We start from the raw sequence: 47,192 nt of genomic DNA, 5'->3' as shown, positions 1-47,192 counted from the left end.
ATCCGGCCGCGCCGGTCGCGCCGGTCGCGCCGGTGACGCCCGCAGCCCCGGCCGCGACCGATCCGCCCGCGGCTGCTCTCAAACCGGCGCCGCCCACCAGCGTTCCCGCCCCGGCCGCGCCCAAGCCGCACTGATCCGGCGGTAACCGCGGCATCGACCCGCGGGCCACACCGCCGTCCCATCGTCCATCCGCCCGCTCCGGCCCGGCTGGGCGGGCCGCGCGCGCAAGCCGAATAGGCATAATGCCGGCAATGCCGAAACAGACGCCCCTGCCTTTCCCCGACGCTGCCCCGGCCGACGCCAACGCGTCCGCCGGCGAGTCCGCGCCGCCGCCGGCCGGTCAACCCGAGCCGGCCGCCGAGCGCGATCCCGGTGGCGCCAGCGCGAATCCGCTCATAGAAAACATGCCTCAAGCGTCCGTTCCGAACGATTCCGATCCGACCCCGACCGACCCAACCGACGCCGCCCAGGCGGCGCCGCCGGCTGCCGCCGAGTCCGCCAGCGGCTTCGCCGGCGCCGAGCCGCCAGCCGAACCGGTGCAGGCATCGGCCGATCCCGCATCCGGCCCGGCCGCCGAGGTTCACGCGCCGGTGCCGGACGAATCCGGCCCCGAAGCGACCGCCGCGGTGCCGGAAGCCCCCGCCGCAGCGCCGCAAGCCGCCGCCATCGACGAACACGACCCGGAACAACCCGAGCTGCCGATGGCCGCGCCGCCGCCCGCCGCCGCGCAAGCGCGCGCCGCCGGTCCGCGCCCGTCCGCGCACCGGCCGTGGTGGGCGCGCCTGCTCGGCCAGCTGATGGCGCCGTGGGTCACGCTGACCATCGAGCCCAAGAGCCCGAAGGAACACATCGCCGAGGAATGGCACGGCCGCCCGGTCTGCTATGTGCTCGAGGACTACGGCCTGTCCAACGCCCTGATCCTGGAGCGCGCCTGCCTGGAAAGCGGCCTGCCGTCGCCGCTGCAACCGCTGCCGGGCGATCCGCTCGGCCGCAAGCGCGCCTACGTCGCGCTGTCGCGCCGCAACGCCGGCGCGCTGGCGCCGGCCGGGCCGCCGTCGGCCAAGACACATTCGGGCTCGCTCGCGCGCCTGCTCGACGCGCACCGCGTCGATCCCGCGCTCGACGTGCAACTGGTCCCGGTCTCGATCTTCGTCGGCCGCGCGCCGGATCGCAGCAGCGGCTGGTTCTCGGTGCTGTTCTCGGAAAACTGGACCCTGGTCGGCCGCTTCCGCCGATTGCTGGCGATCGCCCTCAACGGCCGCCACACCATGGTGCGGTTCTCGCCGCCGGTGTCGCTGCGCGGCATCGTCAGCGAAGGCCAGAACGAAGGCCTTGAGCCCGAACGCACGGTGCGCAAGCTCTCGCGCGTGCTGCGCACCCACTTCCGCCGCATCCGCGCGGCGGTGATCGGGCCGGACTTGTCTACCCGGCGCATGCTGATCGACCGCGTACTCGCCGCCGATCCGGTCAAGGAAGCGATCGCCGACCAGGCCCGCCGCGACAGCGGCGACAGCGCCGAGGCCTGGAAGAAGGCCCACGCGATGGCGTACGAAATCGCCGCCGACTATTCGCATCCGGTGGTGCGCTCGGCCAGCTTCCTGCTCACGCCGGTATGGAACCGCATCTACCGCGGCGTGCTGGTCCATCACCTGGACAAGCTCAAGCAGGATGCGCCCGGTTTCGAAGTGGTGTACGTGCCGTGTCATCGCAGCCATCTCGACTATCTGCTGCTGAGCTATCTGCTCTACACCAAGGGCATCGTGCCGCCGCACATCGCCGCCGGCGCCAACCTCAACTTGCCGGTGGTCGGCACCATCCTGCGCAAGGGCGGCGCGTTCTTCCTGCGTCGCAGCATCCGCGGCAGCGCGCTGTATTCGGCGGTGTTCTCCGAATACGTGGCGCAGCTGGTCGCGGGCGGTTACTCGATCGAATACTTCATCGAAGGCGGGCGTTCGCGCACCGGCCGTCTGCTGCCTCCCAAGGGCGGCATGCTGGTGATGACCGTGCGCGGCTTCCTGCGCCAGCCCACCCGCCCGGTGCTGTTCCAGCCGGTCTACATCGGTTACGAAAAACTGATGGAAGGCACCAGCTATCTCGACGAGTTGTCGGGCAAGCCGAAGGAAAAGGAATCGATCTGGCAGTTGCTGTGGGGCATTCCCAAGGTGCTGCGGTCCAACTTCGGCCAGGTGGTGGTGAACTTCGGCGAGTCGATCAAGCTCAACGACCTGCTGAGCGAACACGCGCCCGAATGGGACGGCCGTCCGGTCGATGAAGACGACAAGCCGCAGTGGCTGTCGGACACGGTCGATGCCCTGGCGGAAAAGATCCAGATCAACGTCAACCGCGCCGCCGACGTCAATCCGATCAACCTGCTCGCGCTGGCGCTGCTGTCCACGCCCAAGCATGCGATGGGCGAGGCCGACCTGCTCGCGCAGATCGCGCTGTCGAAAACGCTGCTGGCCGAACTGCCGTATTCCGACCGCGTCACCGTCACCCCGCACACGCCGCAGGAAATCGTCGCCCATGGCGAAGAGATCAACGTGCTCGAACGCATCGCCCATCCGCTGGGCGACGTGCTCGGCGTGGACGGCGAAGACAAGGCGGTGTTGCTGAGTTATTTCCGCAACAACGTCCTGCATCTGTTCACCGCCGCCTCGTGGATCGCCTGCTGCTTCCAGCACAACCGGCGCATGAGCCTGGCCGGCGTGCTGCGCCTGGGCCGCAGCGTGTACCCGTTCCTGCAGGCCGAGTTGTTCCTGCCGTGGAACGAGGACGAATTCAGCCAGCGCCTGGCGCGCACGGTCGATGTGTTCGTGCGCGAAGGCCTGCTGGAGAAAGTCAGCGAAGACGATGGCGGCATCCTGGCGCGCAACGCCGGCCAGACCGACGAAGTGTTCCGCCTGCGCGCGATCGGCCATTCGCTGCAGCAGGCCTTCGAGCGGTACTACATCGCCATCAGCGTGCTGGTGAAGAACGGCCCGGGCACGATGTCGGCCGGCGAACTCGAAAGCCTGTGCCAGCTCGCCGCGCAGCGCCTGTCGCTGCTGTACGCGCCGGCCGCGCCGGAGTTCTTCGACAAGACCCTGTTCCGCGGCTTCATCCAGAAACTGCGCGAACTCAAGCTGGTATGGCCCGACAGCCAGGGCAAGCTCGCCTTCGATCAGCGCCTGGATACCTGGGCGAAGGACGCGAAGGTGATCCTGGGCCGCGAGCTGCGGCATACGATCGAGAAGATCAGTCCGGAGATGGCGGTCAAGCCGGCGGCGGCGGAGAACGCGCGGGCCGACTGAGGCGATCACGGCGAGAGGGTCTCAGCGCAGATCGAAGAGAAACGAGCGCATCGCCCGCTGAGTGCAGGTGACTCATGCATGGGCATGCGCTCTTTCCCCACGTGTCCCCGCATGATTTCTCCATCACAGGATCGTCGGCGGCAGCTGCGTACTTCGCCCTTATATTTCGTGATAGACATCACGAAAGTTTAGAAAAGCCCCTATAATTCCCGCGCGGATCGGTGCAACGCCGCCGCAAGGGATGTACCAATCACAGGGGATCAGTAATGAAGTCATTTGCGTTCTTGCGAGCGGGCTGCGCTGCGCTCGCGTTGTTGTCGTTGGCGGCCTGCGCGCCGAAAGCTTACGTGGTGAAAAATCCCGTGCCCTCGGATGTGCGTTACCACGCGCCGTCCAATGAGCCGACGAAATTGGCGTTCGTAGACAATCGCCCGGCGAGTGAACGCAACTTTCTCACCGGCACCTTGGCTTCGACCCTGATGGTCGACCAATCGCCCCTCGACCCTGGCGCGTTCCTGGTCCGCAACCTGCAGGCCGAGCTCACCGCGCGCGGTATCGCGGCGCAGGTTGGCCCGGGTCAAGACGGCGCGTTTCCGCGCATCGACCTCAAGACGTTCCGGATTCTCAATCATCGTCAGAACGGCTTTTCGCCGTATGTAACCTTCACCTACATCAGCGCCGATGTCGAAACCGCCACCGGCAAAAAGCGCCTGGGTGTGTTCGTCAAGCGCGGCAAGGTGCCGGTGTGGACCTTCGAGGAGATCATCGAGCCCACGCTCAATCAGCCGCTGTCGCTGGCGGTGAAGGAACTGGCCGCTAAGATCGGCCGCCACCTGTACGGCACCAGCGCCGACGATGCGGCGGTGGCTTCGTTGAAGGCGAAAATCGCCCAGCGCAACGACAACAGTTTCATCGACGTCTATGCCCTGGGGTTCACCAACAATCCCAATGCCGTCGAAACCTTGGTCGGCTTGACCCGCGACGACGATGAGTACGTGCGTATCGCCGCGATTTCGTCGCTGGGCAACCTGCGTGCAGAAGGTCAGTTCGAACTGCTGAAGTCGATCTACGGCAGCGCCAACATCTGGCAGGACCGGGCCATGGCGATCAAGGCGATCGGCGATCTGGATACCCCCGAATCCAAGGCGTTCTTGACCGAGCAGATGGCGCATTGGAAAGGCAAGGCGTCGGACAAGGACTCGAGCAAGGAAGCCAACTGGACCATGCAGGTCATCGGCCTGTATCTGTAACTCGGCGGTGAGCCTATGAACCGGGGCGCCGTCGCGTCGGCGGCGCCCCGATCCGCCGGGTAAGGAACCGGTTATGGCGTGGCGGTAGCCTGATACTCGTCACTGCAAGCCGGCAATTCCCGCGAGTTACCATGGCGAGACTCCGTCCCGGCCGTATTCGATGTCCGCCAGCACTCTCTCGAACGCTCCGCCTGCTGCGTCGGCCGATGCGTCGGTTCAGGCCGGCGCACAGGGCTCCGGCCCCAGCGCCTGGCTCGAAATCCCCCTGCTCACCGCGCGCCTGCTCTGGCGCCACTGGCCGGCGCTGGCGTTCTGGTTCTTCGCCCAGCGGGTGTCCTACAACCTGTTGATGGACTTGGCGGTCAAGCTCGGCGAGCGGTCGGTGCTGCTGTCGTTCGCGGCCTTGTCGCTGCTGATCGTGACCCAGCTGGCCGGGACGATCCTGATGTTCCAGTCGCTGCGTCCGTCGCTGCCGATGCTCGCCGGCGGCGCGACCACGCCCGACACCCAGGCGGTACGCAAGCAGTGGATCACCGCGCTGGCGATCGCGATGCTGCCGTTCTTCGCCTACTACGCCGGCTGGGGCCTGCTCGAAGACCTGCGCCGGCAGTTCCGCACCGAATACATCTTCAGCGTGTGGGACAAGGAAAATCTCAACCGCGTGCTGCAGCTCAAGGGGCTGTGGATCGCGCTCGCGGTGGCCTGGGCGGTGCGCTGGTTCAGCAAGCGCCGCGCGACCGCGACCGGTCACGCGGCCTGGAACGTGGTCGCGACCAGTTGCGAGGCCTATTGGGTGTTCGTCGGCGTGGCCGCGATCGCGCAGGTGATGTCGGCCGGCAAGGACTGGTGGCACGAGCGCGTGGTTTATGTCGCCGCGACCGACTGGTGGGAAAGCCCGACCGCGTTGTTCAAGACTCTGGCCCCGGCCAAGCGCACGCTGGCGCCGCTGTGGGATTTCGTCAGCACCGCCGCCGGTGGGGTGGCGTTGCCGCTGATCTGGCTGGCGATCACCGCGATCATCTACGGCATCGACCTGCGCCGCGCGCAGCGCCTCGACGCGGCCGACGAACATCTGGGCAAGGTGGTCGAGCGCTTCAAGGCGATGCACTTCACGCTGCGCATGCTCGCCGACAAGGCCAGCGCCGGTTGGAGCAGCAAGGGCGTGCCGGTGGTCAACAGCCTGCGCCTGGTGCTGCGCGCGGGCTTGCCGGCGCTGCTGACGCTGTGCGTGTGCTGGCAGCTGCTGTCGTATATCGACTCGTGGTCGTGGCGGCTGATGCAGCAGTGGGTCGGCCCGCAGGATCCGGATTGGCAGCGCGTCAGCGGGCAGATCTACGCGGTGTTTCTCAACACGCCGCTGTCGTTCCGCACCTCGTTGCTGACCGATGTACTGCGGGTGGTGTTGCTGGCGGCGACGTTCGATCGGGCGATCGCGCGGTTGCCGCGCAGCGCGTGAGTCACTGCGTGACCACGGAATTTTTTGTAGGAGGGCCTTCAGGCCCGATGCTTTTCGATCCGATCGCAACGAAAGTTCATCGCCGCTGATCGAAAAGCATCGGGCCTGAAGGCCCTCCCACAACAGACCTCGAAGTGGCCCGGCCGAGCCGACGCAGTTACAACGCGAAATCCAGATAACGGCCCTTGGCCGTTTCCGAATTGCGCAATTCGATCCGCGCCCGCAGTCCCTCCATCGTCTGCCCGCGCGGCAGCAGATACGCATGCTGGAACGCGAACGGCCGTCCCGGCACCGCCACTACCTGCTTGAACGACGCGCCGTAACCGCTGCCGCAGGTGGTCGGCAGCTTGGCGCCGCTCAGACGCGGCAGTTGCGCGGGATTGGCTTCCCACAACCGGCCCTTGGCATCGGCGACGCTGCCGCGGCACGCGTCCAGCGTGGCGGTCTTGGTGCCCGAATCCGGGATCACTTCGAAGCGCACCAGCAGCACGCCGGCATCCTTGCGCAACGGGCCGAGGATGCGCGGATCGCGCGGCGCCAGCGCCTCGGCGCTGACCAATCGCCAGCGCGCGCCTTCGTACTGGGTCCACGCGCTCTTGCCGGCCGCGACCGGCCGGCTGGGATGGCGTTGTTGATAACTGCCCAGCGCCTCGCGGTAGGGCGCATAGATCGCCCAGGTGCCCAGCACCGCGGTGCCGAGCAGCCACCACAGGTTGCGGCGCCACCAACCGGCCGGCGCGGGCGCGGACGCCGGAACGGCCGCGACTTGAACGGGTTCGGAACTGATGGGCGAATTCATGGGCGCAGATCCAGAACCGGTTTGGCCTCGGCGGCGAGCTTGCGCGCGCGCGCGGCATCGATGCCCAGATCGACATCGACCAGGCTGTCGCCGCCGTGCGGCAGCAAATTGCCCCAGTACAACTGCAGGCGCGCGCCTTCGAGCTTGTCCGCGGGCACTTCGAAGAACCAGGCGCCGCTCTCGACCAGTCCCGGCGCCAGCGCGCGATCGCGCAGATTGATGCCCTTGAGCTTGGGCCGGTCGTCGCTGGAGGCGACATAGACCAGGCCGTCGCGGGTGCGCAGCTGCGCGCCCAGATAACCGGGACGATCGAACGCCTCGACCTTGGCCACCACCGACAGCCACAGGCCCGAGGTGCGCAGCAGATAATCGCCGGGACGGGAGTAGTCGCCCTTGAGCAGATACGCGTGCGCGGCCTTGAGGTTGCCGACCTCGACCGCGAAGTTGCGCCCCGCCACGCGGCCAGGCGCCTTCGCCGCCTGCAGCAGCGGCGCATCGCGTTCTTCGTAGGTCGATTCGCCCTTGCGCAGCGCCACCACCGCGATCAGCGCCAGCGCGATCCACAGCGCATCGCGCCAACGCCAGCGTGGCAGGCGCCAGCGCGCGGACGCTGCGGCCGGTTCGATCGGCGCGCTCATGGCGCCACCATGCGGTCGCGCAGATCGCTCACCGCGATCCGGTACTTGGCCGCCGGCTTGCCCTGCACCCATGCGCCTTCATCGTTGAGATAGGCCTTGGCCTTGTAGTCGCGAGCGAACACGCCGAAGGTCTCGCGCGGCGAATAAACGTAGTCTTTCGGCAGATTCCAGACCAAATCCACGCGCTGCTTCATGCGCGGATGCAGGTCGGCGGCGATGGTGTGATCGTCGGACATCATCAAGCTCTGCGCCGCGATGGGAGTGCCGCCCTTCGCGACCAGGATCAGGTCCTTGAGCGGATAGCCGAAGCCGCTGAAGCTGCGCGGCGTGCGGTTCTCGATATCGACCTGCAGCACCAGATACAGCTTGCCCTGATTGAAGGCATCGATCTGGCCGCCGGGCTTGTAGCGCGCCACCCAGGCGCGCAGCGGCGTCGCTGCCATCGCCCCGCCCTGGTAACGGTGGCCGGCCTGATACTGCGGCAGCGGCTTGGTCACGCTCTTGGCCTGCTTGAAGCCGCCCAGGGCGAAGGTCAGCACGAGCGCGATCGCGGCCACGGCCGCGGCGCCCTGCCACCAGGGATTGCGTGCCGCCTTGACCAGTTCGTCCTTGTTCGCCATGCCACTGCCTGCCATCGAGTGGCGGCACCCTAGCACAGCCGATGTGCCCTGCTGCAGCTGGGTTTCGCACTAGATGGACATGACAGCGCCGCCGCTGCAGGGATCGCTGGGCGACATGGTTTGCGCGCGCCGGGCGGCGCGGCTCAGGCGGGTTCGTCGGGAATCAGCGCGCTTTCCAGCCGCGCGATGCAGTCCTTCAGCCACAGCCGGCGTTTCTTCAACCGTTTGACCGTGAGTTCGTCCGCGTCGGCGTCCAGCGCCAGACGGTCGATCGCCAGATCGAGGTCGCGATGTTCCAACCGCAGATGGGCCAGTTGGTGCGTTATTGCGGCGGGATCGCTTTCGATCATCCGATGAGCTTAACGCGCGCGGATGTCGATTCCACATCTCCCGGTGCGACCGGCGATCGGGATCGGCGCCAGTCGAGGTGGCGGGGCGGTCGCGTGGGCGGCGCCGAGGTCAGCCGCCGTCCGGCGGGCATTGCGCCGAGCCTGAAGAAAGTAATAATTTCGTTAATATTTTGCGGGTAGGTCGTTTTTCGATGCTGGCCCGGCGGACCACCCGCGGTGGCGCCTTCCCCGCGCGGCGACCGCAAGACGCCTCAGCCCCAGGCCTTGGCGTCACCAAAGGCTAGCGAACCGGTCCGCGAGCCGCGTCGTGCCTGGCGCCGGGCCCGCGGCGGCGCGGTTCGCCGCGACCGGCGCGCAGCCCGTAGAATCGTCGGCCACATGAGCACTGTCCTGCCCCTCGCCGAACCTGTCCGCCGCAGTCGCGCCGACACCTCCGCCGCCTCCGCCGCCGACGGCGAGCGCCTGGCGACCCGCCTGCGCCATCAGGTCGGCCGCGCCATCGCCGACTTCGGCATGATCGAAGACGGCGACAAGGTCATGGTCTGCCTGTCCGGCGGCAAGGACAGCTACACCCTGCTCGACATCCTCCTGCAGTTGCAGAAGAAGGCGCCGGTGAAGTTCGAACTGGTCGCGGTGAACCTGGACCAGAAGCAGCCGGATTTCCCCGAGCACGTGCTGCCGGCGTATCTGCGCTCGATTGCGGTGCCGTACAAGATCCTCGAGCAGGACACCTATTCGGTCGTCACGCGGGTGGTGCCGGAAGGCAAGACGATGTGTTCGCTGTGCTCGCGGCTGCGGCGCGGGGCGCTCTACACCTACGCGGCCGAGCAAGGGTTCACCAAGATCGCGCTCGGGCATCATCGCGACGATCTGGTCGCGACCTTCTTCCTCAACCTGTTCTTCCACGCCAAGCTCAGCGGCATGCCGCCCAAGCTGCTGTCCGACGACGGCAAGCACGTGGTGATCCGGCCGCTGGCCTACGTGCGCGAAGACGACATCGTCGATTACGCGGCGGTCAAGCAGTTCCCGATCATCCCGTGCAACCTGTGCGGCTCGCAGGAAAACCTGCAGCGCAAGCAGGTCAAGCGCATGATGGACGCGTGGGAACGCGAAACGCCCGGCCGCATCGAGACGATCTCGCGCGCGCTGGGCGATATCCGGCCGTCGCAGTTGAGCGATCCGAAGTTGTTCGACTTCCTGGGGTTGGGTAAGGCGGGCGTCGCACCCATGACAGATGCACCGGTGTGGCTGGACGAATCGTCCGCCGACACGAACGCAACGCAAGTTGGTTAACCCCGGATTTCCCCCGCTCGTGATTCCCGCGAAGGCGGGAGTCCAGGGCCTCATCGCGGTATGACTCTGAAGTCTCCGGATTCCCGCCTTCGCGGGAATGACGAGCAAGAGCATTCGACTCCATTCCCATTCAATTCGGTCCTTCGATGTTCTTCCGCAACCTGACGTTCTTCCGCTTCCCCACCACCCACAAACTCGACGATCTCGACAAAGGCCTGGCCGAATGCGCGCTCAAGCCGGTCGGTCCGCTGGAGCTGTCCTCGCGCGGTTTCATCTCGCCGTTCGGGCGCGACGCCGAGGACGCGATGATGAGCAACCGCATCGGCGACGCGATCTGGATCACCGTCGGCAGCGAAGACCGCCTGCTGCCCGGATCGGTCATCAACGACATGCTGGCCAAGAAACTGGCCGAGATCGAACAGAAGGAAGGCCGCAAGCCCGGCGGCCGCACGCGCAAGCGGGTCAAGGACGAGCTCATCGTCGATCTGATGCCGCGCGCGTTCATCAAGCCCGGCCGCACCGACGCGATCATCGACCTGGAGCACGGGCTGGTCATCGTCGATACCTCCAGCCGCAAGACCGGCGAGAACGTGATCAGCGAAATCCGCCGCGCCATCGGCAGTTTTCCGGCGCTGCCGCTGAACGCGGAAATCGCCCCGCGCTCGATCCTGACCGGCTGGGTCGCCGGCGAGGAATTGCCCGACGGCATCAGCCTGGGCGACGAATGCGAACTGCGCGATCCGGTCGATCAGGGCGCGGTGGTCAAGTGCCAGCGCCAGGAGCTGGAAAGCGACGAAATCGCCAAGCACCTGGAAACCGGCAAGCAGGTCACGCGCCTGGCGCTGAGCCTGGACGATCACGTGTCGTTCGTGATCGGCGAGGACCTGGTCGTGCGCAAGTTCAAGCTGCTCGACGGCGCGGTGGATCAGCTCGAACACAGCGACGGCGACGGCCTGCGCGCCGAACTCGACGCGCGCTTCGCGCTGATGAGCGGCGAGGTGAAGCGTTTGTTCCGGGTGCTGGAGTCGGCGTTGAAGTTGTCGAAGGTCGAGGCTTGACGGCGAAAATCTGAGCCGACTGCGATTCGAGGTCGGGCTGGCCTCATCCGCCCCCCGCCTTCGGGTGCAGACTTTTCAGGCACCGCAGTAGAAGGGACTTAGCGCCCCGAATCCCAGGAGCCCCTCTCCCGCTGGCGGGAGAGGGGTTGGGGTGAGGGCCCTCGCGGCATCATTGGTCCCAGCGCCGACATCAACTTCGCGCCTCGCAAGCGCTATGCTTCGCCCATGGCGGTCCCCCACCCATGACGAGCCTTCTGCGCTTGCTCACCGGCCAGCTGCGTGCTGCGCCGCGCACGATCTCGCGCGAAACCATCGCGATCACCCTCGCCAACGGCCAGGCCGTCGAGGTGCTGCGCGTGCGCGATCCGCGCGCGCGCCGGATCAAGCTCAGCGTCGATGAGCGCGGCCCGCGCCTGACCCTGCCGATGCGCGCCAGCGACATCGCCGGGCAGCGATTTGTGATCCAGCATGGCGAGTGGCTGCTGGCGCAGATCGCCAGCGCCGGCACCGATGCGCCGAGCCTGCAGGCGCACGTCAGCACCAGCATTCCGCTGCGCGGGCGCGACATGCCGCTGCGCTGGCAAGTCGCGCGCTATCTGCGCCTGCAACTGGAAGACGACGCCGTGGCCGTCGCCGCGCCGGACACGGTGAACGCCAAAGCCCTGCAGCGCGCGCTGCGCGATTTCTACGAAGGCCAGGCCCGCGCCGACGTCGGCCGTTGGCTGCCCAAGTACCTGCCGGGCCTGCCGCGCGCGCCGTCGCGCCTGCGTTACCGGGTCATGTCCTCGCAATGGGGTTCGCTCGCGCCCGACGGCGCGCTGTCGCTGGACCTGTCGCTGGTGCTGGCGCCGCCGGCCGCGTTCGAATACGTGCTGGTGCACGAACTGTGTCACCTGATCCACGCCGATCACTCGCGCGCGTTCTGGCGCGAAGTGGAAGCGCGCTGCCCGGATTGGCGCGATCAGCGCGAGTATTTTCGCGCCTCGGGGCGTGCGCTCAAGGCGGGGTTGCGGCGGTTGATTGCGGACGATAAGTAGGTTGCGTAGTCGCGTTGAGCGACGCCACTGCTGTTCTCCCCCTTTGAAAAAGGGGGCAGGGGGATTCGCTCTCCGATCAGACAGCAGCGCCGCTACGTAAAAGCAAATCCCCCGCGCGAGCCGGAATATTCAGACATCGTGCCTACGCAGCGCGCCGCCCCCTTTTTCAAAGTGGGCTTTGGAATTTTGCCGCGGCTTACAGGTGCGCGCAGGAGCGCCACACGGCCGCCCGCCTCACCCCACCGTCAAAAAATTCTGAAACAACTCGCCCACCGCCCCGGGCCGTTCCATATGCAGATGATGCGTCCCCGGCAGCGTATGCAACTCGCCGCGGGCCAACAGCGTCGCGCGTTCGCGGCGCAATGCATCGGGCATGTAGCTCTGCGCCGGGTCGGCCCAGATCATGCAGGTCGGGCATTCGATGGCGCGGATCAACGAGCGCATCTGGCCTTCGCTCATGCGCTGCGCCGAGGTCAGGGTCAGGCGCGGATCGCTACGCCAGACAAAACCGCCCTGATGGTCGTCGCCGCGCACCGGTGCGATTCCGCGCTCCACCAGCAACCGCGCCACCGGCTCGCTCAGATCGTTGGCGGCCATGCGCACCTTCACCGCGCTGGCGATGTCGGCGAACACGCGCAGTTGTTTGCGGTTGACCGCCGCCATGCCGGCGAAGGCCTCGCGCAGACGGGTGCCGACGCGTTCTTCGGTTTCCGCCAGCGAACCCAAGGCTTCGATCAGCAGCAGGCGCTGCACCCGCTGCGGCGTGGCCGCGGCGACGAAGCTGGCGGTGGCGCCGCCGAGCGAATGGCCGAGCAGATGGAACCGGTCCCAACCCAGCGCGTCGGCGATCGCCAGCGCGGCGCGGGTGGCGGTGGTCATGCTGTATTCGCCGGCCGCGGGCAAATGCGCGCTGGCGCCGTGACCGGGCAGGTCGGGCGCGACCAGATCGAAGCCTTCGAACCACGGCGCCAGCGGCACGAAGCTGGCGGCGTTGTCCAGCCAGCCGTGCAAGGCCAGCAGGCGCGGCGCGCCGACGCGGCCGTTGCGCAATCCGGCCAGGCGGCCGAACTGGGTATCGACGACGAATTCCTGCATTGCGGCCATCAATGGGTTCCTGTCACTGCCTTGTTCCGTGCCCGGTTGGCATCAGACCACGCACGGGTGACAACGCGCATCGACCGCTGCCGCATTCCGCTGCCGCCGCTCATTCCCAGTCCGCGAGTTCGCGCAGCACCACGCCGGCCAAGGCCGCCGCGTGCGCGGGCGAGTCGTTGAGGCAGGGTACGTAACGCAGCTGGCCGCCGCGCGCGGCGAAGTCTTCCGCCAGCATCAGCGCGACTTCCTCCAGCGTCTCCAGGCAGTCCACCGCGAAGCCCGGCGCGACCACATCGACCTTGCGCACGCCGCGCGCGGCCAACGCGGTCAGAGTGTCGGCGGTGGCCGGCTCCAGCCAGCGCTCGCGGCCGAAACGCGATTGGTAGCTCAGCGTCCACGCCTCGTCGGGCAAGTCCAGCGCCTGCGCGATCGCGCGCGCGCTGGCTTCGCATTGACGCGGATACGGGTCGCCGGCGGCGGCGAAACGCTGCGGCAAGCCGTGGAAGGAGAACAGCAGGTGCTCGCCGGCGCCGTGGTTGGCGCGATGGCGATGGATCGAATCGGCGACCGCGGCGATCCATTTCGGGTCCAGGTGGTAATCGCCGATCATCCGCGTGCGCAGCCCGTGTGCCTGCTCCAGCACGTCGCCGACCGAGGCGGTGGTGGAGGTCGAATACTGCGGATACAGCGGCAAGGCCACGACCCGCTTCACGCCCTCGCTGCGCAGTTGCTGCAGCAGTTGCTTCCACGACGGTTTGCCGTAACGCATCGCGTGCAGCACGCGATGCTGCGGCAGTTCGCGCTGCACCGCTTCGGCCAGACGCCGGGTGTGCACGGCCAGCGGCGAGCCTTCCGGCAGCCACACGCTGGCGTATTTGTGCGCGACCTTGCTGCTGCGCAGCGGCAGGATCGCGAAATGCAGCAGCGGGCACCACAGCCAGCGGCTCATGTCCACGACGCGATGGTCGTGCAGGAATTCGGAGAGGAAACGCCGCACGGCCGAGGTGTTGGGCGCGTCCGGCGTCCCCAGATTCACCAGCACCACCGCGGTGTCGGCGGCGGAGTGGGGCGGGGGAGCGTCGATGCTGGCGGAGGCGGGCATGCGCATAGGATGACATCCGCGCGCCGGACTGGGCACTCGCCGCGGCATCGTTGTTTTCGATCGGGGCGATCGGCAGCGCCGATGGCGCTTCGCTCGGCCGCGCCCGAAGCCGCGCGAATCCCCGCGCAAATCATTGCGAACGGCGCCGGCGCGATGCGGCCGATGCGGCCCGGTTCGCGGTCGTTAACCCACAGCGCACCGATCGAATGAGACATCCGCCGCAAGCCCGCCGCGCCGATCCGCACGCCCTGGCGCGCGCCGGCCTACAATGCGCCGCGCATCTCGCGCGACACGGCACGACAGCGGCATCGATGCGGCATCGCGACGTTTCGCGCCGCGGCCTCGGCCCGCATCCCCGGTCAGGCGGCAGTTAGGCGGTGATTCATCGCCGCGGCACTAGCCTGAACCGATCGCCGTCGTCGCGGTCATAGACAGCGTCATGGCCCTGGGCGTGTCGCCCGCGGCGCATCACATCCCGCACCATCGCCGGAGTTCCCCATGTCCCGTCCGCTGCCCCGCGTCCTGAGTCTGAGCCTCGCCCTGAGCCTGGGCCTCGCCGCCACCGCCGCCATGGCCGGTCCGACCGAGGACCAGCGCGCCCGCGATGCGGTGCGCGTGCTCGGCGATATCCAGCAGATTCCCGAATCCTCGATTCCCGACAAGCTCTTCGACGAAGCGCGCGCGATCGTCGTGGTGCCCGATACTCTGAAGATCGGCCTGGTCGTCGGCGGACGCCGCGGCCACGGCCTGGTGTCGGTGAAAAATCCCGACGGCACCTGGTCCAACCCCAGCTTCGTCAAGCTCACCGGCGGCAGCGTCGGCTTCCAGGCCGGCGTGCAGTCCTCCGACATCGTGCTGGTGTTCCGCGGCAACCGCGGCCTGGATTCGATCGTCAACGGCAAGCTGACCCTCGGCGCCGACGCCAGCGTCGCCGCCGGCCCGGTCGGGCGCACCGCCGCGGCCGCCACCGACGGCCAGCTCAAGGCCGAAATCTGGTCGTGGTCGCGCGCGCGCGGCCTGTTCGCCGGCATCGCCCTCGACGGCGCCGCCTTGTCGATCGACGACGACGCCAATCAAGCGGTCTACGGCGAAGGCAACACGCCGCGGATGATTTTCGAAGGCCGCGCCACCGGCCAGCCGTCCTCGGCGGTGGTCGATTTCCGCGATCGCCTGGAAGAAGCCAACGCCGCCGCGCGCGAGCATCGCCTCGCCGAAGAACAGCGCACGCCGCTGGGCGCGACGGTGTATCCGGCCGCCGGCACCGCCCAGCCCGCTCCGGCCCAGCCCGCCGCCGCGGCGCGCGCGCCGGCGCACGAGCGCCTGGCGCCGGCGGTGCCCGAGCAGCCCACGCAGGGCCCGAAGCCGTTCGAAACCGTGCCGGCGCAGCCCAATCCGGCCAAGGTCGAGCCGCTGCCCTGATCCGATGACGCGCCGGATCGCGGGTCGCCGACCCGTTACCGGCGCGATCGCGCCGCGGCCCCATTCAGTCGTTCGCGGCCGCGACCGTGCCGAATCGGTTCGGCCGAGGGCCGGTCGAATGCCGATAACGGATGCGCGATCAGACAGGACCTTCGCCACATTGGCTTAGCGATGGTTGCGGTATCCTTGCCCTCTTCATCATTCAGCAGTGAGCATCGTCATGGGCGCCTGGGGCATCGGTCATTGGATTGTCGTCCTTGTCATCGTGCTGCTGATCTTCGGCACCAAGCGGCTGGGCTCGGTCGGCAAGGATCTCGGCGACGCGGTCAAGGGCTTCAAGAAGGGCATGCAGGACGAAGACAAGCCGTCGCAGCAGTTGCCTGACGACAGCACCCGCAACGACACCACCAACAGCACGCAGTCGCGCGACAACGAACAGAAGCCGCGCTGAGTCCGGCCTGTTGCGTCATCGACTTCCCCCGCCCGGCATACGCGCATGTTCGACATAGGCTTCTCGGAAGTCTTCGTGATCGCGATCGTGGCCTTGATCGTGCTCGGCCCCGAGCGCCTGCCCAAAGCGGCCCGGTTCGCCGGCCTGTGGGTGCGGCGCGCGCGCGCGCAGTGGTATTCGGTCAAGTCCGAGCTCGAGAACGAGCTGGCCGACGAAGAACTCAAGCGCAGCCTGCGCCAGGCCCAGGACGATCTGCGCCAGGTGCAGGAGCAGCTGCGCAACAGCGATCAGGCCGTGCGCAACGAAGTCGATGAGTTGAACCGCAGCATCGCCGCGCCCGTGGGCGCCGCGGCGGCGCAACCCGCGCTTCCGGCGCCGGCCGACGGCGGCGAAGCGGCCGCTGTACCGCCGGCCGCCGAACCCGCCGCCCCGGCCGACGACTACACCGGCGCGGCCTTGCCCGACTATCGCCCCGCCTCCACCGCGCAGACGCCGAACGATGAGCGACGCTGATCCCCGCTCCGGCGACCTCAACGAAGAGGCCGCGGCCGAACCGCGCCTGCTCGATCACCTGATCGAACTGCGCGCGCGCCTGCTGCGCGGCGTGACCGGGCTGATCATCGTGTTCCTGGGCCTGCTGCCGTTCGCGAACAAGCTCTACCACTTCCTGGCCACGCCGCTGCTGGCCAAGCTGCCGGCCGGCAGCCAGCTGATCGCGGTGGAGGTGGCCTCGCCGTTCTCCGCGCCGCTGAAGCTGGCGTTCTTCGCCGCGCTGATGATCTCGATGCCGTGGCTGCTGTTCCAGGCCTGGGCCTTCGTCGCGCCGGGCCTGTACAAGCGCGAGAAACGCCTGGCCTTGCCGCTGCTGGCCTCGGCGCTGGTGCTGTTCTACGCCGGCTGCGCGTTCGCGTTCTTCCTGGTGCTGCCGTCGGTGTTCGGCTTCCTGGTCAAGATCACGCCCACGGGCGTGTCGATGATGACCGACATCAACGCCTACCTGGATTTCGTCCTGATCCTGTTCCTGGCCTTTGGCATCAGCTTCGAAGTGCCGGTGGCGCTGGTGATCCTGGTGTTGCTGGGCTGGGTGACGCCGGCGCAGCTCAAGGAAGGCCGCGGCTACGCCGTGGTCGGCATCTTCATCGTCGCCGCGGTGATCACGCCGCCCGATGTGGTTTCGCAGCTCATGCTCGCCATTCCGATGTGCCTGCTGTACGAGATGGGCATCATCGCCGCGAAGTGGGTCGGCTCCGATCGTCGCGATGCCGACGATCCCTCGCCCGGCGACGCGCGCGACCCATGAGTTCGCCGGCCCCGTCGGCGACCGCTTCGCCCACGGTGGCCGCGCCCGCCGCCGCACTGCTTCCGGCCGGATTCTGGCCGCGCTACATGGCCTGGTCCCTGGACGCGGCCTTGATCGCCGTTTTGACCTGCGTGATCGGCTCCAGCCATTGGCGCCATCAAGCCGTCGCCGCGCGCGAAGCCTATGCGGCGATGAACGCGCGCATGGCCGAGATGATGTCCACCGCGGTGCTCAGCGACGTGGATTTCGCCGGTTACGCGCAGCAACTGCTGGCCGATCCGGCCCTGCACGCGGCCGCGCAGGCCACCGCCGCCGCCGTCACCGGCCTGGTGCTGGGTTGGGTCGTGCTGTTCGCTTTATTCGGCTTGGTATACGAGCTGGCGTTCGTCGCGTTTTCGTCGTGGCAGGCCACGCCGGGCAAACGCGCGCTGGGCCTGCGCGTGACCGACATGGCCGGCCGCCGGCTCGGCGTCGGCGCGGTGGCGGTGCGTTATCTCGGCGGCGCGCTGTCGTGGCTGACCTTGAACATCGGCCACGTGATGGCGATGGCCAAGCCCGAGCATCGCGCCCTGCACGATCGCATCGCCGGCGCGCGGGTGTTGCGCGCCGGCGATGGACGGGTGCCGTTGTGGGGCTGGGCATGGCTGCTGCTGCAGGCCTTCGCCACCTTGGCCGCCTGCGTGTGGGCGATGCAGGCGATGCAGGCGGCGATGGACGCGGCGTTGTTCGAAAGCGGCGCGATCTAAGCCGCCCCGCTATATCCGCGCGGCCAGACTCAGGCCTCGAAATGCCCCGGATTCGCGGCCGCCGCCGGCGCGGTCGGCGCATCTTCGTCCTGCGCGAACACATCGCGCCAGGCGAAATAGCAGGTGCCGCACATCACCACCAGGAAGGCGGTGCCGTACAACGCGAACAAGGCCATGACCAACAGTTGCCCGACCGTCGGCGCGAGCAGCGAACCCAGTTGCATCAGCAACAGCGAGGCCACGCTGACCAGCAAGCCGGTGATCATCGCGCCGAACATGAACAACATCGCCGCGAACAGATACGAGCCCAGGTTCCACAGCGATGCGCCGAGACTGCGCTTGACCGCATCGGAAATGCCGAGCCCGGAGAACATGATCAGCGGCACCGACACCAGCACCACCGCGGTGCTGAAGTAGTAGTAGGCCAACTGCACCAGGATCACCAGCGTGGGTTGTTCCGCGCTGGGCACGTTGGTGATGCGGCCGGTGATGGCGCCGCGCGCCATGTCCTGGTACTGCGACCAGAAATCCGGCCCGGTCGCCCACAGCAGCAGCGAGCCGCAGATCAGCGCCAGCGCGATCTGGATCAGGCCCAGCAGCGCCAGCGGCAGTGCCTTGTGCAGGCGCAGCGGCGCGAACAGATCGCGCGCGCGCACCGGCCGGTTGTTCTCGGCCTCGCGGATCACGTGCATCAGCCCGCCCAGCAGCACCGGCAGCACCAGCACCGCGGCCAGCACCGCCAGCACCAGGGTGGAGACGAAGCTGTCCATGCTGATCGAATCCGCGCCCAGCCGCAGCGGCATGGTGAACAGGTACAGCACCAGGTACAGCACCGCGATCAACAGCAAGGCCGCGCCGAAGATCGCGCGCGGATTGCGCGTGCCCAGGTTGATGGCGCGGATCAGCCACTGCGCGCCGTGGGTCAGCGGAACCTTGCGTATCGGTTGGCTCATCGGATCGATCCCGGGGGGAGAGGGAACAAGGGCGCGCCGTGCATGCACGGCGCCACGGCGAAGGCCGGAACCGCGCGCCGCGGCCGTCGCGAAACCGCGGGCTCAGCGCCCGTGCAGCGCACGCGCATGGCCGACGAAACGGCGCAGCACGCGCCGGGCATGCGGCGCGGCGCTGACGCTGCCGGCGATGGTCTTCGGGCAATGGCCTTCCGCGCGCAACGCATCGCCGCGCGCGCGCACGTAACCGAGCATGTGCGTGGCGCTGAATTCGGGATGGAACTGCACGCCCCAGGCGCGATCGCCCCAGCGGAACGCGTGGCAGGCATCGTGCGCCGAGCGCGCCAGCACGGTGGCGCCGTCGGGCGCGCGCAGCACGGTCTGCAGATGCGTGGCCTGGGCCGGAAACTGGCTCGGCAGGCCGCGGAACAGCGGGTCGTGTTCGGCGCTGGAATGCAGCTCCAGCCCGATCGTGCCCATCTCGCGACCGCCCGGGTGATTGCCGACCTCGCCGCCCAGCGCATGCGCGAGCAGCTGATGGCCGTAGCAGATGCCGAACACGGGCAGCCGGGCGTGGGCGGCTTCGCGCAGCCAGTCGGCGCTGCGCTCGCTCCACGGCGCGCGGTCGGTGACCATCGCGCCCGAACCGGTCACGATCGCCCCGGCGAAACCCTCGCGGCTGGGCAAGGGTTCGCCGTGTTCGACGTTGATCACGATCGCCTCATCGCGGCCCAGACCGGCGGCGACGCGGATCCAGTGCGGAAAACCGCGGTGACGGCGCATGGAGGCGACCGGCTGGCCGGTCTCGACGATCAGAAAGGGCGGGTTCACGGCGTGGCGTCGAGGGGGGATGGGCGCTGCTGAAATCCGGGGCGAAGCCCTGTATTTGTAAGGCTCATGGCTATACTAACCCGCTTTGCTGCACTGCGATGAGACCATGAGCGCGAGCGACGCACCCCCTGCGGTGATCACCTTTCAAAGCATGATCCAGCGCCTGAACGCCTACTGGGCTGAACAGGGCTGCGTGTTGATCCAGCCGCTGGACCTGGAGGTCGGCGCGGGCACCTTCCACCCGGCCACGTTCCTGCGCGCGCTGGGTCCGGAGCCGTGGAACGCCGCCTACGTGCAGCCCTGCCGCCGTCCCACCGACGGCCGCTACGGCGACAACCCCAACCGCCTGCAGCGCTACTACCAATACCAGGTGGCGATGAAGCCCAGCCCGGACAACATCGTCGAGCTGTACTTCGATTCGCTCAAGGCGCTGGGCGTGGACCCGCGGGTGCACGACCTGCGCCTGGTCGAGGACAACTGGGAATCGCCGACTCTCGGCGCCTGGGGCCTGGGCTGGGAAGTCTGGCTCAACGGCATGGAAGTCACGCAGTTCACCTACTTCCAGCAGGCCGGCGGCCTGGAGTGCCGGCCGGTGCTCGGCGAGATCACCTACGGTCTCGAACGCCTGTGCATGTACCTGCAGAACGTCGACAGCGTGTTCGACATCGTCTGGACCTACGGCCCCGACGGCCGCGCGGTGACCTACCGCGACGTCTACCACCAGAACGAAGTCGAGCAGAGCGCGTACAACTTCGAACACGCCGACGTGGCCGAGCTGTTCCATCGTTTCGACGCCTGCGAACGCGAAGCGGCCAAGCTGATCGAGCTCGGCCTGCCGCTGCCGGCTTACGACCAAGTGTGCAAGGCCTCGCATTCGTTCAACCTGCTCGACGCGCGCCGCGCGATCAGCGTGACCGAACGCCAGCGCTACATCCTGCGCGTGCGCAAGATCGCCCAGGGCGTGGCCGAAGCCTATTTCGCGCAGCGCGAAAAGCTCGGTTTTCCCGGCCTCAAGCAAACGCCGAAAGCGCACGCCGCCTGATTCGCGCGCAGCCCCAGTCCCGCGCGCGGGAGAGGGGTGAGGGCGAGCGCACCGATCAACTTCAACCTCGCCGCATCGAGCGCGAGGCGTCTTCAACAAACGAAGACGAAACCGCAAAGGCCACCGCATGAGCACGACCCAACCTCTCCTGATCGAACTGGGCACCGAAGAACTGCCGGTCAAGGCGCTGTCCGGCCTGGCTCAGGCGTTCTTCGACGGCGTGCTCGACGGCCTGCACAAGCGCGGCATCGGGTTCGATCGCGACGGCGCCAAGCCGCTGTACACGCCGCGGCGCCTGGCGGTGCTGCTGCCCGCGGTGGCGCTGCGGCAGCCGGAACAGAACAGCGAAGTGCTCGGCCCCTACCTCAACATCGCGCTCGATGCCGACGGCCAGCCGACCAAGGCGTTGCAGGGTTTCGCCGCCAAGGCCGGCATCGACTGGACGCAACTGGAAAAAACCAGCGACGCCAAGGGCGAGCGCTTCGTCCATCGCGCCACCAAGCCCGGCGCCGACACCGCCAGCCTGCTCGCGGACATCGTGCGCGAGGCCCTCGCCGCGATGCCGATTCCCAAGCCGATGCGCTGGGGCGATCACGACTACGGTTTCGCCCGGCCGATGCACTGGCTGGTGTTGTTGCTCGGCAATGAAGTGGTGCCGGCGGACATCCTCGGCGTGCGCAGCGATCGCGTCAGCCGCGGCCACCGATTCATGCATGACCAGACCGTTTCGTTCAACGCACCGGGCGATTACATCGAAGCGTTGCGCGGCGCCAAGGTGCTGGTCGATCCGGACGAGCGCCGCGAACGCATCGTGCGCGAAGTCACCGCCGCGGCCGCGCAGGCCGGCGGCAGCGCGCGCATCGACGACGGCATCCTGGAAGAGGTCAACGGCCTGACCGAATGGCCGGTGGCCGTGGCCTGCGGCTTCGAGCGCGAATTCCTCGCCGTGCCGCAGGAAGCGCTGATCGCGACGATGGAAGCCAACCAGAAGTTCTTCCCCGTGCTCGACGCGGCCGGCAAGCTCAGCGAACGTTTCGTCGGCATCGCCAACATCGAAAGCCGCGACGTCGGCGAAGTTCGCAAGGGCTACGAGCGCGTGATCCGCCCGCGTTTCGCCGATGCGAAGTTCTTCTTCGACGAAGACCTCAAGCAGGGCCTGGCGCCGATGGGCGAAGGGCTGAAGACGGTGACCTACCAGGCCAAGCTGGGCAGCGTGGCCGACAAGGTCGCGCGCGTGACCGCGCTGGCGCAGGACGTGGCCTTGATCGCCGGCGTCGATCCGGCGCTGGCGCGCCGCGCCGCGGAGTTGTCCAAGAACGATCTGCAATCGCGCATGGTCAACGAGTTCCCCGAACTGCAGGGCATCGCCGGCCGCTACTACGCCGTCGCCGCGAACGAGCCGGCGCAAGTGGCCGATGCGATCGACGAAGCCTACATGCCGCGTTTCGCCGGCGACGCGATCGCGCCGTCGCGGCTGGGCCGCGTGCTCGCGATCGCCGAACGCCTGGATACGCTGGCCGGCGGTTTCGCCGCGGGTCTGAAGCCGACCGGCAACAAGGACCCTTTCAGCCTGCGCCGCAATGCCTTGGGCCTGGCGCGCACGCTGATCGAAGGCGAAATCGATCTGCCGCTGAGCGAAGCGCTGCAAAGCGCATTGGCCGCGGCCGCCATGGCGATCGCGCTGGAAGCCACGCGCAAGCAAACTCAGGCCGACGAAAGCGGCAAGGCGAAGCCGGCCGATCCGGCGAAGGTCGCCGCGCCGACGGCCGATGAGCTGTACGACTTCGTGGTCGAACGCCTGCGCAGCTACTACACCGAGCGCAGCGTGCCGGGGCAGCAGTTCGATGCGGTCGCCGCGCTGCGCCTGCCGATGCTGCCCGACTTCGACCGCCGCCTCAACGCCATCGCCGAGTTCGCGAAACTGCCCGAAGCCGAAGCCCTCGCCGCCGCCAACAAGCGCAGCCGCAATATCCTCAAGAAAGTAGACGGCGAAGTGCCGAGCGCGATCGACGCCGCGTTGTTCAACGAGCCGGCCGAACGCGAACTGGCGCAGGCCGTCGATGCCGCCGTCGCCGACACCGATCCTCTGCTCGCGCAGCGCGACTACGTCGCCGTGCTGGGCCGGCTGGCGCGCCTGCGTCCGCAGGTCGATGCCTTCTTCGACAAGGTGATGGTCAACGTGGACGACGCGGCGGTGCGCAACAACCGCCTGGCCTTGCTCAAGCGCTTGTCCGATCGCCTGGGCAGCGTCGCGGCGATCGAGCATTTGTCGGTCTGAGGTAATCGCGGCGAGGCAAGCCGGCGCGAGGCGGACGACGAACGCCGGCCTGCGTTGATCGCGGACAAAAAGAAAAGGAGCCGGCTCGCGCCGGCTCCTTTTTTGTTGCGTGCGAGCGTCGCCGCGATCAGAACTTGTAGTTCATGCCCACGTAGTAGGCGCGACCGATCTGGTCGTACAGGCCCGAGCCGAAGCCGGTGCCGAACAGGTTGACCGGCGGGTCGGAGTCGAACACGTTGGTGACGCCGCCGTAGATCTGCAGGCCGGTGTCCTTGAACGTGTAGCTGCCGCGCATATCGTGGAACACGCCCGATCCGGCCCAGGCCACATTGGTCTGGCGCGGATTGGAGATGTAGCTCTCGTTGCTCACGCGAAGACCGCCGGAAGCGAAGCGGGTCGACCAATTGACGTCCCAGTTGTCGCGGCTGTAACCGGCGCGCAGCGTCGCTTTCCACTCCGGGTAGCCCAGCGTCTTGAGCCTGTCGATGTTGTCGTCCGGATCTTCCTGGAACGGGTAATCGTCGTAGCTCAGGACCTTGGTCGCGTTGAGATCCCAGCGCATGCGGCCGCCCCACAGGTCGTGGGAGTAGTACGCCGCGATGTCCACGCCATCGGTTTCGATCAACGAGATGTTCTGGTTGATCGAGGTGAGGAAGTCGAGCTGGCCGTCGGCGCGGCGCTGGGCGTTGCGGCAGTAGATATTGTCGATGCCGGAAGGCGAATCGACGCAGTGGTCGGCGGTTTCCTGGAAGGTCGGCGCCGAGATCGCGTTCTCGATCCGGATCTTCCAGTAGTCGATGTTGAAACCGAAGCCTTCCAGGAAGGTCGGGGTGAACACGAAGCCCGCGGTCCAGCTGCGGCCGGTTTCCGGATCCAGGTCCGGGTTGCTGCCCTGCAAGCCTTCGTTGGAGGAACCGATCCGATCGATGAAATCCCCCGGCAGGCCGAGCGCGGCGCAGTTGCGCGCGCGCAACGCCGGATCCTTGCCGTTGGGGATTTCGGTTGGATCGCAGGGATCGTCGACGATGCCGAAGTTCTGCGACTGGCCGCCGAACAGTTCGTCGATGTTCGGCGCGCGCACCGCCGCCGACATGTTGCCGCGGATGCGCAGGCTGTCGTTGATCGCCCAGTCCAGGTTGTAACGCCATGCGCGAGTGCTGCCGATGGTGTCGTACTTGGAGTAACGCGCGGCGGCGCCGACGGTCAGGCTCTTGATCAACGGGATGTCGTGCAACAGCGGGATCGCGACTTCCGTCCATACTTCGCGGACGTTGTAGCTGCCGCGCGCGCTCGGGATGGCGTTGAGGAAGGTCTGGCCGGAGATGTCCAGCGGATCGTTGTTGGTCTCGCTGGTCTCGCGGCGGTACTCGACACCGGCGCCGAAGCTGATCGGACCGGCCGGCAGTTCGAACAGGTTGTTGTTGGTCAGCGAGCCGCCGGCGACGAACTGGGTCAGGCGGGTCTTGGAGATGGTGGTGGCGTTGAACCAGTCGCGCGCGGCCGGGTTGATGGCGCCGTCGCCGAAGATCGAGAACGGAATGCACGATGCGGCCACTTCCGGCGAGATGATGCCGTCCGGGGTGCCGGTGTTGTTGTAGTACGCCTCGTTGACGTGGGTCGGATCGATCTTCGAGCGACACACGATCTGGCCGCTGGACGGATCGACGATGGCGTTGAGGCCGGCGTAGAAGCGTTCCATGATGCGGTTGTTGAGGTTGCGGCGACGCTCCTGGGTGCGGCCGTAGTTGACCGAGGCGTCGTACAGCCAGCCGCTCTCGCTGCCGAATGCGGCGCCTTCGATGCCGAACACCAGGCGAGCGGTCTGGCGCTCGGTGTCTTCGCCGCGCAGGCCCGAGTCGAGATCGTCGCGGGTGATCCGGATGTAATCCATGTCGGCGGTCAGCGCCGCCAGATCAGGACGGATGTAGGCGTTGTCCTTCTCGATGATGTGGTAGTTGTTCGCGCCGGCGAACGCCGCCGAGCCGTACGACTTGCTGGCGACCTTGCTGTACATGCCTTCGAAGTACAGGCGATGGTCCTGGCTCAGGTCGAAGCTGGCGACCGAGCTGACCGTGGTGCGCTTGTAGTCGGGCTGCAGTTGGGTCTGATCGTTGGTCAGGCCTTCGCAGTTCTGGCAGTTGTTGCGGTTGTCGTAGATGCCGTCGAAGCGCTGGTTGCGCACGCTGCCGTCGGGGTTGAAGACATAACGCTGGCTCGGAACCCGCGGGTCGGGATTGCCGCGCGAATCGAAGGCGGTCGAGAACGCGCCGCCGGTGGTGTAGATGTAGTTACGCGAGTTGGGCAGCAGCAGGCCGTCGTAGGCGCCGCCCGGGGTGAGCACGGTGGCGTAGTTCTGATGGCCGAAGCGATCCGGGAACCACAGCGGGTCCTGCTGGCTGTGTTCGATCGACACCGCGACGTTGCCGCGGTCGTCGGCGAAGTTGGTGCCGGCGGTGAACGAGAACAGGCGCTCCTTGAAGCCGCCGTGCTGGCTGTCGCCGATCTGCACGTGGGCGTTGGCGCCCTCGTACTTCTTCTTGAGGATGAAGTTGACCACGCCGGAGACCGCGTCGGCGCCGTACACCGCGGACGCGCCGCCGGTGATGACTTCCACGCGCTCGACCCAGTCGGCCGGAATCAGGTTGGTATCGACCGCCGAGGTACCTGCCGAGGCGCCGACCATGCGGCGACCGTTGACCAGCACCAGGGTGCGCGAGGTGCCGAGGTTGCGCAGGTCCTGCATGGCCACGCCGGCGGTGCCGATGAAGCGACCGGAGTTACCCATCGTGAAGGTGGTGGCCAGCTGCGGCATGGTCGTCAGCAGGTCGCCGATGTTGACCGCGCCGGTGGCCTTGATGTCTTCCGCGGTCAGCACGCTGACCGGGGCGGGCGATACGACGTTCGGGTTGGAAATGCGCGACCCGGTGACGGTGACGGCTTCGATCTTGGTGATGCTGTCTTCGTTCGACGCGGCGTTCGCCTGCTGGGCGTAGGCCGGCGCGACCGCGCTGACCAGCGCAGTGCAGACAGCCGTGGTGAGCAGTTTTCTATTCACGAAAGTGGACTCCTGAAATGTGCAATGACATCGCTTCCTTACCGTGCGACTTCCCTGGTGTTGGAAGGCTGGATGAGGTGTGATCAGAGGAGATCCCGAGTGCCCGCCCGCGCAGCCCCCCGCGCGTACGACCAGTTCCCCTGACCCGAAATTACGGACTGTTAACGAAAGATGCAACGAACTGCGCAAAGTCTCGTTAAAAAATATGTAATAAATACAGATAGTTAGTGAGGGCGTGCTACTTTGCCGAGTCTGGCCGAATGACTGTGCCAAGGCGCGCCCAGGTCGCTGTGCGGTTGTTTTTCTGAAGGATTTCAGGGCGATGTGGGCCGAGCGCGAAGCGGCCGGCGGGCCTCGCCCGGCCCGGCCCGGGCGCCGCCAAAACGAAAGAGCCGGCTTGCGCCGGCTCTCCCGATGAAGCTCTAACGATGATGCTGGACCGCTACACGTTCGATCAGAAGAACTTGTAGTTCACGCCGACGTAGTAAGCGCGGCCGATCTGGTCGTACAGGCCCGAACCGAAACCGGTGCCGAACAGATTGACCGGCGGATCGGAGTCGAACACGTTGGTGATGCCGCCGTAGATCTGCCAGCCGGTGTCCTTGATCGAGTAGCTGCCGCGGATGTCGTGGGCGACGCCGGAGCCGGCGTTGTAGACGTTGACCGACTTCGGATTCGAGCGGTAGGTCTCGTTGCTCACGCGCAGGCCGCCGTCGGCGTAGCGGGTGTTCCAGTTCAAGCCCCAGTTGTCGCGGGTGTAGCCCAGGCGCAGGGTGGCCTTCCATTCCGGGAAGCCCAGGGTCTTGTTCTGGTCGACCGTCTCGTCCTTGTCTTCCTGGAACGGGAAGTCGGTGTAGCCCAGCACCTTGGTGGCGTTGAGGTCCCAGCGCATGCGGCCGCCCCACAGGTCGTGGGTATAGTAAACGCCGATGTCCACGCCGTCGGTTTCGGTGGCGGCGATGTTCTGGTTGATCGAGACCAGGAAGTCGATCTGGCCGTCCGGACCGCGGCGGGTATTGGTGCAGTAGATGTTGTTGATGCCGGCCGGGTTATCGACGCAGCGCTCGGCGGTCTGCTGGAAGGTCGGGGCGCCGATCGCGTCGGTGAGACGGATCTTCCAGTAGTCCACGTTCATGCCGAAGCCTTCCAGGAAGGTCGGGGTGAACACGAGACCGGCGGTCCAGCTGCGGCCGGTCTCCGGGTCCAGGTCCGGGTTGCTGCCCGACAGGCCTTCGTTGGTGGCCGAGAAGGTGTCTTCGAAGTCGGCCGGCAGGCCCAGCGCGGCGCAGTTGCGGGCGCGCACGGCCGGGTCCTTGCCGTTGCGGATGTTGATCTGATCGCAAGGATCTAAGACGCCGCCGAAGTTCTGCGACTGGCCGCCGAACAGTTCGTCGATGTTCGGCGCGCGCACCGCCGCCGACATGTTGCCGCGGACGCGCAGGCTGTCGTTGATCGCCCAGTCCAGGTTGTAACGCCAGGCCTTGGTGCTGCCGATGGTGTCGTACTTGGAGTAACGCGCGGCGGCGCCGACGGTCAGGCTCTTGATCAGCGGGATGTCGTGCAACAGCGGGATCGCCACTTCCGTCCACACTTCGCGGACGTTGTAGGCGCCGCCGGAGTTCGGGATCGCGTTGAGGAAGGTCTGGCCGGAGATGTCCAGCGGATCGTTGATGCTCTGGCTGGTCTCGCGGCGGTACTCGACACCGGCGCCGAAGCTGACCGGACCGGCCGGCAGATCGAACAGGTTGTTGTTGGTCAGCGAACCGCCGGCGACGAACTGGGTCAGGCGCGCCTTGGAGATGGTGGTGACGTTGAACCAGTTGGCCGCGCCCGGGCTGATCGCGCCTTCGCCGAAGACCGAGAACGGAATGCAGCTGGCGGCCACTTCCGGCGAGATGATGCCGTCCGGGCTGGCGGTGTTGTTGTAATACGCCAGGTTGACATGGGTCGGATCGATCTTGGAACGGCACACGATGTTGCCGTTGGCGTCCTCGACCGCGTCCAGGCCCGCATAGAAACGTTCCATGTGGCGGTTATTGAGATTGCGGCGACGCTCGTGCGTGCGGCCGTAATTGACCGACACGTCGTACAGCCAGTTGCTGTCGCTGCCGAACGCCGCGCCTTCGGCGCCGAACACCACGCGAGCGGTCTGGCGGTCGGTGTCTTCGCCGCGTCCGCCGGCATCGACGTCGTTACGGGAGAGATTGATCGTCGGGCGCGCGCCGATGAGGGCCAGCAGTTCCGGCGTCATGTAAGCGTTGTCGCGCTCGATGATGTGCGGGTTGCCGGTGGCGCCGAACGCCGGCGAGGAACTGGTCTTGCTGTGGACCTTGCTGTACATGCCTTCGAAGTACAGGCGGTGATCCTGGTTCAGATCGAAGCCGGCGACGGCGCTGACGGTGTCGCGCTTGTACCGCGGCTGCAGCTGCAGTACCTGGTTGTTGTCGAGGCGGTCGCAGTTCGTGCAGGTGGCGCTGCTGTTGCGATCGACCGCGCCGTCGAAGCGCTGCTTGCGGACTTGTCCGTTGCGATCGAAGGTGTAACGCAGATCCGGATTGAAGTTGTTGCCCAGCGAGAAGGTGCCGGCATTGGTGATGGTGTAGTTGCCGGCATCGCCCACGAGGGTGGTGTCGAAGCCGGTGCCAAGCGTGCGCAGGGCGCGATAGGCCTGCTTGCCGAAGCGGTCGCCGAACATCAGGCTTTCTTGCTGGCTGTGCTCGAACGACAGCGCGTAGTTGCCGCGGTCCTCGGCGAAGTTGCCGCCGCCGGTCACCGAGATGAACTGCTTGCCGAAGCCGCCGTGCTGGCTGTCGTTGATCTGCGCGTGCAGATTGGCGCCTTCGTACTTCTTCTTGAGGATGAAGTTGACCACGCCGGAGACCGCGTCGGCGCCGTACACCGCGGACGCGCCGCCGGTGATGACTTCCACGCGCTCGACCCAGTCGGCCGGAATCAGGTTGGTATCGACCGCCGAGGTGCCGGCCGAGGCGCCGACCATGCGGCGGCCGTTGACCAGCACCAGGGTGCGGGCGGTGCCGAGGTTGCGCAGGTCTTGCATGGCCACGCCGGCGGTGCCGATGAAGCGACCGGAGTTGCCCATCGTGAAGGTGGTGGCCAGCTGCGGCATGGTCGTCAGCAGGTCGCCGATGTTGACCGCGCCGGTGGCCTTGATGTCTTCCGCGGTCAGCACGCTGACCGGAGCGGGCGAGACGACGTTCGGGTTGGAGATGCGCGAGCCGGTGACGGTGACCGTCTCGATCCGGGTGACGTCATCGTTTGAACCGGTAGCTGCCGCCTGCTGGGCGTAAGCCGGCGCGACCGCGCTGACCAGCGCAGTGCAGACAGCAGTGGTCAAAATTTTTCTATTCACGAAGTGGACTCCTGGAATATTCAGTGACATTGCTTCCCTACCGTGTGACTTCCTTTGTGGAAGGGCGGGACGGTCTTTTATCTAGGAGATTCCGAGTGCCAGTAGCGCAGCCCCCCGCGCTTACGGCCAGTTCCCCTGACACCGAAATTACGACTTCTTAACGCTGGATGCAACGAATGTGCAAAGTCTGACGCCAGGATCGGCAAGCAGTGTCAGCGCCAACCGGTTATTCTGGTGGCTATGCCATTGATCCCCCGCCTTTTTTTCGTCTTTTCCACCTTCGCAGCGGGGTTCGGGGCCGCCGGCACCGCCTGGGGCGCCAAGGTCGGCAAAGTCGAGATTCGCGGCCTCGACGAGGCCATGACCCATAACGTCCGGGTTTCGCTGTCCCTGGTGGACACCATCGACAAGGACGTGTCCGGGCGCCGCCTGGGCTATCTGTTGCGCGAGGCCGAGAACGAGACCCGCGAGGCGCTGGAGCCGTTCGGCTACTACTCGCCGACCATCAAGATCGAGGATTCGCGCGGAACCCGGCGCATCGCCACCCCGGCCGGCACCGATCCGACCGCGCCGGCCGACCCGGCCGATACGGCCGATACGGCCATCGATCCGGCCGCCGCCACCGATCCGCCGGCCGCCGGCGCTACCGCCGCGGGCCCGGTCGGCACCGCCGCCGATCCGGCCGCCGCCGCCGCGGCGCGCGCGGCCTCGCCGCCGATCGCCGTCATCATCACCGTGGACAAGGGCGAACCGGTCAAGGTGCGCCGTTCCGACATCGCCATCCTCGGCGCCGGCAGCGACGACCGCTATCTCAAGCAGGACCTGGCCGCGTTCCGGCCCGGCCCGGGGCAGGTGTTCGACCACGCCGCCTACGAGGCCAGCAAGATCAAGATCAGCCGGCGGTTGGCGGAACGCGGGTACTTCGACGCGGATTTTTCTTCGCGGAGGGTGGAGGTCACCCGCGCGGAACAGGCCGCCGACGTCGACTTGGTCTGGACCAGCGGCCAGCGCTACGACATGGGCCCGATCAGCTTCGAGCAGACGCCCAAGCGGATCATCCGCGACAGCCTGCTGGAGCGGCTGGTGTACTGGGAACAGGGCAGCTACTACCACCAGCGCAAGCTCGACACCTTTCGCGAATCGCTGGCGCGGCTGGATTATTTCTCCAGCATCGACATCGAGCCGCAGCCGGAAAACGCCGTGGACGGCCAGATTCCGGTCAAGGTCACGCTGACCCCGGCCAAGCGCAGCATCTACACCTCCGGCCTGAGCTACGGCACCGACAGCGGCGCCGGCGTGCGCCTGGGCGTGGAGCGTCGCTACGTCAACGACCGCGGCCACAAGGCGCTGGCGCAGATCGACTTCGCCCAGCGGCGCAAGACCGCGACCTTGCAATACCGCATTCCCGCCTTCGCCTGGCTCGACGGCTGGTACACCTTCAGCCTTCAGGGCGCGGACGAACAGACCGACTACATCGATTCGCGCCGGATCGAACTGGTCGCCAGCCGCAGCGGCAAGATCAATCAGCGCTGGACCGCGACCGTCTCGCTGCACGGCCTGCGCGAGCGCTGGGCCTATGCCGACGAAGACGACGACGATCCGGCCACGCCCGTCGACTACCGCACCGCGACCTTCCTGTATCCCTCGCTGCGCGCCGAATACATCGACGCCGACGACCGCCTGTACCCGCGCAACGGCATCAGCGCCACCGGCCTGCTGCGCGGCGGCCTGGAAGCGGTGGGCTCGGACGCCAACTTCCTGCAGGCGCAGGTCACCGCGCGCTGGTACAAGGGCCTGGGCGAACGCAGCCGCCTGATCACCCGCGGCGAACTCGGCCATACCTTCACCGACGCCCTGGTCGATCTGCCGCCGTCGCTGCGTTTCTACGCCGGCGGCGATCGCAGCATCCGCGGTTACGAATGGCGCGAAGTGGGCCCGCGCATTCCGGCCATTCCCGGGCGCAAGGCCTTCGCGCTCGGCGCCAAGAACGTGATCACCGGCAGCGTCGAATTCGAGCAGTACTTCAACGAAAGCTGGGGCGCGGCGGTGTTCGTGGACAGCGGCAGCGCCTTCGACGACAGTCCGGACATGCGCACCGGCGTCGGCGTCGGCGTGCGCTGGCGCTCTCCGGTCGGCCCGTTGCGGGTCGATATCGCACGCGGCCTGGATCACCCCGATTCAGGCTTCCAGCTCTATCTCAATATCGGCGCCGATCTGTAAGGCGCGGCAAGGACGAACCGGCAACACATGAGCGATACGCCCCCGCCTTCGCAGACCCCGAGCGCGCAAGAGCTGTTGCTCGAACGCCGCCGCCGTCGCCGCGCCGCCGCCAAGCGCTGGGCCTGGCGCAGCAGCCTGGCGGCCGCGGCGCTGACCTTGTTGATCGCGTTCGCGGTGTACTGGCTGATCGCCACCATCGCCGGCCGCGATCTGTTGCTGGCGCAGATCGTCGCGCGCCTGCCGGCCGATTCCAGTTTCAGCTGGCGGGCCGCCGAAGGCCCGGTGTCGGGTCCGCTGACCTTGCGCGGCGTGCGCTTCGCCTACAAGAAAACCGTGTTCACCGCCGATCGCATCTACATCGATCCGTCGCTGCGGCCGCTGTTGGGACGCAAGCTGCGGCTGGATGCGCTGCAGGTCCAGAACGCCACCTTGGATATCGAAAAAAGCGACGAGCCGTTCGAGCTGCCGCGCTGGCCCGAGGTGTTGCCGCAGATCGAGCCGCCGCTGTCGGTGCAGGCCGACGACGTGCGCATCGACGGCTTCAAGGTCAGCCAGGCCGGCGAGCATCTCATCGACGTGCGGCAACTGCGCGGCGGCCTGGATGCGCAGTCGGGCAAGCTGCATGTGGGAAAAATCGACGCGGTCACCGATCGCGGCCATTTCACCGTGCACGGCGATTACCAGCCGCGCAAGGATTTCAAAACCGATCTGGTCGCCACCGCCGTGCTACCCAGTGCCGCGGGCCGCACACCCGCGCGCCTGGGTCTGGTCGCGCGCGGCGATCTGTCGCGCATGGACGTGGCCGTGGCTGGCGCCGCGCCGGGGCCGGTGCGCATCACTGCGACGCTGCGCGGCAAGGACGATCCGACCTGGCAGGTGCATGCGCGCAGCGACGCGCTCGACATCGGCCTGCTGACTTCGCCCGATGCCAAGCCCAGCGATACGCCGATGGCCTTGCGCTTCAATGCGACCGGTGTCGGCGGCAAGGCCGATCTCGACGGCGAATTCCGCCAGGGCGATCTGGCCCTGACCGTGCTGCCGTCGAAGGTGTCGCTGAAGGATCAGGTGCTCGACGTGCAGCCGTTGGCGCTGAAACTGTTCGACGGCACCGCGACCCTGCGCGGCCACGCCGACTTCACCGACGCCGACAACGGCCGGTTCAAGTTTTCGATCAACGCGCGCGGCCTGACCTGGGGCGGCAAGGCCGCGCCGACGACGTTGAAGTCTCTCGCCAAGCCGTCGCAGGCGGCGCAGACGCCCGCCACGCCGGCGGTGACGTTGGAACGCGCCGACCTGGGCTTCGCCGGCACGGTCAAGGCCTGGGCGGCGATCGGCGATGCCCGCCTGCTGCGCGACAAACAGGCGGCGACGATCGAGTTCGACGGCCGCGGCGACGATCAACGCATGACCTTGAAAACGCTGAAGGCGAAGATGCCGGCCGGCCTGCTCGACGGCCGCGGCGATGTCGCCTGGGCGCCGAAGCTCGGCTGGGATTTCAAGGCCACGCTATCGGGGTTCGATCCGGGGTATTTCGTCCCGGAATTCAAGGGTGCCATCGACGGCAAGATCGCCACCACCGGCGCCACCCGCGACGACGGCGGCCTGGAGATCAAGGCCAATGCCGATCAGCTCGGCGGGCGCCTGCGCGATCGTCCGCTGGGCGGCCGCGGCAGCTTCGTCATGCACGGCGCCGCGCCGGGCAAGAGCGACGACGGCTTTGAGGGCGATGTCGCCCTGACCCTCGGTGGCAGCCGCATCGAGGCCAAGGGCAAGTACGCGCAAGCCATCGATGTCGATGCCAAATTCGCGCCGCTGCAGCTCAACGATCTGCTGCCGAGCGCGGCCGGCAGCCTCAACGGCACGGTCAAACTGACCGGCGCGCACGATGCGCCCAACGTCGACGCCGACCTCACCGGCAGCGGCTTGAAATACGGCGACTACCAGGCCGCCAGTGTCAGCGCCAAGGGCCGTTTGCCCTGGCGCGGCCGCGGCGGCGAACTGGCGCTGCGCGCGAGCGAACTCGACGCCGGCATCGCGCTGTCGTCGCTGAGCGTGGATGCGCACGGCGCGGTCGAAGCCTTGCAGCTGCAATTGCAGGCGCGCAGCGAGGTGGCCAATCTCGATCTGTCCGGCAACGCGGAAAAACGCGGCGCGACCTGGCAGGGCGCGCTGGCGTCGCTGCAACTGGCACCGAGCAAGGGCGCGTCGTGGAAGTTGCAGCAGCCCGCGCAATACCGTTGGGACGGGCGCAACGGCGCGCTGACGAATGCGTGCCTGGCGTCCAGCAGCGGCGGTTCGTTGTGCGCGAGCGCCGACTGGCCACGACGCGGCGTCGAACTCAAGGGCCAGGGCCTGCCGTTGCTGCTGGCGCAGGCGTATCTGCCCGAACGCAGCGACAAGCGGCCGTGGATTCTGCGCGGCGAGATCGCCCTCGACGGCGAGCTGCGCCCGGCCGGCAACGCCTGGCGCGGACAGTTCAACCTCAGCTCCAGCGGCGGCGGCCTGAAGTTCAGCGAACGCTCGCGGCGCGAGTTGGTGCGCTACAACGAGCTTTCGCTCAAGGCCAGCTTCGACCCGAACAAACTCAACGCCGAGCTCAAGGCCGGCTTCAACGACGACGGCCGCATCGAGGCCACGGTCAGCACCGGTTGGGACGCGTACGCGCCGCTGGCGGGCAATGTCGCGGTCGACACCGACGAACTGACCTGGATCGAATTGTTCTCGCCGGACATCGTCGAACCCAAGGGCAAGCTGGAAGGCCGCATCAGTCTGGCCGGCACGCGTTCCAAGCCGCTGCTGGGCGGACAGGCGCGGCTGTCGCAGTTCACAACCGAAGTGCCGTCGCTCGGCATCGTGCTGCAAGACGGCGACGTGCGCCTGGACGCGCAGCCCGACGGCAGCGCGCGCATCGCCGGCAGCGTGCGCTCGGGCGAGGGCACGCTCAACATCGACGGCACGCTCGGCTGGCAGGGCGACGACACGCCGCTGGTGTTGAACGTGCGCGGCAGCAACGTGCTCGCCTCCGACACGCGCGATCTGCGCGCGGTCGCCAATCCCGAACTCACCGTGCGTTACGCGGCCAAGCAGCCGTTGAACGTCACCGGCAAGGTCACCATTCCTTCGGCGCGAATCGATCTGGAGCGCCTGGACCAGGGCGTGTCGGTGTCCGAGGACGTGGTGGTGCTCGATCCGGTCGATCCGGAAGACACCGGCGCCTCGCCGCTGGAACTCGACCTGACCCTGGCCATCGGCGACGACGTCAAGCTCAACGGCTTCGGCCTGGACGGCAAGCTCGGCGGGCAGATGCGCGTGCGCTCCAAGCCCGGGCGCGAGATGACCGCCAGCGGCGCGCTCAACATCGAAGGCCGCTACACCGCGTACGGGCAGAAGCTGCAGATCACCCGCGGCAATCTGGTCTGGAACAACGGGCCGGTGTCCGATCCGATTCTGGACGTGCGCGCCGAGCGCGAGGTCGGCGCGGTCAAGGCCGGCGTGGACATCAGCGGGCGGGTCAGCTCGCCACAGGTCAACGTCTGGTCCGATCCGGCCAGCTCGCAGTCCGAAGCGCTGGCGTACCTGGCGCTCGGCCGGCCGCTGTCGTCGGTCAGCGGCGACGAGAACAAGCAGCTCAACGCCGCCAGCGCCGCGCTGTCGGCCGGCGGCGGCCTGCTGGCCTCGCAACTCGGCGCGAAGATCGGCCTCGACGACGCCGGCGTGATGGAAAGCCGCGCGCTCGGCGGTTCGGTGCTGGGCGTTGGCAAATACCTGTCGCCGCGCCTGTATGTCGGCTACGGCGTGTCGCTGCTCGGCACCGGTCAAGTGCTGACCTTGAAGTATCTGCTGCGCAAGGGCTTCGATATCGAGATCGAATCGAGCACCTTGGAAAACCGCGCTTCGATCAACTGGCGCAAGGAAAAATAAGCCGCGCCCGCGCGGCGAGCCAGGGATGAAGTTCACGATCCGGCGATGGAGCGCCGCTCGCGGCGCGGCCATCGCGCCCGTCGCAGGACAGCGGACCGCCTGCGCCGCGAAAACATCGCTCGCTCAGGAATGCCGTCTTTGCGTTCGACTATGAGAGCGAGCAAACGGGCGATAGAGCGCAGGAAGACATGGAGCCGGTCTGCGGGCTGGATTTCAATGCCTATGAGGCGGCGCTGACAGGCATGGGTTTCAAGAACGAACACGCGTCCTACGGCGAGCTAGGCCGGTTGCTTGCGCTGCAGTAAGTGCGCAACGACGTGCGGGGGCAAATCATCCCGTGCCGCGGAGCCAACATGCCAGACACCAAGCTCAACCACGCTAGTGTGCAATCGATCAGCATTCACCCACTCGATCCCTGAGTCGCCGCTCTTCAATCGTCGCTGGCGCCGTGTATCTTCGGCAGTAGACGAACCAAACGGCAATCAACCTTCAGTGCACGTATTTTGTGCATCCGGAAATGGAAACTGGCGTAACCGGGGATTTCCATGAAACATTTGATATTCCGTGTCCCGTCGCTGGCGCTTGCCGGGCTCACGCTTGTCGCCTGCGCGCATCCGTCGGTTCCGAAGACTGCGGTCCCAGCATCCAAGGAAGTTGCCGCCGTGAACACCGTCTCGCCCGCTCCCTATCGGCCCAGCACGCTGGCCGAGCATCCTGAACTGACGGCGGAGGAAATCGGGCGCCGCTTCTTGGCGCTGATCGATAGTCTGAAATCGTTCGATGAGTTGTCGGGCGAGCGGGTGCAGAAAGTTATGCGATTGCCGTTGACTCGGCTATCGGAAAAGGATGAAGGCTTCTTGACGATGACCTTGCCGGATTCCGCTTGGCGATACAGCTTCGTCTACGGCGTTAACCCGAAATATCGCTCGCTCACTAACGCCATATTTGAGTTTAACAATGAGAAAGAACGACTCAATGTGCAATTACTGGAAGATATGGAGCCAGTCTGTGGGTTGGACTTCAGCGCCTATGAGGTGGCGCTGATAGGCATGGGCTTCAAGAGGGACGATCCCGGCGATTATGACGAGCTCGGACGCCTGCTGGCGCTAGACTATCTGCGAAACAACGTTCGTGTGCAGATCGTCCCACGTCGCGAGGCCAATACGCCCGATGCCAAGCTCAATCATGCCTGCGCCAGAGCTATCAGCATTCATGCATTCGGACCTTAAGCCGTCGCTCTTCGATCTTCGTTGGTGCCGTGTATCTTCGGCAGTAGACGGACCAAACGGCAATCAACCTCCAGTGCACGAATTTTGTGCATCCGGAAATGGGAGCTGGCGTAACCGGGGATTTCCATGAAACATTCGATATTTCGTGTCCCGTCGCTGGCGCTTGCCGGACTCACGCTTGTCGCCTGCGCGCATCCGTCGGTTCCGAAGACTGCGGTCCCAGCACCCAAGGAAGTTGCCGCCGTGAACATCGTCTCGCCCGCTCCTTATCGGCCAAGCACGCTGGCCGAGCATCCCGAACTGACGCCGGAGGAAATCGGGCGTCGCTTCTTGGCGTTGATCGATAGCTTGAAGTCGTTCGATGAGTTGTCGGGCGAGCGGGTGCAGAAAGTTATGCGATTGCCGTTGATTCGGCTATCGGAAAAGGATGAAGGCTTCTTGACGATGACCTTGCCAGATTCCGCTTGGCGATACAGCTTCGGCTATGGAGTCGATCCGAAGTACAGACGCTACACAAATGCTGTGCTTGAATTCATAAACGAAAACGAGCGAATCAACAGTAGCTTGTTGGAAGACATGGAGGCGGTTTGTGGCCTGGACTTCAATGTTTATGAGGCTGCGCTGACAGGCATGGGGTTCAAGAGGGACGATCCCGGCGACTATGACGAGTTGGGGCGCCTGCTGGCACTTCAATATTTACGGAACAACGTTCGTGTGCAGATCATCCCGCGTCGCGAGGCCAATGCGCCCGATGCCAAGCTCAACCATGCCTGTGTCAGCGAAATCAGCGTTCATGCATTCGGACCTTAAGTCATGCCGTCCATCAACACTCAACTACGGGCATCGATCGCGCAGTTCGCCCATCAACCTGGCGTGACGCTGGACCAGGAAGCACAGTTGCGCGCGACCATCGCCAGCGATGCCGATCTGCTGCAGCGCTTGAACCAAGCCGCCGCCAATCGCCAGCTGACGGGCTTCGCGTCGGCATCGACAGGAGCGGGGCCGAATATCGTGGGCACGTACGACAAGGCCTCGGGCGTAGTGACGCTGCCGTCCAACGGCTTCCAGGCCGGCGGAACGGCGGCCAACCCGGACCTGCGCGCCAGCCTGCGCCTGCAGGAGATGAGCCTGCGTTTTGCTCACGGCACCTATGTCGATGCAGCGGGAGTCACCCAGCAGGTATCGCAGGACATGCTGAGCAATCTGCAGTTCACCATCAACGGTTCTCCAGTTCTGGCCGCGGAGATGAAACGGGCGGCGACGACGGTCGATCCATCGGATCGAAACGATCGGATGCTGCTGGAGAACTTCGCGCCGCTCAGTAACATGGTCGCCGGCGGAACGTACAACGGCGACACCAAGACCATGAGCGTTCCGCCAAGGGTGCTGGCGAGGACTCCCGCAGGTTTTCAGAGGTTCGACTCGCCGGACCTGACCTTCGTGCTGGGCCACGAAACCCAGCATGCTTTCAACCACCCCGACAAGGTGATCGCCTATCGGGCGTTCGATACCGCCGCGAAGGCCATCGCCACCGACAACAATCCCGTCAACGATTACACCGCGCCTGTTGGTCAGCTCATCGGCGCTGGTCGTGATGACGAAGCCAGGGCGCAGATTGCGGGATGGAATTCGCTAGTTAGCCGAGAGCGACAAGTTAATCCGGCAGCCAATCTTACGAACATGATGCTGTTGCGAAACTCTCGATTGCACGATTTTATTCAGCCTGATCCGGCCAACTCGCGGCAAGCCCAAGCCCGCCCAGGCCTCTCCTTCAACCCAGACAGCACTCTGCCGATGACCCCCGGCAACATCGCCGCCCAGGCGCAAAACTATTTCGACAAGCCGCCCGCGGGCGCGCCGGGCTTGCCGAGCCACCGGACCACCGGCATCGGCCATCACGGCGATTCGGACTATCCGAATTTCTACGGCGCCGGCGCGATCAGCCGCGCGATCCATTTCGAACGCAATTACGCCCATGCCGTGCACGGGGTGGCGCCGCGGATGCAGCTCGACCTGGGACAGTTGAAGCTGCGCGAGGACTTGCTCGAGCGCAACGGCATCAGCCTGCCGCCCAGCAGTGCGGGCACAGCGCAGGCCTACCTGGACACCACCACGAACCCGCCTCGAGCGGGTTTGTTTCAACATACGGCCAGCACGCACCAGCACCTCAGCCCGATTCCCGCGCTGCCCCTGGAGTTTTCCAGCCCGGCGCCGACGGTTGCGCAGCCTCGTCCCGGCGATCCGAACGATTCCGATCACCGCGATCACGCCCTGCTGGAGAAAGTCCGCGGCGCCGTTCGCGAGTTGGACCGGCAGGTCGGTAAATCCTGGGACGAAGGCAGCGAGCGCATGAGCGCCAGCTTGTTGACGCTCGCCGCGGAGCAGCGGTTCTCGGCCCACGACGACATCCGGGCGATGTTCAACCAGCCGGCCGCGGGCCTGGCGGCCGGCGATGTGGTGCATGTCTATCGAGTCGGCCATCCCTCTTCCGATCCGGCGGCGCACCACGCCCACATGCGCACGGCCGAGGCGGTCTCGATGCCGGCCGAAGAGCGCTATCGCCAGACCGACTCCATCCGCCAGGCCCAGGCCGAGATCGCGCAATCGGAGCAGCAAGCGCGCACGCGCGGGCCGGACGATCCGGATCAGGGCGGACCCAAGCGATCGATGTGATGTCGCGACGTGTGCTTGCGCTGCCAATCGATCGCGGCGTTTCGCAGTTCGTTGAAGCCGCCGCCGCGCAAGAGCGCGATATCGAGCCCGAATCGCGCGATGACAACCGCGTCGTTCAACAAGCTGGATGAAAAACCAGCCCGCAGAACAAGATTGCCGCGCACGATGCGATACGGCGAAGTTGTGCGGAGCGTGCTCCGGATCGGCTCGACCTGTTGTCGCGTTGAACGCACTTTCCGTGCCGAATATCCGGAAGAAATAGCGGTTCTGGTGCGGCCGTAATAATCGTCCACACGCGATGCACAACTGTCGCGACGCCGCGAAAACGAATGGCTATGATGCAGCCGCGCCGGATCGTGGGGAGACGATCATGCCAACTGGCGACGGCCGATCAACAGGACGCTCAATCCATTCGTCATTCATCGGCGCGGGCGCGAGTGCCCGCGTGGCAAGGAGCAACATCATGCGCACACCTGGCTTCGCCGTCGCGGCATTGTGGATTTCCGTCGCATTGGCCTTGGGCGCATGCGGCGGCGGCAAGAAACGCGCCGCGGCCTCTTCGACGCCGTCGCCGTCGCCGAACACCTCGCCCACGACGCCTCCCGGCAGTTCGCCGACTACACCGCCAACCACGCAACCACCGCAGCCACCGCAGCCGCCGGCGAACGCGCCGCTGCTGGAAATCGGCGAACTCCAACTCGCCCAGACCCATGTGCTGCCCGAAGCCGGGCTGAGCTGGAGCCTGCCCGCGGCCACGGAAAACCTGCACGCGGTCGGTGGACGCGAAACCCTGGCACTGCTGAGCCTGTCCGCGCTCGGTCCCGGCAACCCGCAATTAGAGGCCTGGGTCAACGGCGTCCAGCTCGGCACGCTGGCCTTGTCCAGTTCCATTCCGGCCACCGAAGCCGGCGGCCCGGCCTATGCGACCGGGCGCTACAGCGCGACCCTGCCGGCCGCATGGCTGGTGCCCGGCCTGCAGTTGCGCGCGCGCGCCGACAACCATCGCGCCGGCGGCTTTCGCGCGCCGGTCATCGGCGCCGACAGCCCGGTGCTGCTGCGCGTGTTGCCGCTGTATCTTTTCGGCGCCGACGAGAACAACTCGGTGCCGCTGGCGACCACCGCCGCGCCCGATGCCGCGACGGTCGACGAAATCTTCGCCAAATGGCCGGTCGCCAGTCTGGTGGCGCAGAACCATCCCGCGCAGAAGATGGTGTCGCCGACGCTGTCGATCGCGCCGTCCGGAACCAAGCCGGCCTATCTGGCGCGCAACAGAAACGACGAACAAGCCGGTTTCCAGATCCTGAGCGCCGCGCTGGACATTCTCGGCGACCTGCTCAGCGCCAACGGCGAAGCGCCCGGCCCGGTCCAGTACTACTCACCGGTGATCGCTTTCAACGCAGCCGGCAAGGTGGTCGGCGTCGGCGGCGGATGGGCATCGGTCGGCGGCGATACCGGCACCGGCGACTACGCCTACAAGGGTATCTTCATCCACGAACAGGGCCACGCGATGGGCCTGCCGCACCACAACGACGCCTACCTCGCCGGCAAGTATCCCTACGTCGGCGGCAGCCTCGCCGGCTCGGCCTGGGGCTACGACAGCACGCGCAAGGAGTTTCTGGCGCCGTTCGTTCCGACCACCGCGACGCGCTACAACGGTTGCGCGGGCGACACGTTCGACGGCAGCCCGCGTCAGCTCGACGCGCAAGGCCGTTGCGTCAAGCAAGACCCGATGGCGAGCGGTGCCGGCGACCAGGCCAGCGGCTACCGCTTCGCGACCTTCGCCGATTACAGCGCCGCGATGATGCAGCGCCATCTGGAGGGAACCACGACCATCGACAGCAAGGGTGCGCGCGTCTACAGCGGCGGCAGCATCGTCGCCGATGCGTCTTTCCCCGGCGGTTACAAGCGCTGGGACGGGATCGACCGGCGCTGGGTCAACGTTACGCCGACGACCCTGAGCAAGGGGCTTTACAGCTTCGATCTCAGCCTGCCCGAGCAGCGCGACGTGGCGGTGCAGGCCATCGCCATCGCCTACAGCCATGCCGGCACCGCCGAGGTTTCGCAGATCTATCCGCCGATAGCCTTCCGCGGCAATCTGCGGCGCTACATCGATCCCACCGACGCGGCGCAACGGGCGAGCATCGTGCCCGGCGCCGGCGCGTATTCGTCGTTTTGCCAGAACAACGGTTGCGACTACACCGTGCGCGCGACCTACGCCGACGGCAGCGTGAGGCACGTTCTGCTGCAGAAGGGGTTCCGCAAGTGGTTCGGTGCGACTGCCGCGGTGCCGGCCGAGGCCAGCGATCCCAACAACAAGGCCAGTTTCCGCACCTGGGGCATCAACGTGCCCGCCGACAAGCCGCTCGCGCGGATCGAACTGCTGGATACGCCGAAGGCATGGGAGGGCTTCCCGGCCAATCCGACCGTGTTGCTGTCGCGGGAGGTGGCGACGGTGTCCACGCTCGCCGCGCAAGCCGGCGCGAACGATGCCGCCTGCGTCGAATTGGCCACCGTCGCGGCGCCACGCTCGGCGGCGCCGGAACCTCGTTGCGCCTCGACGCCGCGTCCGGCCGCGTTGCCGGCCGCGCCGGCCGCGGTCCCGCCCGCCGCCGTGCCGGCTGCGCCGCAGCGGCCGCGGATCGGCGAGGTGATGCGTGCCTGGTTCGACGGCATGTTCAAACGTTGACCGGGCGCGGCGGATCGCGGGCATGCATTCCGATCCGCCGCGTCTCAAGAGCACGGATTCGCGATCCGACGCGGCGCGGAACGCGCGAATCCAATCGCGCGGGCCGCTAAACTCAGGCGCTCCCTCGGCAGGAGCCGCTTAGATGAATCTGCGCGAACACGCGGTGTTGATGGCCGCCTACAACCGTTGGATGAACGACAAGGTGTACGCGGCCGCGGCGCAACTGCCGCATGAGGCGATTGCCGCCGATCGCGGCGCGTTCTTCGGCTCGATCCTGGGCACGTTGAATCATCTGCTGGTCGCCGATCAAGTCTGGCTGCATCGCTTCGCCACCCATCCCGCGCGCTTCGCCGCGCTCGATCCGATCCGCCCGCGGCCGCGGCCGCTCGATATCGCCGCCATCGTCCACGACCGCCTGCCGCCGCTGCGCGCCGAGCGCGAAGCCCTGGACGCCTTGATCGAAACCTGGGTGGCCCAGTTGAGCGAGAGCGATCTGGATCACGCGCTGGACTACGCCAGCATGAAGGGCGTGCTCTCGCGCCGCCGCTTCGGCAGTTTGCTGATGCATTTCTTCAATCATCAGACCCATCACCGCGGCCAGATCACGACCTTGCTGACGCAGGCCGGCGTGGATGTCGGCGCGACCGATCTGTTGGGATTGATCGCCAACGTGGACGGCGACTGAAACTTCGCGCGCGCTCGGCCACGCCGCGCGGCGAAGCAGCGATTTATTCGCAGGCGTCGCGTATCGCCTGCGCCTCACGCCCCACCTCGCTGCCGTCCGGCCGCGCTTCGGCGATGGTGCGCAGCAAACCGTCGAGATTCGCCCGCGCCTGTCCGCGCTGCGTGCCCACGCAGCGCGCCTGCGCGGCGTAGGCCTGGGCGCGCCAGCCGAGCGTGCGCAGGTCTTCGTTGGTGGTCGGCAGTTCCGCCAGCGAATCCAGGTGCGCGACCGCGGCGGCGTCGCCGCTGCCGGCTTCGGCGCGGGCCAGGTCGAGTTCGGCGTGGCGGCTGCGCGGGTGGCGTTCGCCGTAGGCCGCGCGGGTGAGTTGCAGGGCGCGCTGCAGCCGCGGCAGCGCGCGCTCGGGTTCGCCCAGCGCCAGTTCGACGTCGCCGAGCACGCGCTCGGTGTCGCCGACGCTGCCGTGCTCGGGACCGAACCGGCGGATGCGCAGGTTGCGGGTCTGTTCCAGCACCGAGCGCGCTTCGGTGTCGCGCCCGGCGTCGTGCAGGATCACGGCCCGATTGAACAGCAGCTCGGCGAGGCGGTCGGATTGAACGGCGGGCAGGCGATGCTGGCGGACGATGGCGATGGCGCGATCGAGTTCGCCGAGAGCGCGGTCCAGGTCGCCGCGTTCCCAGGCGATCAGGCCGAGCGCATTGCGCACGCTGGCCAGTTGCAGATGATCCGGTCCCAGCCGCTGCGTGAGCAGGCCGCGTATCAGTTCGAACTCGGCCTGCGCCTGCACGTACTGGCCCTGATCCACGTGCAGCTCGGCCAGTTGCAGGCGCACCGCCAGGGTCGCCGGATGCTGCGCGCCGTTGACTTCCAGCGCGATCGCCAGGGCCTCGCTGGCGTCGCGTTCGGCGTCGCCGAGTTGGCCCAGGTCGCGGCGCAACACCGCCAGGCTGCGGCCGATCTCGACCTGCAGCGGATGGCGGTCGCCGACGCGCTGCTGCAGGCGCCGGCGCGCGTGTTCGAAGCCTTGCAGCGCTTCGCGGCTCTGGCCGGCATCGGCTTGCAGGCTGGCCAGGTCCATGAGGTTTTCGACTTCGCCCGCGTCGGTGTTTTCGAGCATCTCGCGCCGTATCGCCAGTGAGCGCTCGAACAACTGCCGCGCGCCCTGGCGTTCGCCGTTGGCGCGGCGGCAGCGGCCGAGTTCGGAATAGAACTCGCTCGACTGCAGCGGCAGTTGCGACTGTTCGCGCCGGGCCAGGTCCAGCGCCGGCTGCATCAGCGCGGCGCAGTCGCGCGGCAGGTTCAGCAGGCGCAGGACTTTGCCGCGCTGGGTCATCGATTCCAGGCGCAGGCTGTCGGGGATGTCGTCGGCCGAGGCCATGATCGCGGTCTGGCGTTGCAGCAGCGCGCGCGCTTCGTTGTAGTCGCCCAGGCTGGTGCGCAGGCGCGCGATCACGCCGAACAACTCCGCGCGCGCGCGCGGTTGCCGGGCGAGTTCGCGATTGCCGCGCGCGACCGAGGCGTCGAGCAGGCCGCGCAGGTCCAGCGCTTCGCCTTCGGGCGTGCCGCGCGCGCTTTCGAACAGGCCGACCATGAAGTCCTGCATCGCCTGCGCGCGCGCGGCCTCGGCCACCGCTTCGCGCGCCTGCCAGGCGACGATGCCCAGCGCGGCGCTTAGCACCACCGCGACCAGCGCCGCGGTCGCCAGCGCCCAGCGATGGCGGGCGACGTATTTGTTGAAGCGGTAGCGCAGGCTCTGCGCGCGCGCCAGCACCGGGCGCCCGGATTCGAAGCGCTGCAGATCCAGCGACAGCGCTTCCACCGAGGGATAACGCTGCTCGGGCCGCTTGGCCAGGGTCTTGAGAACGATGTTGTCCAGATCGCCCGACAACTGCCGGCCGAGCCGGCGCAGCGACACCGGATCGATGTCGGCGTCGCTGGCGTCGGCGTAGCGCAGCACCGCCTGCGAGGGCCGCATCGGATCGGCGGCGAGGATCGCCTCTTCCCATTCCGCGTCGGTCTGGCGCTTGAGCTTGTAGGGCTTGGCGTCGGTGAGCAGCTCGTACAGCACCACGCCGAGCGAGTACACGTCGGTCATGGTGGTGACCGGCTCGCCGCGCACCTGTTCGGGCGCGGCGTAGTGCAGGGTGAAGGCGCGCGCGCCGGTGCGGGTCTGCTCGGGCAGCGGCACGTCGCTGCTGTCGAGCAGCTTGGCGATGCCGAAATCCAGCAGGCGCACGTCGCCGCCCGGCGTCACCATGATGTTGGACGGCTTGAGGTCGCGGTGGACGATCAGGTTGGCGTGGGCGTGGCTGACCGCGTCGCAGATCTGCTGGAACATGCGCAGGCGCTTGTCCAGCGGCGTGCGCTGATTGCGGCAGTAGTCGGTGATCGGTTCGCCTTCGACGTATTCCAGCGCCAGGTACGGCAGGCCGTCGCGGGTCACGCCGGCGTCGAGCAGGCGGGCGATGTGCGGATGGGCGAGGCGGGCGAGGATCTGCCGTTCGCGGGTGAAGCGGGTGCGCAGGTTGGTGTCGGCCAGGCCCGGGCGCAGCAATTTCAGCGCGACCCGGCGCTGGTACAGGCCGTCGGCGCGCGAGGCCAGCCAGACCTGGCCCATGCCGCCTTCGCCGAGCAGGCTTTCCAGCCGGTACGAACCCACTTCCACGCCCGGGCGCATGCCGCTGGCCTGCGGCGTCACCAGGGGTTCGGACAGGAAATCCTCGTGGCCTTCCTCCAGCGCGATCAGCCCGGCCAGATCGTCGGCGAGCGAGGGATCGTCCGCGCCCAGTTCGCGCAGGCGTTCGGCGCGGGCGACCGGATCGAGCTCGAGCAGCGCGTCGAGCAGCGGAGACAGGCGTTGCCAGCGCTCGGCATCCATGCGCGATCAGGCCGCCGAAGCGAAGACGGTGGCCGCCTCGGCGCGCGCGGCATCCAACGCGGCGGCGGTCAGCGGGGATGAAGCCTTGGCGATCATGACGGTGCGCATTCCTTGCAGACGCGCTGCGCGTGAGCCGCCGGCGACGCGGACGCCGTCAGCGGTTGGGCTCATCCTGCAACGACGCCAACAGGAACAGCCGCGCCTTCTGCCAGTCGCGGCGGATGCTGCGCTCCGAGCGCTGCAGCAGCGCGGCGATTTCCAGCTCGGACAGGCCGGCGAAATAGCGCAGCTCGACCACCTGGGCCAGGCGCTGATCGACCGCGGCCAGCTTGGTCAGCGCGGTGTCCAGGCCGAGCGTGTCTTCGTCCAGGCGCAGGCCGCCCTCGACGTCGTCGGGCAATTCGGTGACGCGGTGCAGATCGCCGCCGCGCTTTTGCGCCAGGCGCTGGCGCGCGTAGTCCACCACCACGCTGCGCATGGCCGAGGCGGCATAGGCGAAAAAGTGTGCGCGATCGTCGAACTGGGCTTCGCGGCGGCCGACCAGTTTGAGGTAGGCCTCGTGGACCAGCGCGGTCGCGTCCAGGGTCTGGCCGTGCTGGCCGGCGAGCTGGCGCCGGGCCATCGTGTGCAGCTCCTGGTACAGCGTCGCCAGCACGCGGTCGAGCGCACCGCGGTCGCCCTCGCGGGCGGCATCCAACAGGATGGTGATGTCAGCGCTATCGGCCATATGCCCCTCGACTCGGTGCGACTATAGCGCGTTCATCTTTACTTGGTAGCGCACCTGGTGGCACCAACCAGGCTCCGGATGGCACGCGTAGCGCACGTAAATCACCCCGTCCGGTGAACGCAGGGCTCGCCGACCGGATGACAAACGCGTCCGCCGACCGATGGACGGCGCGGTATCGACCGACTACCGGCGGCGTCCGCGGCCCGCGTTCAGCGCTGGCAGTGCCCGCACCACACCGTCGTGCGCTGGCCGATGCTGGCCTGTTTCAGCGGCCGCGCGCAGCGCGGGCAGGGCTCGCCGCCGCGGCCGTAGGCGGACAGTTCCTGCTCGAAATAGCCCGGCGCGCCGTCGGGGCTGATGAAATCGCGCAGGGTGGTGCCGCCGCGCTGGATGGCGTAGCTCAGGATGGTCTTGATCGCGCCGGCCAGCTCGGCGTAGCGCTCGCGCGAGACCTTGCCGGCCGCGCGCAGCGGCGACACGCCGGCGGCGAACAAGGCCTCGGCGACATAGATGTTGCCGACGCCGACCACTACTTTCTGATCCATCAAAAATGTTTTCACCGGCGCCTTGCGGCCGCGGCTGAGCTCGAACAGGTAGTTGCCGTCGAAGTCGTCCGACAGCGGTTCCGGGCCCAGCTCGCGCAGCAGTTCGTGGGTTTCCCCCGGCGGCTGCCAGAGCAGGCAGCCGAACCGGCGCGGGTCGTTGAAGCGCAGCACCCGGTCGCTGTCGAGCAGCAGATCGACGTG

Annotated in this window: 34 protein-coding genes (1 of these 34 running past the window's edge); 20 read left to right on the top strand and 14 right to left on the bottom strand. The window is 67.1% G+C overall.

What is annotated here, in order from left to right:
* Positions 1-404 precede the first annotated feature (404 nt).
* The 3 genes from plsB (at position 405) to J7J50_RS04585 (ending at position 5,996) form a co-directional block, all read left to right on the top strand.
* On the top strand, positions 405-3,290 hold the full coding sequence (gene plsB / locus J7J50_RS04595; protein WP_215062976.1) for a glycerol-3-phosphate 1-O-acyltransferase PlsB: 2,886 nt from the start codon (positions 405-407) through the stop codon (positions 3,288-3,290).
* Positions 3,291-3,700: 410 nt separating this feature from the next.
* Positions 3,701-4,540 carry a HEAT repeat domain-containing protein gene (locus tag J7J50_RS04590; protein ID WP_215062978.1) on the top strand — a complete coding sequence of 280 codons (840 nt, stop codon included), beginning with the start codon at positions 3,701-3,703 and terminating at the stop codon, positions 4,538-4,540.
* A gap of 160 nt (positions 4,541-4,700) precedes the next feature.
* Positions 4,701-5,996 (top strand): hypothetical protein, encoded by a 1,296-nt coding sequence (locus J7J50_RS04585; RefSeq protein ID WP_215062980.1) that lies wholly within the window; start codon positions 4,701-4,703, stop codon positions 5,994-5,996.
* Between the two features lie 157 nt (positions 5,997-6,153).
* On the opposite strand, the gene J7J50_RS04580 is transcribed toward J7J50_RS04585, so the two are convergent.
* From J7J50_RS04580 to J7J50_RS04565, 4 genes are all read right to left on the bottom strand, one after another.
* Complete coding sequence (locus tag J7J50_RS04580) at positions 6,154-6,795, bottom strand: hypothetical protein (RefSeq protein ID WP_215062982.1); 642 nt, start codon at positions 6,793-6,795, stop codon at positions 6,154-6,156.
* Positions 6,792-7,433, bottom strand: coding sequence for a hypothetical protein (locus J7J50_RS04575; RefSeq protein WP_215062984.1), 642 nt, complete (start codon positions 7,431-7,433; stop codon positions 6,792-6,794). The genes J7J50_RS04580 and J7J50_RS04575 overlap by 4 nt, the downstream gene beginning before the upstream one ends.
* Positions 7,430-8,053, bottom strand: a complete 624-nt coding sequence (locus J7J50_RS04570) for a hypothetical protein (protein ID WP_215062985.1) — start codon at positions 8,051-8,053, stop codon at positions 7,430-7,432. The genes J7J50_RS04575 and J7J50_RS04570 overlap by 4 nt, the downstream gene beginning before the upstream one ends.
* A 143-nt stretch (positions 8,054-8,196) precedes the next feature.
* On the bottom strand, positions 8,197-8,403 hold the full coding sequence (locus J7J50_RS04565; protein ID WP_215062987.1) for a YdcH family protein: 207 nt from the start codon (positions 8,401-8,403) through the stop codon (positions 8,197-8,199).
* Between the two features lie 378 nt (positions 8,404-8,781).
* Here J7J50_RS04565 and ttcA point away from each other — a divergent pair, with 378 nt between their 5' ends.
* The 3 genes from ttcA (at position 8,782) to J7J50_RS04550 (ending at position 11,791) form a co-directional block, all read left to right on the top strand.
* Positions 8,782-9,696, top strand: a complete 915-nt coding sequence (gene ttcA, locus J7J50_RS04560) for a tRNA 2-thiocytidine(32) synthetase TtcA (protein ID WP_215062989.1) — start codon at positions 8,782-8,784, stop codon at positions 9,694-9,696.
* Positions 9,697-9,842: 146 nt separating this feature from the next.
* Positions 9,843-10,754, top strand: coding sequence for a recombination-associated protein RdgC (locus tag J7J50_RS04555; protein WP_057944996.1), 912 nt, complete (start codon positions 9,843-9,845; stop codon positions 10,752-10,754).
* 242 nt (positions 10,755-10,996) lie between these two features.
* Positions 10,997-11,791 carry a SprT family zinc-dependent metalloprotease gene (locus J7J50_RS04550; RefSeq protein WP_215062990.1) on the top strand — a complete coding sequence of 265 codons (795 nt, stop codon included), beginning with the start codon at positions 10,997-10,999 and terminating at the stop codon, positions 11,789-11,791.
* Positions 11,792-12,025: 234 nt separating this feature from the next.
* Here J7J50_RS04550 and J7J50_RS04545 read toward each other — a convergent pair whose 3' ends face one another.
* Both J7J50_RS04545 and hemH read right to left on the bottom strand, forming a co-directional pair.
* Positions 12,026-12,886 (bottom strand): alpha/beta hydrolase, encoded by an 861-nt coding sequence (locus J7J50_RS04545; protein ID WP_215063029.1) that lies wholly within the window; start codon positions 12,884-12,886, stop codon positions 12,026-12,028.
* 109 nt (positions 12,887-12,995) lie between these two features.
* Complete coding sequence (gene hemH / locus J7J50_RS04540; RefSeq protein WP_215063030.1) at positions 12,996-13,988, bottom strand: ferrochelatase; 993 nt, start codon at positions 13,986-13,988, stop codon at positions 12,996-12,998.
* A 510-nt stretch (positions 13,989-14,498) separates the two neighbouring features.
* Here hemH and J7J50_RS04535 point away from each other — a divergent pair.
* The 5 genes from J7J50_RS04535 (at position 14,499) to J7J50_RS04515 (ending at position 17,904) form a co-directional block, all read left to right on the top strand.
* On the top strand, positions 14,499-15,407 hold the full coding sequence (locus J7J50_RS04535) for a lipid-binding SYLF domain-containing protein (protein ID WP_215063031.1): 909 nt from the start codon (positions 14,499-14,501) through the stop codon (positions 15,405-15,407).
* A gap of 220 nt (positions 15,408-15,627) precedes the next feature.
* The gene (gene tatA, locus J7J50_RS04530; protein WP_215063032.1) at positions 15,628-15,858 is read left to right on the top strand and encodes a Sec-independent protein translocase subunit TatA; all 231 of its coding nucleotides are present in this window, start codon (positions 15,628-15,630) and stop codon (positions 15,856-15,858) included.
* 45 nt (positions 15,859-15,903) lie between these two features.
* A complete protein-coding gene (gene tatB / locus J7J50_RS04525) occupies positions 15,904-16,371 on the top strand; it encodes a Sec-independent protein translocase protein TatB (RefSeq protein WP_215062992.1) in 468 nt (155 codons plus the stop codon).
* On the top strand, positions 16,358-17,158 hold the full coding sequence (gene tatC, locus J7J50_RS04520; RefSeq protein WP_215062994.1) for a twin-arginine translocase subunit TatC: 801 nt from the start codon (positions 16,358-16,360) through the stop codon (positions 17,156-17,158). Before tatB ends, tatC begins: the two co-directional genes overlap by 14 nt.
* Positions 17,155-17,904: an RDD family protein gene (locus tag J7J50_RS04515; protein ID WP_215062995.1), complete on the top strand. Its 750-nt coding sequence runs from the start codon at positions 17,155-17,157 to the stop codon at positions 17,902-17,904. The genes tatC and J7J50_RS04515 overlap by 4 nt, the downstream gene beginning before the upstream one ends.
* Before the next feature lie 29 nt (positions 17,905-17,933).
* Here J7J50_RS04515 and J7J50_RS04510 read toward each other — a convergent pair whose 3' ends face one another.
* Complete coding sequence (locus J7J50_RS04510; protein WP_215062997.1) at positions 17,934-18,857, bottom strand: hypothetical protein; 924 nt, start codon at positions 18,855-18,857, stop codon at positions 17,934-17,936.
* A gap of 102 nt (positions 18,858-18,959) precedes the next feature.
* Positions 18,960-19,637: a glutamine amidotransferase gene (locus J7J50_RS04505; protein WP_251044300.1), complete on the bottom strand. Its 678-nt coding sequence runs from the start codon at positions 19,635-19,637 to the stop codon at positions 18,960-18,962.
* A gap of 154 nt (positions 19,638-19,791) precedes the next feature.
* On the opposite strand from J7J50_RS04505, the gene glyQ reads away from it, so the two are divergent.
* Together glyQ and glyS are read left to right on the top strand one after the other, a co-directional pair.
* Positions 19,792-20,727 carry a glycine--tRNA ligase subunit alpha gene (gene glyQ / locus J7J50_RS04500; RefSeq protein ID WP_215063002.1) on the top strand — a complete coding sequence of 312 codons (936 nt, stop codon included), beginning with the start codon at positions 19,792-19,794 and terminating at the stop codon, positions 20,725-20,727.
* Positions 20,728-20,854: 127 nt separating this feature from the next.
* Entirely contained in the window at positions 20,855-23,005 is a 2,151-nt protein-coding gene (gene glyS / locus J7J50_RS04495; protein ID WP_215063003.1) for a glycine--tRNA ligase subunit beta, read from the top strand.
* Between the two features lie 127 nt (positions 23,006-23,132).
* Here glyS and J7J50_RS04490 read toward each other — a convergent pair whose 3' ends face one another.
* Complete coding sequence (locus J7J50_RS04490; RefSeq protein WP_215063005.1) at positions 23,133-26,060, bottom strand: TonB-dependent receptor; 2,928 nt, start codon at positions 26,058-26,060, stop codon at positions 23,133-23,135.
* A 454-nt stretch (positions 26,061-26,514) separates the two neighbouring features.
* Positions 26,515-29,430 (bottom strand): TonB-dependent receptor, encoded by a 2,916-nt coding sequence (locus J7J50_RS04485; protein WP_215063007.1) that lies wholly within the window; start codon positions 29,428-29,430, stop codon positions 26,515-26,517.
* A 240-nt stretch (positions 29,431-29,670) separates the two neighbouring features.
* Between J7J50_RS04485 and J7J50_RS04480 the strand changes: the two genes are divergently transcribed.
* The 5 genes from J7J50_RS04480 to J7J50_RS04460 all read left to right on the top strand — a co-directional run bounded on the left by J7J50_RS04480 (position 29,671) and on the right by J7J50_RS04460 (position 39,473).
* Complete coding sequence (locus J7J50_RS04480) at positions 29,671-31,650, top strand: autotransporter assembly complex family protein (protein WP_285222340.1); 1,980 nt, start codon at positions 29,671-29,673, stop codon at positions 31,648-31,650.
* A 27-nt stretch (positions 31,651-31,677) separates the two neighbouring features.
* Complete coding sequence (locus J7J50_RS04475; RefSeq protein WP_215063009.1) at positions 31,678-35,571, top strand: translocation/assembly module TamB domain-containing protein; 3,894 nt, start codon at positions 31,678-31,680, stop codon at positions 35,569-35,571.
* 545 nt (positions 35,572-36,116) lie between these two features.
* Positions 36,117-36,800, top strand: coding sequence for a hypothetical protein (locus J7J50_RS04470; RefSeq protein ID WP_215063011.1), 684 nt, complete (start codon positions 36,117-36,119; stop codon positions 36,798-36,800).
* 126 nt (positions 36,801-36,926) lie between these two features.
* The gene (locus J7J50_RS04465) at positions 36,927-37,610 is read left to right on the top strand and encodes a hypothetical protein (protein ID WP_215063013.1); all 684 of its coding nucleotides are present in this window, start codon (positions 36,927-36,929) and stop codon (positions 37,608-37,610) included.
* 3 nt (positions 37,611-37,613) lie between these two features.
* Positions 37,614-39,473 (top strand): XVIPCD domain-containing protein, encoded by a 1,860-nt coding sequence (locus tag J7J50_RS04460; protein ID WP_215063015.1) that lies wholly within the window; start codon positions 37,614-37,616, stop codon positions 39,471-39,473.
* Here the strand turns inward: J7J50_RS04460 and J7J50_RS04455 are convergent.
* Complete coding sequence (locus J7J50_RS04455; RefSeq protein WP_215063017.1) at positions 39,446-39,766, bottom strand: hypothetical protein; 321 nt, start codon at positions 39,764-39,766, stop codon at positions 39,446-39,448. The genes J7J50_RS04460 and J7J50_RS04455 overlap by 28 nt on opposite strands.
* 170 nt (positions 39,767-39,936) lie before the next feature.
* On the opposite strand from J7J50_RS04455, the gene J7J50_RS04450 reads away from it, so the two are divergent.
* Positions 39,937-42,159: a M66 family metalloprotease gene (locus J7J50_RS04450; RefSeq protein ID WP_215063019.1), complete on the top strand. Its 2,223-nt coding sequence runs from the start codon at positions 39,937-39,939 to the stop codon at positions 42,157-42,159.
* A gap of 142 nt (positions 42,160-42,301) precedes the next feature.
* Positions 42,302-42,844: a DinB family protein gene (locus J7J50_RS04445; RefSeq protein WP_215063021.1), complete on the top strand. Its 543-nt coding sequence runs from the start codon at positions 42,302-42,304 to the stop codon at positions 42,842-42,844.
* A 43-nt stretch (positions 42,845-42,887) separates the two neighbouring features.
* On the opposite strand, the gene J7J50_RS04440 is transcribed toward J7J50_RS04445, so the two are convergent.
* The 3 genes from J7J50_RS04440 to mutM all read right to left on the bottom strand — a co-directional run.
* Positions 42,888-45,719: a serine/threonine-protein kinase gene (locus J7J50_RS04440; RefSeq protein WP_215063023.1), complete on the bottom strand. Its 2,832-nt coding sequence runs from the start codon at positions 45,717-45,719 to the stop codon at positions 42,888-42,890.
* 154 nt (positions 45,720-45,873) lie between these two features.
* On the bottom strand, positions 45,874-46,446 hold the full coding sequence (locus tag J7J50_RS04435) for an ECF-type sigma factor (RefSeq protein WP_215063025.1): 573 nt from the start codon (positions 46,444-46,446) through the stop codon (positions 45,874-45,876).
* A 209-nt stretch (positions 46,447-46,655) separates the two neighbouring features.
* Positions 46,656-47,192, bottom strand: the 3' portion of a protein-coding gene (gene mutM / locus J7J50_RS04430) for a bifunctional DNA-formamidopyrimidine glycosylase/DNA-(apurinic or apyrimidinic site) lyase (protein WP_215063027.1). The gene runs 276 nt beyond the window's last position; the window shows 537 of its 813 coding nt (coding positions 277-813); its start codon lies beyond the right edge, outside the window — the gene reads right to left on this strand; it ends in the stop codon at positions 46,656-46,658.

The organism is Lysobacter sp. ISL-50 (assembly GCF_018612875.1).
In the GTDB taxonomy this organism is placed as follows: domain Bacteria; phylum Pseudomonadota; class Gammaproteobacteria; order Xanthomonadales; family Xanthomonadaceae; genus Lysobacter.
The sequence above is the reverse complement of the archived record's forward strand: the minus strand, read 5'-3'. Positions and strand labels throughout refer to the sequence as shown.

Coding starts and splice junctions, on each gene's coding strand:
- plsB (WP_215062976.1), top strand. CDS start 405: ATGCCTCAAGCGTCCGTTCCGAACGATTCCGATCCGACCCCGACCGAC.
- J7J50_RS04585 (WP_215062980.1), top strand. CDS start 4,701: ATGTCCGCCAGCACTCTCTCGAACGCTCCGCCTGCTGCGTCGGCCGAT.
- J7J50_RS04580 (WP_215062982.1), bottom strand. CDS start 6,795: ATGAATTCGCCCATCAGTTCCGAACCCGTTCAAGTCGCGGCCGTTCCG.
- J7J50_RS04575 (WP_215062984.1), bottom strand. CDS start 7,433: ATGAGCGCGCCGATCGAACCGGCCGCAGCGTCCGCGCGCTGGCGCCTG.
- J7J50_RS04570 (WP_215062985.1), bottom strand. CDS start 8,053: ATGGCGAACAAGGACGAACTGGTCAAGGCGGCACGCAATCCCTGGTGG.
- J7J50_RS04565 (WP_215062987.1), bottom strand. CDS start 8,403: ATGATCGAAAGCGATCCCGCCGCAATAACGCACCAACTGGCCCATCTG.
- ttcA (WP_215062989.1), top strand. CDS start 8,782: ATGAGCACTGTCCTGCCCCTCGCCGAACCTGTCCGCCGCAGTCGCGCC.
- J7J50_RS04555 (WP_057944996.1), top strand. CDS start 9,843: ATGTTCTTCCGCAACCTGACGTTCTTCCGCTTCCCCACCACCCACAAA.
- J7J50_RS04550 (WP_215062990.1), top strand. CDS start 10,997: ATGACGAGCCTTCTGCGCTTGCTCACCGGCCAGCTGCGTGCTGCGCCG.
- J7J50_RS04545 (WP_215063029.1), bottom strand. CDS start 12,886: ATGCAGGAATTCGTCGTCGATACCCAGTTCGGCCGCCTGGCCGGATTG.
- hemH (WP_215063030.1), bottom strand. CDS start 13,988: ATGCCCGCCTCCGCCAGCATCGACGCTCCCCCGCCCCACTCCGCCGCC.
- tatA (WP_215063032.1), top strand. CDS start 15,628: ATGGGCGCCTGGGGCATCGGTCATTGGATTGTCGTCCTTGTCATCGTG.
- tatB (WP_215062992.1), top strand. CDS start 15,904: ATGTTCGACATAGGCTTCTCGGAAGTCTTCGTGATCGCGATCGTGGCC.
- tatC (WP_215062994.1), top strand. CDS start 16,358: ATGAGCGACGCTGATCCCCGCTCCGGCGACCTCAACGAAGAGGCCGCG.
- J7J50_RS04515 (WP_215062995.1), top strand. CDS start 17,155: ATGAGTTCGCCGGCCCCGTCGGCGACCGCTTCGCCCACGGTGGCCGCG.
- J7J50_RS04510 (WP_215062997.1), bottom strand. CDS start 18,857: ATGAGCCAACCGATACGCAAGGTTCCGCTGACCCACGGCGCGCAGTGG.
- J7J50_RS04505 (WP_251044300.1), bottom strand. CDS start 19,637: ATGCGCCGTCACCGCGGTTTTCCGCACTGGATCCGCGTCGCCGCCGGT.
- glyQ (WP_215063002.1), top strand. CDS start 19,792: ATGAGCGCGAGCGACGCACCCCCTGCGGTGATCACCTTTCAAAGCATG.
- glyS (WP_215063003.1), top strand. CDS start 20,855: ATGAGCACGACCCAACCTCTCCTGATCGAACTGGGCACCGAAGAACTG.
- J7J50_RS04480 (WP_285222340.1), top strand. CDS start 29,671: ATGCCATTGATCCCCCGCCTTTTTTTCGTCTTTTCCACCTTCGCAGCG.
- J7J50_RS04475 (WP_215063009.1), top strand. CDS start 31,678: ATGAGCGATACGCCCCCGCCTTCGCAGACCCCGAGCGCGCAAGAGCTG.
- J7J50_RS04470 (WP_215063011.1), top strand. CDS start 36,117: ATGAAACATTTGATATTCCGTGTCCCGTCGCTGGCGCTTGCCGGGCTC.
- J7J50_RS04465 (WP_215063013.1), top strand. CDS start 36,927: ATGAAACATTCGATATTTCGTGTCCCGTCGCTGGCGCTTGCCGGACTC.
- J7J50_RS04460 (WP_215063015.1), top strand. CDS start 37,614: ATGCCGTCCATCAACACTCAACTACGGGCATCGATCGCGCAGTTCGCC.
- J7J50_RS04450 (WP_215063019.1), top strand. CDS start 39,937: ATGCGCACACCTGGCTTCGCCGTCGCGGCATTGTGGATTTCCGTCGCA.
- J7J50_RS04445 (WP_215063021.1), top strand. CDS start 42,302: ATGAATCTGCGCGAACACGCGGTGTTGATGGCCGCCTACAACCGTTGG.
- J7J50_RS04440 (WP_215063023.1), bottom strand. CDS start 45,719: ATGGATGCCGAGCGCTGGCAACGCCTGTCTCCGCTGCTCGACGCGCTG.
- J7J50_RS04435 (WP_215063025.1), bottom strand. CDS start 46,446: ATGGCCGATAGCGCTGACATCACCATCCTGTTGGATGCCGCCCGCGAG.